At 60.5% G+C, this 57,671-nt stretch carries 49 protein-coding genes (2 of these 49 running past the window's edge); 23 read left to right on the top strand and 26 right to left on the bottom strand.

The genetic code is table 11. The features are described 5' to 3' along the window. Positions 1-1,906: the 3' portion of an RHS repeat domain-containing protein gene (locus tag E4T63_RS04885; RefSeq protein WP_135294999.1), read on the top strand. Its footprint begins 947 nt before the window's first position; only the last 1,906 of its 2,853 coding nucleotides appear in the window; its start codon lies off the left edge, out of view; it ends in the stop codon at positions 1,904-1,906. A gap of 74 nt (positions 1,907-1,980) precedes the next feature. On the opposite strand, the gene E4T63_RS04890 is transcribed toward E4T63_RS04885, so the two are convergent. From E4T63_RS04890 to yaaA, 13 genes are all read right to left on the bottom strand, one after another. Then, the gene (locus E4T63_RS04890; RefSeq protein ID WP_003221833.1) at positions 1,981-3,432 is read right to left on the bottom strand and encodes a mannose-1-phosphate guanylyltransferase/mannose-6-phosphate isomerase; all 1,452 of its coding nucleotides are present in this window, start codon (positions 3,430-3,432) and stop codon (positions 1,981-1,983) included. A 214-nt stretch (positions 3,433-3,646) separates the two neighbouring features. Further along, positions 3,647-4,303 carry an alginate O-acetyltransferase AlgF gene (locus tag E4T63_RS04895; RefSeq protein WP_127651075.1) on the bottom strand — a complete coding sequence of 219 codons (657 nt, stop codon included), beginning with the start codon at positions 4,301-4,303 and terminating at the stop codon, positions 3,647-3,649. A 15-nt stretch (positions 4,304-4,318) separates the two neighbouring features. Beyond that, positions 4,319-5,491, bottom strand: a complete 1,173-nt coding sequence (locus E4T63_RS04900; protein ID WP_135295000.1) for an alginate O-acetyltransferase — start codon at positions 5,489-5,491, stop codon at positions 4,319-4,321. A 10-nt stretch (positions 5,492-5,501) separates the two neighbouring features. Further along, a complete protein-coding gene (locus E4T63_RS04905) occupies positions 5,502-7,067 on the bottom strand; it encodes an MBOAT family O-acyltransferase (RefSeq protein WP_007969546.1) in 1,566 nt (521 codons plus the stop codon). 194 nt (positions 7,068-7,261) lie between these two features. Then, a complete protein-coding gene (locus tag E4T63_RS04915) occupies positions 7,262-8,386 on the bottom strand; it encodes a mannuronate-specific alginate lyase (protein WP_115988166.1) in 1,125 nt (374 codons plus the stop codon). A gap of 8 nt (positions 8,387-8,394) precedes the next feature. Next, complete coding sequence (locus E4T63_RS04920) at positions 8,395-9,855, bottom strand: alginate O-acetyltransferase (protein ID WP_135295001.1); 1,461 nt, start codon at positions 9,853-9,855, stop codon at positions 8,395-8,397. Between the two features lie 10 nt (positions 9,856-9,865). Then, complete coding sequence (gene algG / locus E4T63_RS04925; RefSeq protein ID WP_135295002.1) at positions 9,866-11,437, bottom strand: mannuronan 5-epimerase AlgG; 1,572 nt, start codon at positions 11,435-11,437, stop codon at positions 9,866-9,868. A 26-nt stretch (positions 11,438-11,463) separates the two neighbouring features. Beyond that, entirely contained in the window at positions 11,464-12,945 is a 1,482-nt protein-coding gene (locus tag E4T63_RS04930; RefSeq protein WP_047292669.1) for an alginate export family protein, read from the bottom strand. After that, the gene (gene algK, locus E4T63_RS04935) at positions 12,942-14,447 is read right to left on the bottom strand and encodes an alginate biosynthesis TPR repeat lipoprotein AlgK (RefSeq protein ID WP_209318225.1); all 1,506 of its coding nucleotides are present in this window, start codon (positions 14,445-14,447) and stop codon (positions 12,942-12,944) included. Before algK ends, E4T63_RS04930 begins: the two co-directional genes overlap by 4 nt. 15 nt (positions 14,448-14,462) lie before the next feature. After that, positions 14,463-15,632, bottom strand: a complete 1,170-nt coding sequence (locus E4T63_RS04945) for an alginate biosynthesis protein Alg44 (RefSeq protein ID WP_098967301.1) — start codon at positions 15,630-15,632, stop codon at positions 14,463-14,465. Between the two features lie 35 nt (positions 15,633-15,667). Then, the gene (gene alg8, locus E4T63_RS04950) at positions 15,668-17,149 is read right to left on the bottom strand and encodes a mannuronan synthase (protein WP_167797061.1); all 1,482 of its coding nucleotides are present in this window, start codon (positions 17,147-17,149) and stop codon (positions 15,668-15,670) included. 83 nt (positions 17,150-17,232) lie between these two features. After that, complete coding sequence (locus E4T63_RS04955) at positions 17,233-18,549, bottom strand: nucleotide sugar dehydrogenase (protein WP_047601441.1); 1,317 nt, start codon at positions 18,547-18,549, stop codon at positions 17,233-17,235. A gap of 811 nt (positions 18,550-19,360) precedes the next feature. Beyond that, positions 19,361-20,140: a peroxide stress protein YaaA gene (gene yaaA, locus E4T63_RS04960; protein WP_108181747.1), complete on the bottom strand. Its 780-nt coding sequence runs from the start codon at positions 20,138-20,140 to the stop codon at positions 19,361-19,363. Positions 20,141-20,513: 373 nt separating this feature from the next. Here yaaA and E4T63_RS04965 point away from each other — a divergent pair, with 373 nt between their 5' ends. The 6 genes from E4T63_RS04965 (at position 20,514) to E4T63_RS04995 (ending at position 25,788) form a co-directional block, all read left to right on the top strand. Next, the gene (locus E4T63_RS04965; RefSeq protein WP_431188391.1) at positions 20,514-21,590 is read left to right on the top strand and encodes a polysaccharide deacetylase family protein; all 1,077 of its coding nucleotides are present in this window, start codon (positions 20,514-20,516) and stop codon (positions 21,588-21,590) included. A gap of 337 nt (positions 21,591-21,927) precedes the next feature. Then, positions 21,928-23,322 carry a PhoH family protein gene (locus tag E4T63_RS04970; RefSeq protein ID WP_027610931.1) on the top strand — a complete coding sequence of 465 codons (1,395 nt, stop codon included), beginning with the start codon at positions 21,928-21,930 and terminating at the stop codon, positions 23,320-23,322. A gap of 237 nt (positions 23,323-23,559) precedes the next feature. Beyond that, the gene (moaC, locus tag E4T63_RS04975) at positions 23,560-24,033 is read left to right on the top strand and encodes a cyclic pyranopterin monophosphate synthase MoaC (RefSeq protein ID WP_027610932.1); all 474 of its coding nucleotides are present in this window, start codon (positions 23,560-23,562) and stop codon (positions 24,031-24,033) included. After that, positions 24,030-24,272, top strand: coding sequence for a molybdopterin converting factor subunit 1 (moaD, locus tag E4T63_RS04980; RefSeq protein WP_098967306.1), 243 nt, complete (start codon positions 24,030-24,032; stop codon positions 24,270-24,272). Before moaC ends, moaD begins: the two co-directional genes overlap by 4 nt. Positions 24,273-24,275: 3 nt before the next feature. Then, positions 24,276-24,728, top strand: coding sequence for a molybdopterin synthase catalytic subunit MoaE (gene moaE / locus E4T63_RS04985; protein WP_007965204.1), 453 nt, complete (start codon positions 24,276-24,278; stop codon positions 24,726-24,728). 283 nt (positions 24,729-25,011) lie between these two features. After that, entirely contained in the window at positions 25,012-25,788 is a 777-nt protein-coding gene (locus E4T63_RS04995; protein WP_096795178.1) for an ABC transporter substrate-binding protein, read from the top strand. Between the two features lie 100 nt (positions 25,789-25,888). Here E4T63_RS04995 and E4T63_RS05000 read toward each other — a convergent pair whose 3' ends face one another. The 5 genes from E4T63_RS05000 to E4T63_RS05025 all read right to left on the bottom strand — a co-directional run bounded on the left by E4T63_RS05000 (position 25,889) and on the right by E4T63_RS05025 (position 31,193). Next, complete coding sequence (locus tag E4T63_RS05000) at positions 25,889-26,515, bottom strand: helix-turn-helix transcriptional regulator (protein WP_098967310.1); 627 nt, start codon at positions 26,513-26,515, stop codon at positions 25,889-25,891. 92 nt (positions 26,516-26,607) lie between these two features. Next, positions 26,608-27,735 carry an NAD(P)/FAD-dependent oxidoreductase gene (locus tag E4T63_RS05005; RefSeq protein ID WP_135295006.1) on the bottom strand — a complete coding sequence of 376 codons (1,128 nt, stop codon included), beginning with the start codon at positions 27,733-27,735 and terminating at the stop codon, positions 26,608-26,610. A gap of 150 nt (positions 27,736-27,885) precedes the next feature. Beyond that, entirely contained in the window at positions 27,886-28,830 is a 945-nt protein-coding gene (locus E4T63_RS05015; protein WP_135295007.1) for an ornithine cyclodeaminase family protein, read from the bottom strand. Positions 28,831-28,967: 137 nt separating this feature from the next. Further along, complete coding sequence (gene rhlB / locus E4T63_RS05020; protein WP_135295008.1) at positions 28,968-30,440, bottom strand: ATP-dependent RNA helicase RhlB; 1,473 nt, start codon at positions 30,438-30,440, stop codon at positions 28,968-28,970. Positions 30,441-30,536: 96 nt separating this feature from the next. Next, the gene (locus tag E4T63_RS05025; RefSeq protein WP_135295009.1) at positions 30,537-31,193 is read right to left on the bottom strand and encodes an alpha/beta hydrolase; all 657 of its coding nucleotides are present in this window, start codon (positions 31,191-31,193) and stop codon (positions 30,537-30,539) included. 468 nt (positions 31,194-31,661) lie between these two features. Here E4T63_RS05025 and E4T63_RS05030 point away from each other — a divergent pair, with 468 nt between their 5' ends. The 4 genes from E4T63_RS05030 to E4T63_RS05045 all read left to right on the top strand — a co-directional run bounded on the left by E4T63_RS05030 (position 31,662) and on the right by E4T63_RS05045 (position 35,826). After that, the gene (locus tag E4T63_RS05030) at positions 31,662-32,693 is read left to right on the top strand and encodes an amino acid ABC transporter substrate-binding protein (RefSeq protein WP_007965188.1); all 1,032 of its coding nucleotides are present in this window, start codon (positions 31,662-31,664) and stop codon (positions 32,691-32,693) included. Positions 32,694-32,758: 65 nt separating this feature from the next. Continuing rightward, positions 32,759-33,940: an amino acid ABC transporter permease gene (locus E4T63_RS05035; RefSeq protein ID WP_027610940.1), complete on the top strand. Its 1,182-nt coding sequence runs from the start codon at positions 32,759-32,761 to the stop codon at positions 33,938-33,940. Between the two features lie 10 nt (positions 33,941-33,950). Continuing rightward, on the top strand, positions 33,951-35,048 hold the full coding sequence (locus E4T63_RS05040; protein ID WP_007965184.1) for an amino acid ABC transporter permease: 1,098 nt from the start codon (positions 33,951-33,953) through the stop codon (positions 35,046-35,048). A gap of 13 nt (positions 35,049-35,061) precedes the next feature. Next, complete coding sequence (locus E4T63_RS05045) at positions 35,062-35,826, top strand: amino acid ABC transporter ATP-binding protein (RefSeq protein ID WP_003221897.1); 765 nt, start codon at positions 35,062-35,064, stop codon at positions 35,824-35,826. 69 nt (positions 35,827-35,895) lie between these two features. Here the strand turns inward: E4T63_RS05045 and E4T63_RS05050 are convergent, their stop codons facing one another. After that, a complete protein-coding gene (locus E4T63_RS05050; protein ID WP_135295010.1) occupies positions 35,896-37,521 on the bottom strand; it encodes a S8 family peptidase in 1,626 nt (541 codons plus the stop codon). Positions 37,522-37,782: 261 nt separating this feature from the next. On the opposite strand from E4T63_RS05050, the gene E4T63_RS05055 reads away from it, so the two are divergent. The 5 genes from E4T63_RS05055 to E4T63_RS05075 all read left to right on the top strand — a co-directional run bounded on the left by E4T63_RS05055 (position 37,783) and on the right by E4T63_RS05075 (position 41,754). After that, positions 37,783-38,442, top strand: a complete 660-nt coding sequence (locus E4T63_RS05055; protein WP_097086330.1) for a FadR/GntR family transcriptional regulator — start codon at positions 37,783-37,785, stop codon at positions 38,440-38,442. Next, positions 38,432-39,718: a CynX/NimT family MFS transporter gene (locus E4T63_RS05060; protein ID WP_134785494.1), complete on the top strand. Its 1,287-nt coding sequence runs from the start codon at positions 38,432-38,434 to the stop codon at positions 39,716-39,718. The genes E4T63_RS05055 and E4T63_RS05060 overlap by 11 nt, the downstream gene beginning before the upstream one ends. A 203-nt stretch (positions 39,719-39,921) precedes the next feature. After that, positions 39,922-40,392: a nuclear transport factor 2 family protein gene (locus tag E4T63_RS05065; protein WP_098967325.1), complete on the top strand. Its 471-nt coding sequence runs from the start codon at positions 39,922-39,924 to the stop codon at positions 40,390-40,392. A gap of 39 nt (positions 40,393-40,431) precedes the next feature. Continuing rightward, on the top strand, positions 40,432-40,734 hold the full coding sequence (locus E4T63_RS05070) for a GIY-YIG nuclease family protein (protein ID WP_115986582.1): 303 nt from the start codon (positions 40,432-40,434) through the stop codon (positions 40,732-40,734). Between the two features lie 84 nt (positions 40,735-40,818). After that, positions 40,819-41,754 carry a glutathione S-transferase family protein gene (locus E4T63_RS05075; protein ID WP_135295011.1) on the top strand — a complete coding sequence of 312 codons (936 nt, stop codon included), beginning with the start codon at positions 40,819-40,821 and terminating at the stop codon, positions 41,752-41,754. A gap of 165 nt (positions 41,755-41,919) precedes the next feature. On the opposite strand, the gene E4T63_RS05080 is transcribed toward E4T63_RS05075, so the two are convergent. Next, a complete protein-coding gene (locus E4T63_RS05080; RefSeq protein WP_135295012.1) occupies positions 41,920-42,270 on the bottom strand; it encodes a glutaredoxin family protein in 351 nt (116 codons plus the stop codon). Continuing rightward, positions 42,270-43,274, bottom strand: a complete 1,005-nt coding sequence (gene yejK, locus E4T63_RS05085) for a nucleoid-associated protein YejK (protein ID WP_027610948.1) — start codon at positions 43,272-43,274, stop codon at positions 42,270-42,272. The genes E4T63_RS05080 and yejK overlap by 1 nt, the downstream gene beginning before the upstream one ends. Before the next feature lie 395 nt (positions 43,275-43,669). Between yejK and E4T63_RS05090 the strand changes: the two genes are divergently transcribed. Beyond that, positions 43,670-43,951, top strand: a complete 282-nt coding sequence (locus tag E4T63_RS05090; RefSeq protein ID WP_003221909.1) for an HU family DNA-binding protein — start codon at positions 43,670-43,672, stop codon at positions 43,949-43,951. Between the two features lie 186 nt (positions 43,952-44,137). Here the strand turns inward: E4T63_RS05090 and rlmF are convergent, their stop codons facing one another. From rlmF to E4T63_RS05115, 5 genes are all read right to left on the bottom strand, one after another. After that, the gene (gene rlmF / locus E4T63_RS05095) at positions 44,138-45,157 is read right to left on the bottom strand and encodes a 23S rRNA (adenine(1618)-N(6))-methyltransferase RlmF (RefSeq protein WP_041064757.1); all 1,020 of its coding nucleotides are present in this window, start codon (positions 45,155-45,157) and stop codon (positions 44,138-44,140) included. A 234-nt stretch (positions 45,158-45,391) separates the two neighbouring features. Beyond that, entirely contained in the window at positions 45,392-48,238 is a 2,847-nt protein-coding gene (locus E4T63_RS05100; RefSeq protein ID WP_098967335.1) for a valine--tRNA ligase, read from the bottom strand. 249 nt (positions 48,239-48,487) lie between these two features. Further along, positions 48,488-48,883: a DNA polymerase III subunit chi gene (locus tag E4T63_RS05105; protein WP_098967336.1), complete on the bottom strand. Its 396-nt coding sequence runs from the start codon at positions 48,881-48,883 to the stop codon at positions 48,488-48,490. Between the two features lie 8 nt (positions 48,884-48,891). Continuing rightward, on the bottom strand, positions 48,892-49,320 hold the full coding sequence (locus tag E4T63_RS05110; protein ID WP_135295013.1) for a DNA polymerase III subunit chi: 429 nt from the start codon (positions 49,318-49,320) through the stop codon (positions 48,892-48,894). Positions 49,321-49,381: 61 nt separating this feature from the next. Next, entirely contained in the window at positions 49,382-50,872 is a 1,491-nt protein-coding gene (locus E4T63_RS05115; RefSeq protein WP_135295014.1) for a leucyl aminopeptidase, read from the bottom strand. A gap of 308 nt (positions 50,873-51,180) precedes the next feature. On the opposite strand from E4T63_RS05115, the gene lptF reads away from it, so the two are divergent. The 6 genes from lptF to era all read left to right on the top strand — a co-directional run. Continuing rightward, positions 51,181-52,302: an LPS export ABC transporter permease LptF gene (lptF, locus tag E4T63_RS05120; RefSeq protein WP_027610953.1), complete on the top strand. Its 1,122-nt coding sequence runs from the start codon at positions 51,181-51,183 to the stop codon at positions 52,300-52,302. Beyond that, the gene (lptG, locus tag E4T63_RS05125; RefSeq protein WP_007965162.1) at positions 52,295-53,356 is read left to right on the top strand and encodes an LPS export ABC transporter permease LptG; all 1,062 of its coding nucleotides are present in this window, start codon (positions 52,295-52,297) and stop codon (positions 53,354-53,356) included. The genes lptF and lptG overlap by 8 nt, the downstream gene beginning before the upstream one ends. Positions 53,357-53,528: 172 nt before the next feature. After that, on the top strand, positions 53,529-55,325 hold the full coding sequence (gene lepA, locus E4T63_RS05130; protein WP_003221926.1) for a translation elongation factor 4: 1,797 nt from the start codon (positions 53,529-53,531) through the stop codon (positions 55,323-55,325). Positions 55,326-55,334: 9 nt separating this feature from the next. Further along, a complete protein-coding gene (gene lepB, locus E4T63_RS05135; protein ID WP_096795193.1) occupies positions 55,335-56,189 on the top strand; it encodes a signal peptidase I in 855 nt (284 codons plus the stop codon). Between the two features lie 183 nt (positions 56,190-56,372). Next, positions 56,373-57,062: a ribonuclease III gene (gene rnc / locus E4T63_RS05140; RefSeq protein WP_024011703.1), complete on the top strand. Its 690-nt coding sequence runs from the start codon at positions 56,373-56,375 to the stop codon at positions 57,060-57,062. Further along, positions 57,055-57,671, top strand: the 5' portion of a protein-coding gene (era, locus tag E4T63_RS05145; RefSeq protein WP_003221935.1) for a GTPase Era. It continues 286 nt past the right edge of the window; the window shows 617 of its 903 coding nt (coding positions 1-617); it begins with the start codon at positions 57,055-57,057; its stop codon lies off the right edge, out of view. The genes rnc and era overlap by 8 nt, the downstream gene beginning before the upstream one ends.

Consider the following 57,671-nt stretch of genomic DNA (forward strand, 5'->3'; position numbering starts at 1 on the left):
CGACCCGATGGGCAACTTGCTGAGCATCGAGGACAAGTCACTGCCGATCCGGTATTTCGCCAACCAGCGTATCGATCCTGCCAGTCGTTTCGACTATGACAGCTTTTACCAGTTGCATGTGGCCACCGGTTGGGAAGCAGGTGCTGCTACTCAAGGTCCGGCGTCCATCGGACGTGACGATCCGGCAGCAGTGAGCAATTATCGACAGACCTTCCACTACGATGAATCCGGCAATCTGCTGCTGCTGACGCATGTTGGCGCGCGCAATGGCCGCGAGCTCAAAGCTGCGCGATCAAGTAATCGCTGTTTGCCTTACCGTAATGGCGTGCCACCGACGGAAGAGGAGATTGCCGCGGCGTTCGATCCCCGTGGCAATTTGCGAGCGCTGTACGCGGGGAGTTCATTGACGTGGAATCTGCGTAATCAGCTGCAATCGGTGACGCCGGTCGAACGTGCCAGCGGCCCCAATGACCGTGAACACTATTGCTACGACGGTGCCGGCCAACGTGTGCGCAAGATTCGCTCACTCCAGACGAATACCCGCGGCGTCACGGCCCAGGTGCGCTATTTGCCTGGGCTGGAGCTACGTACCGACACGGCCACCGGTGAACAACTGCAAGTGATCTGCGTCGAGGGCCACATCAGCCGTGTACACGTGCTGCACTGGGAAAGTGCTCCGCCCACCGGTTCCAATGACCATTATCGGTACACGCTGACGGATCATCTCGGATCGACCTGCCTGGAACTGGGCGAGGATGCCCGGCTCATCAGTCAAGAAACTTTCTTCCCGTTCGGTGAAACGGCGTGGAGCAAGGACACCGAGGCCAGTTACAAAACCCTGCGTTATTCGGGCAAGGAGCGCGATGCAACAGGTCTCTATTATTATGGCTATCGCTATTACATGCCGTGGTTGCAGCGCTGGTTGAATCCTGACCCGAAAGGCTTTATCGACGGGCCGAACCTGTATCAGATGGTGGGTAACTCGCCCATGAACCATGTCGACACCGATGGGGGCGGGAAGGCCGCCACATCTGAGTTGGCTGACAGTGTGCAAAAGCAGCAGGCATTAATGAGCACGATGACCTCGGCGGCAGCGGACGTCAGAAACTCATTGCTCAACCACACTCAGGCGCGACACCGGTTTCAGGCCCTGGTCAGGCGCGTCGGGACGCAACTGGCCAGCAGCATGTTCAGCGCAGGCGCTCAAGCCGCAGGGGGCACGATTGGCACTGCAATGGGCACCGTGTTCGGACCGGTAGCCGGTTCGCTTGGGGGCAAGATTGGCACGAAGGTCGCCGATAAGTTGGCGGGTGCAGCCATCGACAAGGTGGTGGACACCTATCAGTTGAACCGACCTATCCATTTCAAGGGCAGCGAATTGAATCCCAAGGCTCTGGTTGAAAGCGTCGAGCCGAAAAAGAAGCTGAGTCTTGCCACAGTGAAACTGCAATTGGCAGCGCATGATCCGCGCACAGCCGACGGTCGATCACGATTGACCCAAATGGCGCGCGCCAAGGTCGAGGGCAAAGTGATCGAGGCAGTCTCTGAAAAACTGGGACCAGAAACTCGGGGGCTGTTCCAGACGGGGCGGGAATTCATCCATGCAGCGCAGGGACTGAATGCTGAGGCGTTAAGCAACACTTACGAACATCTTTCGGCAGGCATCGACATGGTCGAGTTCAGGACGCAGGCCATCCTTACCGAGCTGGCAACCACCGGCAGCGCGGATCCGGAGCTTTTCGAAGCGGTCTCCGACTTGTCGATGCAAACGTCCAGTACGCTGCAGAGCCTGCAGCGGACCCAGGACTTTATCGGACTGCTCGCACCGGCTCCCTACGCGGGAAGGCGGCAATCGCTGGGGGGACATTTCCGGCCAAGACTGACTCGACAACATTCGTTGAGTTGAAAAAAAGCCCCCGCCCAACCCACTGCGGATAGGGGACGCAGCGGGCTGGACGGGGGCTTCTCATTGCCGGGTGATCACTGCGCGATGGTTTTCACCGACACGCCGCGTTCGATCGGGGTGGAGCGGCCGTAGATATCTTCGAAGCGCTCGATATCGTCTTCACCGAGATAGCTGCCCGATTGCACTTCGATGATTTCCAGCGGGATCTTGCCCGGGTTGCGCAGGCGGTGCACCGAGGCGATCGGGATGTAGGTCGACTGGTTTTCGCAGAGCAGGAACACGTTGTCATCGCAGGTCACTTCAGCAGTGCCGCTGACCACGATCCAGTGCTCGGCGCGGTGGTGGTGCATCTGCAGCGACAGGCACGCGCCCGGTTTGACCGAGATGTGCTTGACCTGGAAGCGGCCACCCATGTCCACCGAGTCATACGAGCCCCACGGACGGTAGACCTCGCAGTGGTTCTGGGTTTCGCTGCGACCCTGCTCGTTGAGGGTGTTGACCATCTGCTTGACGCCCTGAACCTTGTCTTTGTGGGCGATCATCATCGCGTCCTTGGTTTCGACCACGACGATGTTTTCCAGCCCGATCACCGACACCAGTTTGCCGTTGCCGTGGATCATGCAGTTCTTGCTGTCCTGGATCACCACATCGCCTTTGCTGACGTTGCCGTTGGCGTCTTTCTCGTTGACTTCCCACAGCGACGACCAGCAACCGACATCGCTCCAGCCGGCGGACAGCGGCACCACACAGGCACGCTGGGTTTTTTCCATGACGGAGTAGTCGATGGAGTTGTCCGGGCAGCAGGCGAAAGTGGCTTCATCCAGTGTGACAGTGTCGGCGTCCTGCTGGCTGCGCTCGAGGGTCAGCAGGCAGGTGTCGTAGATGTCCGGATCGTGCTTTTTCAGCTCTTCGAGGAAGCGGCTGGCGCGGAACAGGAACATGCCGCTGTTCCAGTAGTAGCCGCCGGATTCAACGTACTCGGTGGCACGTTTGACGTCGGGTTTCTCGACGAAGTGCGAGACGCGGCTGACGCCTTCCGGCAGCAGCGAATCGCCGGTGGACTTGATGTAGCCGTAACCGGTTTCCGGCTTGGTTGCCGGCACGCCGAACAGCACCATCTCGCCGTTTTCGGCGGCAACGGTGGCCAGGGCGAGGGCGCGTTGCAGGGCTTTCTGGTCTTCCAGTACGTGGTCGGCCGGCAGCACCAGCATCAGTTCGTCACGCCCTTCGTTGACCAGCATCATCGCGGTCAGCGCCACCGCCGGCGCGGTGTTGCGGCCGAACGGTTCCATCAGGATGCGCTGGCATTCGAGGTTACGGTTGGCCAACTGTTCGTTGACGATGAAGCGGTGATCCTTGTTGCAGACCACGATCGGCGTGTCCATGCCTTCGAACACCAGACGTTCCAGGGTTTGCTGGAACAGCGTGTGTTCACCGGTCAGGGCGAGGAATTGTTTAGGGAATTGCTTACGCGAAAGCGGCCAAAGACGTGAACCGCTACCACCTGACAAGATCACCGGAATCATATTGTTTACTCCATAAAATCGATTGGTTAGAGGCACGAACGTTGTGTCGTTTCACTCTTGTTTTTGTCTCGTATCCGAACTGACAACCCGATCAAGGGTGGGAGGGGGCTTGCTCCCGAAGGCGGTTTATCAGTCGACATATCGGTTGAATGTCAGACCGCTTTCGGGAGCAAGCCCCCTCCCACAGTGGGGACGGGGTCAGTCTGGAAATTGATTAGCGAGTCGACACCGGGCGTTTCACCCAGACTGGCGACAGGCTGCTGCCGGAACCGGTGACGTACAGCACCGCTGCCTCACCACGCTCCAGAGCGACCGGTTTCACGTCGCCGACTTTCTTGTCGCCTTCGTACAGCGCCAGGCTGACTTTCACCGGGTTGATTTCACGTTCGCCACGGCCCTTGGCCGCCACGTTCGGCACCACGTCGGTCTTGCCGTCGGCGGTCTTCAGGGTCAGCGGCTTGTCGCTGAGGTTCTGCACGCGCACCAGGGATTTCTGCTTGTTCTTGAACGGTGGTTCTTCGATCAGTTGCGGCGCGCCGGACGCGTTGTTGACCAGGGTGTAGTAGTGGTCACCGGCGAGTTTGACCGGCAGGGTCTGGCTGCCGATTTTGGCGCTGTAGTCACCGCCCGGCATGAAGCTGAAGTCGCTGCTGGCCAGTGGTGCAACGTCGCTCAGGTTGGTGCTGCCGACGGTGGCGCTGACTTCGGCGTTGCTGGCGTTGTAGACGCGCACGAAGGTCGAGCCTTTCGGCGCGGTCGGGCCGTACAGCGCGGCGTCACCACCGGCGAAGGCCTGGACGGAAAGCACGCTGAGGCCTGCAACCAGTGCGAAGCGTTTTGCGAGACGACGAGGAGTAGTTGTGAAAGTCATGGTGTTACCTCTCTTTCAGTTTTGCGCCCGATCGGGCGTCTCGGATTTAGTGTTGATGGCTACGTTTTGTTGGCGAGCACCGGCTTGTTTGAGCTCTGCGACCCACTGTGGGTCGGCGTCGCCGATTTCGTTGTTCACAGGCAGATATCGTTCAGGAAACTCCCAGATCAGCACCTGTGGCGGGCTGTTCTTGAAGTCATCGCTTTTCAGGTAGCTGAGCATCGGCAGGATCGGGCCGTGGCCGTCCTCGGCGTAATTGACCACGTCGCTGTGCAGCGCTTGTTTCAGCGCACCGACGAAGTTCCAGTTGGGGTTGGCGCTGTAGCTGGTACCGATCAGTGCGACCGGTACTTCGCTGCTGGCGAACAGCGCGTCGTCACCGGCAGGCTGCTCGGCCGCCACGGTGTTGCGCTTTTGCAGCGGCTCTTGCGCCGGCATCAGGTTTTCGAACAGCGGATCCAGCGGCAGGAACAGACGCAGGTCGCCCTTGTGCGTGACCTTCTCCGCTGGCGTGGTTACAAAGCGCTGTGGCTCGCCGCTGAGCGGGAACTTGTCGGCGATAGTCTTGGCCAGGGTGTTGGCGGCGATTTCAGCGCCTTCCGGGGTCCAGTGGGTGTCGGTGCGCAAGAACACTTGCTGACCGTTCTGCTTGGCCTGTTGCAGCGGGCCGAGCAGGTCCGGGGCGAGGATCTTGTCTGCCGCGACACGGGCGTGGAAGTCCTGATAGAGGTTGGCGTGGATGCTCGCCGGTTTCACTTCACCCAGGTGTTCCGGGTACAGGCGCACCTTGGCCGGCACGATGGCCATCACCAGTTTCACGCCTTTGGCTTTGAGGGTCTGGCGCACGCCTTCGACCAGCGCGTAGTTGCCTTGCAGGTTCAGCTCTTCGTTGACGATCGGGTTGAATTCCTCGTCGCTGTACAGCCACTGATCGCGACCGAGCACTACGCCTGGACGACCTTCGTTGAACAGTTTGAAATCCAGCGCCGCCCAGAGGTTGGTGCCCAGACGCTTGATCGGAAACTGATCGTCGTAGTGGGTTTCCACGGCTTTGGTCCAGCGACCGTTAAGCACGGTCGCATCGGCGTTGGTGCTGAAGCCGAAGAAGCTGCGCACCGACCACAGACCGAGCACCAGCAGGGTCAGCAGAAACAGCGCGATGTAGAAGATGCGTAATGAGCGGGTCATGTCAGATCCCTCAGAACTGGAAGTAAAGGAACGGCGAGAAGCTTTGCGCCGAGAGTTTGAGAATCGAGGCGATGAACAGCAGCAGGATCAGCCCGCGCATCACGTAGCGTGACCAGTCCGCCGTCCAGTAAGCCGGTTGCACCTGGGCTTCGACGCCGACGGTGTAGCCAGGCTCATGGATGCTCGCCGGGTTTTCGCCGGGGGCTGCCTTGATCATGCCCGGGGTCGCGGTGGCAGGGCCGTTGGCCTCGACGTTGACTTCAGGTTTGCTCTTCACCGGAGGCTGGTTGGTGTACAGATCACGCAGGCCGAAGAACGCCAGGGTTGCGTACGCCACCACCAGGGTCGCCACTTGCAGACCGGTGAGGCTGGCGCGGTTGAGTTCCGACAGCGACCAGTCGCTGAAGCTGAACATCGCGCCGTACATGCGCCCGGCGACGTGCAGGTTTTCGGCACGGAAGATCACCCAGCCCATCACCACCAGCAGGAAGGTCAGCGCCCAGCGGATCGGGTTCAGGCTGCGCGGCGAGGTGTTGATGCCGAGCATTTTTTCGATCGCCAGCCACATGCCGTGCCAGGCGCCCCAGACGATGTAAGTGATGTTCGCGCCGTGCCACAGACCACCCAGGAGCATGGTCAGGAACAGGTTGCGATAGGTCATCAGCGTGCCTTTGCGGTTACCGCCGAGGGTGATGTACAGGTAGTCACGCAGCCAGGTCGACAGGCTGATGTGCCAGCGGCGCCAGAACTCGGTGATCGACTGGCTGATGTACGGCTGCTTGAAGTTTTCCATGAAGCGGAAACCCATCATCAGGCCCAGACCAATGGCCATGTCGCTGTAACCGGAGAAGTCGAAATACAGCTGCGCGGTGTACGCCAGCGCGCCAAGCCAGGCATCCCCGGTGGTCGGGTTTTGCAGGGCGAAGCAGTGGTCGGCGACCACGGCGAGGGTGTCAGCGATGAAGACTTTTTTGATGAAACCCTGCATGAACCGCGTGCAACCTTCGGAGAACTTGTCGAGGGTGTGGGTGCGGTTGTTGAACTGGTCGGCGAGGTCGCGAAAACGCAGGACCGGGCCGGCAATCAGGTGCGGGAAGATCGCCACGAACGCCGCGAAGTCGATCAGGTTACGGGTGGCCGGGGTGTCGCCGCGATACACGTCGATGATGTAGCTGATCGACTCGAAGATGTAGAACGAGATACCGATCGGCAGCAGCACGTGGGTCAGGATGAACGGTTCCAGACCGAACGAGGTCATGATCGCGTTGATGCTGTCCACGCCGAAGTTGGCGTATTTGAAGTAGCCGAGGATGCACAGGTCGACCGCGACGCCGAGCAGCAGCCAGCGCTGTGCCGGTTTGGTGCGCACGCCGGCGGCACCGACTTTCAGGCCGATCCAGTAGTTCCACAGGGTGACGCCGGCGAACAGCGCCAGGAAGTCCACCCGCCACCACGCGTAGAACACGTAGCTGGCGATCAGCAGCAACAGGTTGCGATAGCGTTGCCCGCTCAAGTAGTACAAGCCGAGAAAGATCGGCAAGAACAGAAACAGGAACACGTTGGATGAAAATACCATCCCGATCTCTCCATGTTTGAACCAACAGTCAAGGGCCAAAGCCCCCCCAAACCCCCCGTGAAAATTCAGGGGGCGACATCACTTCACTGTGGGAGCGGGCTTGCTCGCGAAGGCGGTGTGTCAGTCGACATCAGTTTTGAATGTCAGACCGCATTCGCGAGCAAGCCCGCTCCCACAGGGGATTGCATTCTTTCTTACGAACCTTTGTTGCCCTTCTCGTGGGACGGGTCGTAGACCTTGGTCAGGTCGCCGCCGAGGCGGAAGGTCTTGAACGGCTGCATGCCGTGCTTCTTCTCGATCACATCCGCCGGGCAGGTGTAGAGGGTGCAGAACGGTTCGAGCCAGGCGAATTTCATGTCCTCTTTCAAGTCGGTCATGTCCTGCTCTTTGCCGTTCTTTTTCTCGAACTGGTCCGGGTCTTTCACCCCGGCCAGCACCCGGTCACCCAGACGCTTGAGCGCGCTGTTGTTTTCCTGACGCAGATCGACACCGTTGACCTGGGCGAAACTGGCGATCATCGCCAGTGGCGGCAGGGCGTAGTTGTGATAGGCGAGGGCGCGTTGCTGGCGCTTGAGTTCGTTGGGCAGGAAGCCGTCGGCGTCGATTTGATTGACCCCGACCTTGTATTCCTTCACCGCCCAATCAAACAGGTCGCGACGGTTGGTGGCGATCGAGGTCGCCATCACCGACCACGCGGCCCAGTACGAGTGGTTGTTGGTTTTTTCCAGCGGCAGGTTGTCCCAGTCGCTGACCACCTGATCGGCCATCTTGCTGAACCACGCCTCGATCTGCTGCGCTTCTTGCTGATGCGTGGCCAGCGGATGCGAGTCGGAGAACTTCAGGCGAATGTACGAAGAGGCCATGCTGCCCAGCGCCCATTTGCGCATCGATTTGCCGGTGTGGTTGAAGTCTTTCGACATCAACGCATCGGCCTTGGCCCACGCGGTCAGCCAGTTCAGCGTGCAGTCGAGCTGCTCCGGACGACCGTCGCGCATGAACTGCATCACTCGTTTGGCGGTGCCGCGCTCCAGCGTGGTGATGTCCTTGGTGGTGTCGCGGAAGGCTTTTTCCGACTGCACGTTCAGGGTCGCGCGGGCCTTGTCCGAGCCTTCGTACTTGCTGCGAAATTGCAGCGGCCCGGTGTACGGCGCGGGCATCGCATCGCAGCCTTCGCTGTTGTCGCCGCTCTTGAATTTATCCACAGGAGCAAAGTAGCCCTGCGGCGGACGCAGTGGCGCGGCGGCCTGAGTTGCCCCGGCGAACATCGCCAGGGTCAGCAGGGATGGCGCAAGCAAGTGTTTGATCGTTCGATTTCGCATAGCAGACCTCATTGCCCGAGCTGAGCGGTTTGTGGCCCAGCGCCCGGGAATACGTTGCGTTTGCAGATTTTCGCTTCGACTTTTTGCGGCGCGGTGCCCGCTTCCGGGCCCTGGACTTCGACTGCCAGCAGATTTTGCGAGGCCCAGTCTTCGTCCGTGCGCAGCTCAAAGGCGAAACGACCGTCGGTGTCGGAGGTTTCCGGTTTCTCGATCTTGATGTCCTCGTGGCGACCGTTCATGTACCAGAGGGTGGCTTGCAGGGTTTTCACCGAGGTGTCGGCGAAGCGGATGTCGACCTGATGGCTGCTGTTCTGCAGGTTCAGGTTTTTGCTGTTGACCAGCAGTTCCTGTTTGCCGCCAGGCTTGAGCGTGGTGCTGGCGGACATTTGCGCGTCTTTGCCTTCGCAGCCGTTGTCGAGAAGAGACATCATCTGGCGATAGATGGTTTCCTGGTCGAGGCGGTACAGCGGCGAGAATTCCCAGATCAGAATCTTCGGCGGAGTCTTCTGGAATTCGTCGCTACCGAGGTACTGCAGCATCGAACCTTCGAGACCACCGCCGGGGAAGGCGACGTTGAGAATGTCGGCGCCAATGGCCTCTTCGAGGAAGCCGGCGAAGTTGTAGTTCTTGCCGCTGTGCGAGGTGCCCACGAGGGTGATTTGCGGGTTGCCGGAATCACCGAACAGGTCGCCGTCACCGGCCTCGCCTTTCGGCTCGGTGGTGAACTGGTCCATGTACTGGATCGCGTAACTGGTGCCGCACAGTTGCCCGGCCATGTTGTGCAGGGTGCCGGTCTTGCCCATGCGTCCGGTGCGTTTGGTTTCGAATTCACGCTTGGGAATGTCGGCGAAGGCCGGGATCTGCTTGACCTTCTCGGCGACGATTTTCGCTGTGCGCTGAGCGCCGTATGGCGTCCAGTGCTGGTCGCCGCGGAAGTAGAAATCGTGGGCGGGCAGGGTGTCCGGCAGCGATTCGTTGGTCAGCGGCGACAGGTCCGGCACCACGTAACCCATCTGCGCGAAACGGCCGAGCATGGTCTTGTAGTTGCCCAGCGCTTTCTCGTAATCGAACGCGGCTTTTTCCTGCGGGTTGAGCTTGTTGCGGTTCACCAGGCCACGGGTCGGCTGATAGACGATCACCAGTTCGACGCCTTTGGCCTTGAACGCATCGTGCAGCTGTTGCAGGCGTTTGTAGCCGGCCGGGGTGGTGTTGAACTCGGTGCGCAAATCTTCCTGGGTACGGAACAGCCAGTCGCCCTGCGCCTGCACTAGGGTGGTGAAGTTTTGCTGATAACGCGTGGTGTAGTTCTTCGCGTCGTGCGCGGCCGGGCACAGGTTGCAGCATGGTTCGGCGCTGAATTTTGGCGGGGTGGCGCCCGCCGCGTCATCGGCGCGGGCAGCATTGCTGGCCGCCATAATGCCCACGGTCAGGGCCGACAGGCTGAGTAATTTGATCAAGTGTGGGTGCATAAAATTATCCTCAGTCCCGCATTTCGGTCTGGCGTTCGACAGGGTCGATCAGTACGGCTTTCTGCTGGCGCACCAGCAGGTCGAGAATTTCATCCTGGCGCTCGCCAAGGATGCCGTTGAAGCTGATGCCGCTGGATTTGGTCGGCGCCAGCATCGATACGCGATATAGCTCGACGCTCAACGGCGAGTCGATGGCCATCGGCCCGCTGCCGTTGGCCGCCAGTTCACCGCCGACCACGATCAGCGAGACTTGCGCATCGAACGGGTCGAGCTTGATGTCACGGTCGGTGTCGGTCAGGTCCTTGATGTGGCCGTAGACGCCGGTCAGACCGTTGGCCATGGCGACGTTTTCGTAGAGGCGGATGTTCACGCTGTTACGAATGCGGATGCCGTGGCGCTTGTTGCTGATGACCTTGTTGCCCCACAGCAGGTTGTCGGCGGACTCGTAGAGGGTGATGCCGTCGGTGTGGTTCTTGTAGATCTCGTTGTAGGCAATGATGTTGTTGACGCTGTTACGGTCGATCACCAGGCCCGAGAGGTGGTTGTCGTAGCTCTTGTTGTTGAAGATGAAGCTGTCGTTCACTTCACGGGAAATGATGATGCCGTGCTTCTTCTTCGTACCGTGGACGGTGTTCTCGGCAAGGATCAGACCGTGGGAACGGTCGTGCGGGTCGATGCCGTAGACGATGTTGTCCTTGTAAGTGTTGCCCTTGACCACGAAGTCGCGGGTCTCGTAGCAGTAGAAGCCGTACCACATGTCGGAGAACTCGGAGCCGACGATCCAGCCGGTCGGCTCGGGACGCTTGAGTACCTTGGCCATGTTCGGCGTGTACTGGGAAATACTCACCCCGTACGACTTACTGTTGGCGTAGCCGAAGCTGGCCATCTTGCTGTTGACGATGTAGGTCTCGGTGCCGCCCCAGGCCAGCAGAAACGGCCGGAATTCCTTCGGCGAACGGAAGGTTGCCGGGCCGTTGTCCTTCTCGCGCCAGCCAGTGACTTTGGTGTCACGCACAAACAACTGACCGTCGTTGACCAGGAACGAACCGGCCTCTTGGGACAGGCGCAACTCCTGGGTCTGACCATCGATTTCGAGGATGCCTTTGCGACCGACCACAATCGGCAGCTTCGCCAGGTACACGCCCGGCGCGGTTTCGCTGAAGTACTGCTTGGGCAGCTTCTGCGCCAGATCCTTGAGGTTCAGGTAACCGTCGTCGACGAAGATCGCCTGCGGGATGCCGTGCTGACGCACCACCCATTCGGCCATCTTGTTGTCGCCGCCGATGAAGTCCTTCAGGGCGTCTTCCTGCATCATCCGGCGCACGCTGATCTTGCCCGGTTTGCTGCGATTGATCTTCGCGGCAGCGGCTTCGGCGGTGAAGCCGGAGAGGTCGGGCAGTTTCGGCTTGGCCAGTTCCAGCGCCTCGGTCGGCGCGCTGCTGACGGTGTAGGTCTTGGCTTGTTGCAGCTCTTTGGCGGTGGTCACAGGCTTGGCCGGTTCCACCGTGGCGAACGCGCCAGCGGAGGCCAGCAGCATGGCGCCGGCCAACAGGCTGAGCGAGCCTTTCCTTGCATGGTGCATGTCGGGCACTCCCTTGGCGGTTTGCATCAGAAGCGCCAGATCACGTCGATGAACGCGCGGTGCATGTACGAATCGACCTGGCTGCCATAGGCATCACCCGGCTTGAACACGCCGCCACGGAAACGCACCAGCGCCGACGGTTCGTCGATCGACTGGCTCAACGCCGCCGGCAACAGGCCTTGCTTGAAGTACTTGGTCACCACCAGATCCATTTCCTGGCCCAGGTCCTTGTTGCCATCCTGCAGCGGCAGCGAGGTGCTGGAGAGGATCGCGCCAGTGACGTCGTCGGTGTTGTTTTCCACGGCGTTGATGCCGTTGCTGCCCACCGGCTTGTTGCCGTCCACGCGCCAGAACTTGTGGTAGATCAGGCTGGCGTCGTACTGGTCGTTGAGCATCCACGAACCGAACAGGGTGGCAGTCTGCATGTTGTTCATTTCGCCACGGAACGCTTCGCCGAAACGGTGCACGCGCGAGCGGGTACCGGTGTAGTTGGAGCGGTTGCTTTCCAGACCGTTCTGCTGGTAATCGGCGCTGGCGCGAGCGTAGGCCGCACCGACCTGCCACTGCGGATCGAGGCGCAGGCGCACGCCCAAGTCGGTGGCCCAGCCGTTGATGTCATCACTGCGCTTGGCTTGTGCCGGACGGCTGCCATCGGCGTTCAGCGGGTTGACCGAATCGAGGTCGCCGCTCATGCCGGTGATGCTGCCCCAGTAGTTGACGGTGTTGGTGTTGCGCCAGTTGTAAGCGTCGCTGTCGGCGGTCAGACCGAGCCAACTGATGTCGCCGTTCTGGGTTTTGTCGAGGGTGTCGCGGGGCACGCCCGGTTCGGCGTAATCGAGCTTGCCGTTGTCGTGGGTGTGATGACCGCGAATGCCGACCCAGTTACCCGGTGTCCACTGGTAGGCGGCATCGGCGTAAGCGTGCAGGCGATCCTTGTCTTTCGGCGCGAGCTCTTTGAGGTCAGTGCGGTATTCGCTGAAGCGTTCGGCGACACCGACGTTGGCGCGCAACAGGGTGGTATCGAAGGTCCAGTTCAGCGCTTCGATGTTGGTGTCGCGCCATTGGCCGTCGTCATTGCGCAGGCGCTGGCGACCGAACTTGAGCATCTCGCCGGGGTACGGCGTCAGGCCGCTGTAGCCGACCCAGAATTCGCGCATCGCCAGATAATTTTTCTTGGTTTTGCGGTCGCTGTTGTCGGTGGTTTGTTCACCGTCGGACTGCTGCAGGGTGTCGGTCTCGATGATGTCGGTCGAGGTCACGGCCTGACCCATGGCGTAGGCACTCCACGCGCCGCTTTCGCCGTAGACCCACGGACGCAGGTCCAGGCCCACACCGTTGACGTCGCCGCCGCTGGCGGTGCCGAGGTCGCGGTCGTCTTCGGACTGGCCGGTGATTTTCACTTCCAGGCCGAAGTTCTTGGTTTCAGTGATCGCGGCCAGTGTCGGGCAAGACCAGATCAGCGCGAACGTGAGGCCAATGCCGGCCTTCACAAAGGGATTCAACTTCATAGGGATTCCTCGCCGTCTTCTTCTTGCAGGGCGTGCAGTTGCAGCGTGTTCTGGTTCAGGGCGCCACGGCTGGCCTGTTCCTGTTGCAGCAGGCGCTGGGCTTCGGCCAGACGCTCGGGCGGCAATTGTGCTGCCAGGGTGGTCGCCAGTTCATCGGCTTGCGGGGTGTTCTGCGCCTTGGCCAATTGGCTGAAGACATAGGCGTTGAGCGGGTCGGGCTTGGTGCCCTTGCCTTGGGAAAACAGTTGGGCAATGGCGAAATCGGCGCTGTTCTGGCCATTGCGCGCAGCGGTCAGCAGGTGGTCGAGGGCCTTCTGCGGGTAGACCTTGCCCAGATAACCACGGCGATAGATCTGGCCGAGGTAGTAGTCGGCGGCGACTTCGCGGCCGACGGCTTTCTGGAAGTGTTCTTCGGCGACTTTGGCGTCGGCCGGCACCAGTTTGCCTTCGTAGTAGAGCTTGCCCAGCAACAGTTCGGCGCGCGGCTGGTCGGCGGCGCGGCCGTTGTCCAGGTACTTCATCATCTGATCGACGTCGCCCAGTTCCGGGAAGTCGTAGAGCAGCTGCGCGAGAGTCACCCACGATGCCGGGTAGCCCGGGGCGATCGGTTCGAGCAGCGCTTGCGCGGTCTTCTCGTCGGTCTTGCCGAGGGTCGAATCGGCCAGCACGCGGGCCACCGAATCGACGCGCTGCGCGCTGACCGTGCCACGGCTGTAACCGGCCTGCATCTGCTTGATCAGCTCGGCCTGTTGCTCCGGCTGGGCGCGTTTCTGATAGACCGTGGCCAGTTCGACGTAGCAGATGTCGGTGGTGTTGAGCGCGGCCTTGCAGATTTTTTCCACGTCATCCAGATGCTGGTCGTAAGTGCCCTGGGTGCGATACAGCAGCACCTGCGCCAGGCCGGCTTCCGGGTAGCCGGATTTGCGCCACTGATCGATCTGCTGCTGTGCGTTGATGTTCGGGAAGCTGTGCGGGAATTGCAGGTACAGCATCGCCAGCGGGATCAACGTGTTGCCTTCGCCATTGGCGGCGGCTTTTTTCAACAGGCTTTCGGCTTCGTGGTGCTCGGCTTCGGTGGAACCCGGCTTGGCTACCAGCAGGCGCCCGAGACGGGCCTGGGCCCGTGGCGACACGTCGGCGGCGGCACGGTAAGTCGCCTCGGCCTGTTTGATCTGCTCGGGGTCGCGGCTGTCGACCTGGATATCGGCCAGGCCCACTTGCGCCTCGCTGTAACCCAGATCTGCCAGTGCGCGGTAGTTCTGCGCGGCGGTGGCGGTGTCGCCACGCTTGAGCGCTTCGTTGGCCAGGCGTTGGTCGGGCAGGCCGGCGCAACCGGCCAGACTTACCGCCAGTGCGACTGCACACAGCGGACCCATGTGGGAGCGGGCTTGCTCGCGAAGGCGGTGTGTCAGCCCAAACTGATTTTGAATGTTGAACCGCATTCGCGAGCAAGCCCGCTCCCACAAGGGCTGCGGCGTGTTCAAAAGAGTAGGAATCGTCACAGGCATGTCCTCGACTTAAAGACCGGCAGCCATGGCTTTGTCGATCAGCCAGTTCAGGTTCGGGCCACGGTCGCTGTTCACTTCCACCGGGCGGCCGGCGAAGCTGCTGTCCAGCGGTTCGTCCGGCTGGATCTGCACGCGGATGTCGGAGGACAGGTCGGCGCTTTTCAGGCTGGTGCTGCTGACGATCTTGCCGGTGCGGGTCTGGTCTTCGCCGGCGATCTGGAAGCTCACTGGCGTCCCCGGACGCACGTCGCCGAACTGGCGATAGGAGAAGCGTGCATCGACGGTGGCCTGGGTGTTGCGCGGCACCAGGGTGAAGATCACATCGCCCTTGCTCGCGTACTGACCGTCCGCCACCAGTTGCTGGGCCACGGTGCAATCGCACGGCGAAGTCAGGGTGCCGGTCATCTGCTTGCCGAACAGTTCTTCAACCTTGGCCGGTTGCAACTGGTCTTCGTCCAGATGGCCCTTGAGCACGTCGAGCATGCTGGTGCTGAAGGTCGCCAGCGGGGCGCCTTTGGCGGCCACGCCGTCGGACTTGACCAGGCTCTGCACGGTGCCGTCACGCGGCATGGTGATGTTCATTCCCGGCACGCTGACCAGACCTGCTTGCGCGTGGCTGACGAAGTACATGCCGTACACCGACTTGAACACGAAACCGAACGCGACCAGACCGATGGCGAAAATGCCGGCGCTGAAAGTCACGGCTTTCAGACGCCCGAACGGGGTCATGCCGCTGCCGCCGTCCTTGACCTTGCGCGCCTTGGTGAAGTTGTCGCGCTGCAGGGTCGCCAGCACTTCACCCATGCTGACGATGTCGCCGGCCAGGTGCGAAGTGATCAGGTGGCGCAGCGTGGAAATATCCTGCGGTTCCAGGTTCTGGAACTGGCAACCGGCGCGGCCGCTCTGGCGATCGTAGGAGCGCACTTGAAGTTCGACGTCCATGGCCAGACCGAGGTTGTCGATGACGAATTGCAGGCGTGCCTTGTACACCTCGCCGAGGGTCAGCGGCAGTTGCCCGGCGTTGAACGCCAGACCACCGGCGGACAGGTCGAGGACCCGCGCTTCGACCGGCGTCCGGTCGGGGCCGAAGAAACGCAGTTTGGCCGGGATTTTCACTCGGGCGTGCTGACGCTGGGCTTCGGATTCATGCACTACGTTGGCGTTGACGGCGGTATTCATGGGGGCGATTTCCTTGTTAATTCAATAGGGGCAGGTCAGACCATCATCAGCAGCACGGCGACGAAAATGCTGCCGGCGGAGAAGGTCATGGTCCGAGACGACCAGGTGTTGAACCAACGTTGAAAGCTGGCGAGATCACGGGTCAGGGAAGTGGGTTGGCGCGTCCAGGATTGCTGGTCGAGGCGGAAGAACACGTAGATCTTCACCAGCGCACCGACGATCTGGTTGTAATACAGAATCACGGGATAGGCCGGGCCGATCCGGTGACCGGAGCACGACAGCAGCAGGGTCAGAATCAGGCGGGTGATGCCGATCCACAGCAGGTAGGCGAGGATGAACGCGCCGCCGTACTTGAAGCTGGCGATGATCGCCACGGTCAGGCCCAGCAACGACGTCCACATCGATACGCGCTGATCGAACAGCACCACCGAGGTGAAGGCGCCGAGGCGTTTCACACCCAGGCCCAGCGCTCGCGAGTTCTGGCGCAGGTTGTTGCCGTACCAGCGGAACATCAGTTTGCGGCTGGCCTTGATGAAGCTCTTTTCCGGCGGATGCTCAACGGTGTTGATCGCGGCGTCCGGCACGTAAAAGGTGTCGTAACCCAGGCGCATCAGGCTGAACCAGCTCGACTTGTCGTCGCCGGTGAGAAACTTGAAACGGCCCAGGCGCCAGTGTTGCAGCGAGTCGCTTTCGACGTCGGCGATGAATTCCGGATCGGTCACCACGGTGGCACGGAACACCGACATGCGCCCGGTCATGGTCAGCACGCGCTTGGACAGGGCCATCGAGCACATGTTGATGTGACGCTGGGCGAAACGCAGCTTGTGCCATTCGCTCATGATGTAGCCGCCGCGCACTTCGCAGAACTCGTTGGTGGTCAGGCCGCCGACGTTGCCGAACAGCTGGAACCACGGCACGGTCTTGCGCACGGTGCCTTCGCCGAGCACGGTGTCGCCGTCGATCACGGCCACCACGGCGCGGTCGTCCGGCAGGTGACGGGAGATCGCGCGGAAACCATAAGCCAGGCCATCGCGCTTGCCGGTGCCGGGAATGCGCACGAAGTCGAGCTTCACGCGGTCTGGCGGATTCATCCGCGCCCACAGCGCTTTCACCAGCAGCTCATCGGACATTTCGACGATCGAGCAGACCACGGTGGTCGGCAGGTCGCAGTCGATGGCTTCGCGGATCACCGAGCTGTAGACCTGCGCGGTGGTCAGCGCGTCGATACGGAAACTGGTGACCATCAGAAACACATGCGACGGGTCCGCCGCCTTACCCAGCTTGCGCACTTTGCGGCGCAGGTGCGGGTAAACGATGTAGAGAAAAATCATGCCGCGCACAAAGTGCGTTGCACCCATCGAGTAGCGCCAGATACCCACGGCGCCAATCAGGAAAATAAAGTCCTTCGACTCGGAGTCGAACGTGGACGTGGGCAGCATCAAGGCCAGGCCCAACAACAGGCTTAGAAACAAAAGCCAGCCGGCGGATTGCAGAAAGAAATGTTTGAGCTTGGTCATCGACGTCATCCGAGGTAAGAGAGGCTTCGAGCTGCAAGCGAAACGCTTTGCTTGCAGCTCGAGGCTTGTCGCTTGGCGCTGCTTTACCAGCAGATACCTTCAGTGCGAGTACCCGGGTTGGTGGCTTTGGCCATGAAGCCGACCAGGTCGATGACCTGTTTGCCTTGCGGTGCTTCCTGGGCCAGCGCGCGGAATTTCTCGTCGCGGTTGCCGAGGATGATCACGTCGGAGTTGTCGATCACCGAATCGAAGTCAGAGTTGAGCAGGGACGACACGTGCGGGATCTTCGACTCGATGTAGTCCTTGTTCGCGCCGTGAACACGGGCGTACTCGACGTTGCTGTCGTAGATGCTCAGGTCGTAGCCCTTGCCGATCAGCATTTCGGCCAGTTCCACCAGCGGACTTTCGCGCAGGTCATCGGTACCGGCCTTGAAGCTCAGACCGAGCAGGGCGACTTTGCGTTTGTCGTGGCTTTCAACGATGTCGAAGGCGTTCTGCACTTGCGATTCGTTGCTGCGCATCAGCGAGTTGAGCAGCGGCGCTTCGACGTCCAGCGAACCTGCGCGGTAGGTCAGGGCGCGCACGTCTTTGGGCAGGCACGAACCACCGAAGGCGAAGCCCGGGCGCATGTAGTACTGGGACAGGTTGAGGGTCTTGTCCTGGCAGACCACGTCCATCACTTCACGACCATCGACGCCGACCGCTTTGGCGATGTTGCCGATCTCGTTGGCGAAGGTGACCTTGGTTGCGTGCCAGACGTTGCAGGTGTACTTGATCATCTCGGCGACCGCGATGTCCTTGCGGATGATCGGCGCGTCGAGTTCTTCGTACAGCGATTGCAGAACGTCGCCCGAGGCCTTGTCGAACTCGCCGATGACGGTCATCGGTGGCAGGTCGTAGTCCTTGATCGCGGTGGATTCACGCAGGAATTCCGGGTTGACCGCGACGCCGAAATCGACACCGGCCTTCTTGCCCGAGCAGTCTTCGAGGATCGGGATCACCACGTTGGCGACGGTGCCCGGCAGCACGGTGCTGCGTACCACGATGGTGTGGCGGGTGGTTTTTTCACGCAGTACGAAACCGATCTCGCGGCACACCGCCTCGATGTAGTTCAGTTCCAGGTCGCCGTTCTTCTTACTCGGCGTACCGACGCAGATCATCGACAGGTCGGTGTCACGAATCGCCTCGGCGAAGTTGGTCGTACCGCGCAGACGACCGGTCTCGATACCCTGAGCCAGAAGTTCGCCCAGACCCGGTTCCACAATCGGCGACTTGCCGGCGTTGATCATGTCGATCTTGTCTTTGGCAACATCGACGCCAACCACGTCATGGCCCCGTGCAGACAGGCAACCGGCACACACTGCGCCAACGTAACCCAAACCAAATATGCTGATGCGCATCGCAATTACCTCTGTGTTTTATCAAGCCATTAGATGGCCGGAGTTAATGGTGTTCAGCGGTCATAGTGCACTCGAAAGTGCGGCATACAGGCGCCACAATGCCGTGTGCAGGCATACTAAGTTCCGAGTGTCTAAATAAGTGCACTCAAGATGTGCGCAACTAGGCCTTAGTTGTTATGACTTGCCCTGTTATGCAGCGGATCTTCTTGCTGGAAGACTCTCGTGCATGTGTTCAGTCCACCTGATGTCGGACGAAAGGCCCGTAGATCAAGCGGTTGGGTGCTCAGGCGAGCACAATTACAGGGGCGCAGCCTTGGCCTTGTAGAGGATGTTTATGGTGCGTATCACCTATCCATCGTTAGTTGATCAGATGAGTGAACCATCTAGGCAAGTTGCTGTGACAACTTGGTTACATGGTTCTCCGCTCTGCGTAAGTTATCTCGTACAAACTCGGCGAGAATCGTTACCGGTGGTATGAGCTATGCATTTGGACATAGTTCCTACCCGCTCATCGCGAAATCTGAAATTTTTTGAAATATTGCCAAAGATGGCACTGGTCTCAATTTGATAGCACTTTCGATTTGGGCCTTTGTTAATCGGTGCGTAATCGAGCTAGATAGTTTTGTGCCACTACCGTAAAAAAATTTACGTGCCACTACTGAAAAAAAGTGCGGCTGTCGAGTGAAACTAAAATTAGAATTGGGCAGGACGATTTTATGGCGCCAATAAAACGGCGAAATGTTGCGAGGGATTTTTGACGTCGTGCGAGCTGCACGACTCTTTATAGAAAGAGTCGTGCAATGGGCATGCTTTATTCCGGGGCGTGGTCGCGCAGAAATACCAGATTGTCCGGTTTCGATTGCTCGGCGCTGTAGCGATAACCCTGCACATCGAACTGCTTGAGCAGGGCAGGATCGTTGATTTTTTCCTGAATCACGAAACGGCTCATCAGGCCGCGGGCCTTCTTCGCGTAGAAGCTGATGATCTTGTACTGGCCGTTCTTCAGGTCCTTGAAATCGGTGTTGATGATCCGGGCGTTCAGGGCGCTGCGTTTGACCGCCGAAAAGTACTCGTTGGAGGCCAGGTTCAGCAGCACATCGTCGCCCTGATCGGCCAGCGCTTCGTTGAGCCATTCGCTGATGCGCGTGCCCCAGAACGCGTACAGGTCCTTGCCACGGGCGTTGGCCAGTTTGGTGCCCATTTCCAGACGATACGGCTGCATCAGGTCCAGCGGACGCAGCAGGCCATAGAGACCGGAGAGCATGCGCAAGTGCTTTTGCGCATAGTCGAACTGAGCTTCGCTGAACGATTGCGCGTCGAGGCCGGTGTACACGTCACCCTTGAACGCGAGCAGCGCCTGCTTGGCGTTTTCCGGGGTGAAGGCGGGCGTCCAGCTGCCGAAACGCGCGGCATTCAGGCCGCCGATCTTGTCGGACACGTGCATCAGTTCGCTGATCTGTGCCGGGCTCAGTTCGCGCAGCTGCTGGATCAGCTCCTGAGAGTGATCGAGGTATTGCGGCTGGGTAAAGCGCTGGGTCGCCGGCGGTGTTTCGTAATCGAGGGTCTTGGCGGGGGAAATCACCATCAGCATGAAGTCGTCTCCTTTTATCGTGGGGGCGATTCTAGGGGGTTGGCCGAGTGGACTCCAGCTATGAGGGTAATAGGTATCAGGAAGCTCGGGCTTTTGCGACGGCTGGTGGATTTTCCCCTCACCCCAGCCCTCTCCCGGAGGGAGAGGGAGCTGACCGTGTTGTTCTAGAGTCATACATCGACCTGAAATATCCAGTCGAACTCAGGTTTGAAAACATGAAGATCGGCTCCCTCTCCCTCCGGGAGAGGGCTGGGGTGAGGGCAGCGTCCTTGAAGCTTGCACATCAGCTATAGTGCCGCGCGGGTTTGGTTATGGAGACACCCCTTTGCGTATTGTTCTTTTATTCACCGCGTGGCTGTTGAGCTTCGGGGCCATGGCGGCGCCGGGCGATGTGGCGACGCTGGATCGCAGCACCTGGCCGGAGCAACTGAGCAGCCCGACGCTGTTCGACGTCGCCTCGCGCGCGGAAATCCTCATGTTCGCCCGGGGCCTGCTCGGCACCGAGGCGCTGGACGAGGCCGCGCTGGCCCAGCGCCTTGGGCTGCGCACGGTCAACGTCGACGCGATCAGCCACCTGCGTCAGCGGCTCTGGGAACGTCTGTTGGCCAACTACAACTTCGCCCAGCAGAGCTGCGATCAGGATGCCTCGTTCTGCTTCCTCGTCGAAGACCTGCCGACCCTGCGCGAGCAGGCCGCCAAGTTCGTGGTCAGCGACGACAGCTATTACACCAAGTGGGCCGAGCCGAGCCGGTTGTTTCATCTGCAGTATCTGGACGAGCTGATGCGCAAGGCCGCGCTGTCACCGCAAACCAGCAGCGAAGTCGATCAATTCGGCGACTACGAGCGCAATGGCGACGAGATGCACGATCGACTGTTTCTGCTGAGCTTCGACAGCGCCGCCAATCTGCAGCCGGACAACACCGACTGGATTGCCGACTACCTGCGCAAATCCAATCTCAGCGGCACGTTCTTCCTGTTGGGCAAGGATGTGCAGGCGCGTCTGGCCGATCGCTCGGTGAGCAACCTGCAATCGGAGTTCTCGAAACAGTGTGTGGGCGTGCAGGGTTGGGAGTTCCGTTCCCACAGCTATTGGCAGGACTGGCAGGACTCGGTGCGCCGCAGCGCCGATCTGGTGAAGAACAAGTTGCCGGAGAACTATGTGCCACTGTTCCGTCCGCCGGAGGGGCAGCGCCGCAGTGATGCTGGCAGCTTCTTCCGCAATCAGGGCCTGCAAGTGGCGCTGTGGGACATCGATGCCCAGGACGGCGCCGGCAAGCTCAAGGGCGCACAGAGTGCGCAGCGGGTGCTGACCCTGATGCTGCTGTGGCGTCACGGGGTGATCAATTTCAACATGAAACAGGATGCGGTGAAGACCGCGTTGCCGTGGCTGATCACGCAAACTGCACAAAGCGGCATCGGCTTTGAAGACTGTCAGGACGGGTTTCGCTGATAAACGGAAAAAGCCCGGAAACATTGGGCTTGGGGCGATTTTTCCAGAGAATTCGATGCAGGCGGACTTCCGACTTTAGCGGGGTCTGGACGGTCCGCCAAGGGCTTTTCGTCACTCTGCAAAATAAACTTAAAAAAACCGTCAAAGTGCTTTTTTATGTCATGGGTTTTGGAGTATTACGAAGACAGACCGCCGAAACCTGCAACACAGGTGGCGTCTTCCAAGACTCCTTTTGTGTGCAGTTCATCCAGGCCCTCGTGGATGAATTCGGCAGTCACTTCGAGGCGCAGCACCGCCCAGGTATTGCGTCGAATGGCTCCCACAAAGGTGACCGAGTATGGATGATCACGGACGTAGCCCTTCTTCCAACCAGCCAATCCTTTATGTACTCGATACCAACGTATTGATTCACGATCCAAATGCCCTGCTGAATTTCGAAGAACACCACGTCGCGATCCCGATGACCGTGCTCGAAGAGCTGGACAAGCTCAAGAGCGGCCATCACAGCGTTGCTGCCGAATGCCGCCAGGCGATCCGCCTGATCGACAAGACCCTGGGCGATGCCTCCCCCGAGGACGTCGAGCTGGGTGTGCCGATCCAGCGCGGCAAGGGCGGGCCGAAGGGCTTGCTGTCAATTCTGATGAGCAAACAGGCCGAGTCGAACCTGATTCTGCCCGAGCATCTGAACGACAACAAAATCATCAACCAGTTGATCGACCTGCACACCCGTGATCCGAAGAAGGCCGTGGTGCTGGTCACCAAAGACATCAACATGCGCCTCAAGGCGCGCGCCTGCGGGATCGATGCCGAGGACTACAGCACCGACCAGTTGGTCGATGACGTGTCCCTGCTGCCCAACGGCTACCACAACATGACCGGCTCCTTCTGGGACCGCGTGAGCAAGGTCGAAACCCGTCAGGATCACGGCCGCACCTGGCATCAGGTGCAGTTGATCGACAACCTGCCGGCGGTGCACATCAACGAGTTCATCATTGACGAACAAGGCTTTGTCGGCTGGATCAAGGAAATCCAGGAAGACAAGCTGCTGATCCTCGACCTGCATCAGGAACCGCTGCTGCACCAAGAAGCCTGGGGTCTCAAGCCACGGGACATCTATCAGAGCCTGGCGCTGTATGCGCTGCTGGATCCGGATATCCACCTGGTCAACCTGTCGGGTGCCGCCGGTTCCGGCAAAACCATTCTGGCACTGGCCGCGGCGATCGAGCAGACCATGGTCAGCAAACGCTATCGCCGCATTATCGCGACCCGCAGCGTGCAGGGCCTGGACCAGGAAATCGGCTTCCTGCCGGGTACTGAAGCGGAAAAAATGGAACCTTGGCTGGGCGCCATCACCGACAACCTCGAAGCCTTGCACATGGATGACGAAAACACCCATGGCAGCGTCGATTACATCCTCAGCAAAGTGCCGTTGCAGTTCAAATCGCTCAACTACATTCGTGGTCGCAGCTTCCAGCAGAGCCTGATCCTGATCGACGAATGCCAGAACCTCACGCCGCACCAGATGAAAACCATCATCACCCGGGCCGGTGCCGGTTCCAAAGTGGTGTGCCTGGGCAACCTGGCACAGATCGACACCCCTTACCTGTCCGCGACCAGTTCCGGGCTGACCTACCTGACCGAACGCTTCAAGGATTTCCCCAACGGGGTGCACATCACCCTGCAAGGGGTGCCACGCTCGATTCTGGCCGAATACGCCGAATCGCATTTGTAACCCTCCACCAGAAAACGGGCGGCCTGACAGCCGCCCGTTTTTTATGGATGAACACATCACCCAATGTGGGAGCGGGCTTGCTCGCGAAAGCGGTGTGTCAGCCACCAAATGTGTGCCTGATACACCGCTTTCGCGAGCAAGCCCGCTCCCACAGGGGATAGTGGTGAATTCATAATCAGTGATGCGGAAATTTGACCCACAGGTTTACAATCCCTGCTCCTGATCAGGAGTAATCCCGTGCTGACTCATCTCGATTCCCAAGGTCGCGCCAACATGGTCGACGTCACCGAAAAAGCCGTGACGTTCCGTGAGGCGACGGCCCAAGCGCTGGTGCGCATGCTCCCCGAAACCCTGCAGATGATCGTTAGCGGCGGCCATCCCAAGGGCGACGTGTTTGCCGTGGCGCGCATTGCCGGCATTCAGGCGGCGAAGAAAACCAGTGATCTGATCCCGCTGTGCCATCCGCTGATGCTGACCGGGGTCAAGGTTGAACTCAGCGCTGAAGGTGACGACAGTGTGCGCATCGTCGCCCGCTGCAAGCTGTCGGGGCAGACCGGCGTCGAGATGGAAGCACTGACCGCTGCCAGCGTCGCCGCACTGACCATCTATGACATGTGCAAAGCGGTGGATCGCGGCATGATCATCGAAAGCGTGCGTCTGCTGGAGAAGGTCGGCGGCAAGAGCGGGCATTTTCAGGCGGAGCAGCCATGAAGCTGACGGTTAAATTCTTTGCCCGTTATCGTGAAGCGCTGGGGGTGGACTCGGTGGAGGTCGAAGGCGATTTCGCCACGGTCGACGCTGTGCGTGCGCTGCTCGCGCAACGCGAGGGCGCCGAAGTGCTGAGCGAACAGAACCTGATGTGCGCACGCAACGAAGACCTGTGCCCGCTCGACGAGCCGGTGAGCGATGGCGACGAAGTGGCGTTTTTCCCCACCGTGACCGGAGGCTGAGGCATGGCGATTCGGGTGCAGTCCACGGCGTTCGATCCCGGCGCTGAAGTCAACGCGATGCACGCGGCGAATGTCGGTGTCGGCGCGGTGGTGAGTTTTGTCGGCTACGTGCGCGACTTCAACGACGGTCTGGATGTGGCGGGTATGTTCCTCGAGCATTATCCGGGCATGACCGAAAAAGCCCTTGGCAAGATCGCCGTCGAGGCCGAGCAGCGCTGGCCGCTGTTGAAGCTGGAAGTGCTGCACCGCATCGGCGCGCTGGAGCCTGGCGAGCCGATCGTGTTTGTCGGTGCGGCCAGTGCCCATCGCCAGGCGGCGTTCGACGCCTGCGCCTTTGTCATGGACTACCTGAAAACCCGCGCGCCGTTCTGGAAGAAAGAAAACACCAGTGACGGCCCGCGCTGGGTCGAGGGGCGTGACAGTGATCATGCCGCTGCGGATCGCTGGAAAAAATAGTTTTTATAGCGCCTTCAAGTCCGTCTTCGCGAGCAAGCTCGCTCCCACATTGGATCTGTGTCGTTCCCAAATCCAATGTGGGAGCGAGCTTGCTCGCGAAGGGGCCATCTGTAACACCAAAAACCTCGCAGACACACTCTCTTCCCTAATTGACGGCTTATACCTATAAGTCCAATATGGATTTCCAAGTACAAAAAGCTTCAATCTTGCCGCTCGTAGCTCCCTGCTCCCAGCTGCTCTTCTTCGTCTTGCCAAACCAACAACAACCCGCGAGAGAACGAACATGAAGAAACTCCCCCTGATCACCGGTCTGGCCCTGAGCCTGTTGGCGTGCACCAGCTCGTTTGCCGCCGAGAAAACCCTGCGCATCGGCATCGAGGCCGCTTATCCACCGTTCGCTTCGAAAACCGACAAGGGTGAAATCGTCGGTTTCGACTACGACATCGGCAACGCCCTGTGCGCGCAGATGAAGGTCAAGTGTGTGTGGGTCGAGGGTGAGTTCGATGGCCTGATTCCTTCGTTGAAAGTGAAGAAAATCGACATGGCTTTGTCGTCGATGACCATCAACGAAGACCGCAAGAAGTCGGTGGATTTCACCCACAAGTACTACTTCACGTCGTCACGGCTGGTGATGAAGGAAGGCGCCACGGTCGATGACCAATACGCCAGCCTCAAGGGCAAGAGCGTCGGCGTGCAGCGCGCCACCACCACCGATCGTTATGCTACCGAGGTGTTCGAACCGAAGGGCATCAACGTCAAGCGCTACGGCAATAACGAAGAAATCTACATGGACCTGGCGGCCGGGCGGCTCGATGCGATTTTCGCCGACACCATCCCGCTGAACGATTTCCTGTCGATGCCACGCGGCAAGGGCTATGCGTTTGTCGGGCCGGAGCTGAAGGATCCGAAGTACGTGGGCGAGGGCGCGGGGATCGCGGTGCGCAAGGGCAATACCGAGCTGGTCAGCGAGTTGAACACGGCCATCGACGGGATTCGGGCGAGTGGCGAGTATCAGAAGATTTCCCAGAAGTACTTCAAGTCTGACATTTACGGCGACTGACAGCCCGCTATCGCGAGCAGGCTCACTCCTACAGGGGAACGCATTCCAACTGTAGGAGTGAGCCTGCTCGCGATGGGGCCGGAACTGCCAATGCAGATCTTCAGCCCTTCAATTCCTTCAAATGCTTGTACACCGTCGCCCGCCCCATGTTCAGCACATTGGCCACATAGTTCGAGGCGCTCTTGCCCTTGAACGCGCCTTCGGCGTGCAGGGCCAATACCAGTTCGCGCTTGTGATCGCGGGTCAGCAGATTCAGGCTCAGCTGCCGCTCGCGCAGCCAGGCGTGGAGGAAGGTGTTGATGCGTTCCTGCCAGTCATCGCGAAACAGTGAATCCGGCTGCGGGATCAGTTTGCTCGGCGACAGGAACAGATCCAGCGCGGCCTTGGCATTCTCGAACAGAGAAATATTCAGGTTGATGCACAGCACCGCCAGCGGCCGCTCATCGTGGTCGCGCAGCACGGTGCTCAGGCTGCGGATTTTCTGGCCGTCCCAATTGAGCTTTTCGTACGGGCCGATGTTGCGCTCGCTGACCTCCTCGCTGAGCATGTCTTCAAGCGATGAGTCGTCGCCGATCTCGCGCTTGGACAGGTTGTTGGCGATGTAGTCGACCTTCTGCGTGCGCAGGTCGTGCAGCACCACTTCGGCGTGGGGAAAGAACAGCGTGGCGATGGCGTCGGCGATGGCACGGAAGTTATCCAGGGCCGGATCGAATTCGGGGGCGGTCATGATTGTGGAGCTCCAGGCGGCGTCAGCGCCCCCGTGCACGGGGGCGCTGCGAGTGTGCCGCAATCCGTTGGGCGCGTCATCCGCAGGGGCCATCAGCGCAGGCGCGAGGGGGAGAGCATGGCGCTGCTCAGGCCGAACTGCTGCAACGACTCAGGCAACGGCTGACCACGCACCAATGCCGCGCTGGCCTGGCCCATGGCCGGTGAAGTCTGAATACCGTAACCGCCCTGCGCTGCGACCCAGAACAGCCCCGGCACCTGCGGATCGAAACCGCTGAGCAGATCACCGTCGGCGACGAAGCTGCGCAGTCCGGCCCAGGTGCGGGTCGGGCGGCGGATAGTCAGGGTCGTAGCCTCTTCGATCTGATAGATGCCTATGGCGATGTCCAGCTCTTCCGGTTGCACGTCATGCGGTTCGACCGGGTCGGCGTTGGCCGGCGAGCCGAGGAACATCCCGGCGTCGGGCTTCATGTAGAACGATTCGTCGAGGCTGACCAGCATCGGCCAGTGATGAATGTCCACGCCCTCGGGGCCGGCGAAAATGAACGCCGCACGGCGTTTCGGTTGCAGGCCCAGCACCTGGGCGCCAGCCAGCGCGCCGATCTGGTCAGCCCAGGCGCCGGCGGCGTTGATGATGACCGGCGCACTGAAGGTCTGACCGTTGGTTTGCACCTGCCAGAGGCCAGCGGCGTCGCGCGTCAGGCCCAGCACTTCGCAATCGGTGTGAACCTCGCCGTTGTTGCGGCGGATACCGCGCAGGTAGCCCTGATGCAGGGCGTCGGTGTCGATGTCACTGGCGGTCGGATCGTAGATCGCACCGTGGACTTTTTCCCGACGCAGGATCGGCAGACGGGCGCAGGCTTCGTCGGCGCTGAGCAGCTGCATTTCTGGCACCGTGGCTTTGGCGCTGAGGTACTGGTTGTTCAGCTCGGCGGCGTCACCGCTGAAGTCCACGGTCATTTCGCCGCGCGGTGTCAGCAATGGGTGCTCACAGAAACCGCTCGGCGGATGGTCGAAAAACTCACGGCTGGCCAGTGTCAGCGCCCGCACCTGCGGCGTACCGTAGGCGGCGGTGTACAGCGCGGCAGAACGCCCGGTGGAGTGATAGGCCGGGTGCGATTCACGTTCGAGCACGATCACTTTGGCGTGGGGCGACAGCCAGAAACCGGTGGAAGCGCCGGCAATCCCGCCGCCGATGATGATGAAATCTGCCTGGCTCATGAAAGTCTCCAGTTGCTCGCAATATTGGAAAATTCGCTGATCCCCTGTGGGAGCGGGCTTGCTCGCGAAGGCGGTATGTCATTCGGCAAATGCGTTGCCTGATACGGCCTCTTCGCGAGCAAGCCCGCTCCCACAATGGGATTTGTGGTGTTAGTGGGTTAAGAGATAAACCGCATTCGCCAGCGCAATGTCTTCCAGGCCCAGGCCGATTGAACGGAAAAATACGTGACGGTCGTAATCAGGGCGCGGCACTTTCTCGCTGAGCAGGTCGGCGAGGTCACCGACAATCGCAGACTTGTCCCAGCCATGCTGCTCGGTCGCGATCAACATCTCACCGGCCGAGCCCGGCGTGGTCAGCCGATAGTCACAGAACACTTGCATGTCGCTCAGGCTCTGCGGCGGCACCTCATGGGCGCGTGGCGCGTTGGTGCTGATCGAGGTGATCAGCGCCGGTTTGCTCAAGCTGGCCGGGTCGATCACTGGGCCGGCGGACGAGGTGCAGAGCATGATCACGTCCGCGTCTATGAGGGCGACATCGCGGCTGTCGGCAATCTTCACCCCCGGGTAGATCTCTTTCAGCAGCGCCCGGGTTTCAGCGTCTTCCGACAGGCTCGGCGAATACACGCTGATGTTCTGCCAGTCGCGCAGACCTTTCACGTAATGCAGATGCGCCTGAGCAACCTTGCCGCTGCCGATGATCGCCAGCCGTTGGGCATTCAGCGGGGCGAGGGCATCGACAGCAACGGCGGTGGTCGCTGCAGTGCGTGCGCTGGTCAGCTCGCCGGCATCGCAAAGCAACAGCGGTTGGCCGGTTTTCATCGACATCAATAGGGTCCACGCCGTGACCAGTGGCCCTTGCTCGCGGACGATGTACGGCGAGGTCTTGACCCCGTACACGCCATCCTCGGCCAGCACCCCCAGATAATTGATGAAGTCGCCGGCGCCCTGCGGAAACTCCACCAGTTGCTGCGCCGGTTGCACGGCGTGGCCGGCGGCGAGGTCGCGGAACAGTTTGCGCAGGATCTGCGGCACGTCGATGCGCGCCAGCAGCTCGCGGGCCTGGGTGTGGTCGATCACGTAGGGTGTACTGGACATGTCAGGCTCCGCGGTCTGGATATAAACTAATTTGTCCATTATGGACTTTTAGTTGTCTATCGCAAGCGCCTGTTGAAAACGCCGGGCAAAAAAAAGCGCAGTCCGTTGCCGGCTGCGCTTTTTGCGTTACGGGGCGCTTACTGCGGCTGCGGACGCTTGCGCTCAACAGCGCGCAACAGGTGCGTCGGCGGTGTTTCGCAGCTGATCTTGCGACCGAGTTTCTCTTCGATCGACGGCAGTTGGTAGGAGTCGTCCTCGCCGGCGAAGCTGATCGACACGCCGTCAGCGCCCGCGCGACCGGTGCGGCCGATGCGGTGCACGTAGTCGTCCGGCACTTCCGGCAGGGTGAAGTTGATCACGTGGCTGATGCCGTCGATGTGGATGCCGCGACCGGCGACATCGGTGGCCACCAGCACGCGGATCTTTCCTTCGCGGAAGCCTTCCAGGGTCTTGATGCGCTTGTGCTGCGGCACGTCGCCGGACAGCTGCGCGGCGTTGATGCCGTCGCGCACCAGGCGTTCTTCGATGCGGCGCACTTCATCCTTGCGGTTGGCGAAGACGATCACGCGCTCCCAGCCGTTATCGTTGACCAGGTTGTAGAGCAGTTTGTATTTGTCAGCCGCGGCCACGGCATAGATGTGCTGCTCGACGTTTTCGTTGGCCACGTTGGTGATTTCGATTTCGACGATTGCCGGATCGGTGGTCCATTGCTTGGCCAGGTTCATCACGTCTTCGGTGAAGGTCGCGGAGAACAGCAGGGTCTGACGCTCGGACTTCGGCGGGGTCTGGCGAATGATCTGCCGCACTTGCGGGATGAAGCCCATGTCGAGCATGCGGTCGGCTTCGTCCAGCACCATCACTTCGACCATGTCCAGGTGCACGTCGCCGCGCTGGTTGAAGTCGAGCAGACGGCCCGGGGTGGCGACGAGGATGTCGCAGTGGCGCGCTTCGAGGTGCTTGAGCTGCTTGTCGAAGTCCATGCCGCCAACGAACGTCATGACGTTGAGGCCGGTGTACTTGGTCAGGTCGGCAGCATCCTTGGCGATCTGCACCACCAGCTCACGGGTCGGCGCGATGATCAGTGCACGGGGTTCACCCATGTAGCGTTCTTTCGGCGGCGGCGTCTGCAGCAACTGAGTGATGATCGAGATCAGGAACGCGGCGGTCTTGCCGGTACCGGTCTGCGCGCGGCCGATGGCGTCTTTGCCGGCGAGGGTGAAACCCAGCACCTGCGCCTGGATCGGCGTGCAGTACGGGAAGCCCAGGTCCTGGATGGCGTGCATCAGTTCCGGAGCGAGCTTGAAATCGTGAAAGCGGGTTTTGCCTTCCTGGGGTTCGACAACGAAATCTTCGAGTTTCCAGGGAATGACCGGTGCCTTGGGCTTCGGTTCGCGGCGCGGCCGGGGTGGTTTCGGCGCTTCGGCGCGGACCGGTTCGGTAGCGACGGCAGGTTGCGGCTCAGGCTGGGGTGTCGCTACCGGAGCCGGACGTTCAGCCTTGGGCACATCGCTGCGAGGGCCGGGGGCGTGCGACGGCGCACTGGGGACTGGCGCGAGCTGCTCAGCCTCGCTTTTACCGAACATTTTCTTGAGTGCTTTGAGCACGGTCATCTCATCAATTGGTTAAGGAATGTACGCCGGCCAGTGTAATGCAAGAAACGGGCGCGGCGTAGTGGGATGATCAAAGGGGCGATGCAGCTGAAACGATCAACGCAGGCGTTCGCCCAGCCAGACGCCGATATCACGAATTTCTTCGGGTAACACTTCGTGCTCCATTGGGTATTCCTGCCATGTCACGGTGACACCATGCTTCACCAAATGCTCATAGGCACTGCGCCCCATCGAGTTCTGCACCACGCTGTCGAACTGGCCGTGCAGGCACAGCGCAGGAATACGCTGCTGACTGGCTGAAAGCTCCATCTCGTCAGTGAAGGTCGGGGCGTAGGTGGAGAGGGCAAGTACGCCACCCAACGGACCTTGCCACTTTATATAAGCGGTGTGCAGAACGACGGCGCCGCCTTGGGAAAACCCGGCGAGAAAAATCCGCGAAGCGTCTATTCCGCTGGCGCGCTCCTTTTCGATCAATTCAATGATGCGATCCGCCGACGCTTCCAACTGCTCACGGTCAATCGACCGTGCCGGGCTCATGGCCTTTATGTCGTACCAGCTCGGCATCTCGTAACCACCGTTGATGGTGACGGGCTGGGTTGGCGCTTGCGGCAATACAAAGCGGGTAGTCAGCAGGCTTTCCTGCAGCGCTTCGGCGACCGGCAAGAAGTCATAGCGGTCCGCGCCGAGGCCGTGCAGCCAGATCACGCAGGCGTCTGCAGGCTTTACGGGTTGAAGAATCAGGGGCTCGGTCATGGCTGCTCCAAAAATGTGCGGGCGCTCTCAATAAGTGCGTGATTGAGGTGCGCGTCCGGTCGATCCGTTAAGAAGATGTCGCAAGGCTACAAGTTTTGCTATTGACCTGTCGCGCAATCGCTTCAGCAGGCGGTGTGGTACGGGCTTTGCTATGGAGGATTCTGTACGAAGCGTCCTACGCCTTGCGGTAACACTATCAGTGTACGTCTTGCGACGGGATTGCAAAGAATCCGGTGATGGATGTTCGCCGATGGCCGCTACGGGCAAAGCGAACGTGAAAGGGCTACAGCCCGTTCGGCCGATTGGTGAGAAGTGAGTTGTCCATGATGTGGATTTTCTCCTACTAGACTCATAGCGAAGGTCTTACGTCGGTTGACCCCAAAAAAAGCCAACACGGGTCAACAACGCCTCAAAAGGGTGCGACTGGACTCAAGCTCCGACACAACAAGAGCAAAACTGGAGGTTTGAATGAAGATGTTGAAATCCACTCTGGCGGTCGTGACTGCAGCAGCAGTACTCGGCGTCAGCGGGTTCGCTCAGGCGGGTGCAACCCTGGATGCCGTGCAGAAGAAAGGTTTCGTGCAATGTGGCGTGAGCGACGGTCTGCCGGGTTTCTCGGTGCCGGACGCTTCGGGCAAGATCCTCGGGATCGACGCTGACGTCTGCCGCGCTGTGGCCGCTGCCGTATTCGGCGACGCCAACAAGGTCAAGTTCAGCCAGTTGAACGCCAAGGAGCGCTTCACCGCGCTGCAGTCCGGCGAAATCGACCTGCTCTCGCGCAACACCACCATGACCAGTTCGCGTGACGCCGGCATGGGTCTGAAATTCCCGGGCTTCATCACTTACTACGACGGCGTGGGCTTCCTGGCCAACAACAAGCTGGGCGTGAAAAGTGCCAAGGAACTGGACGGTGCAACCATCTGCATCCAGGCCGGTACCACCACCGAACTGAACGTCTCCGACTACTTCCGCGCCAACGGCCTGAAGTACACCCCGATCACTTTCGACACCTCCGATGAAAGCGCCAAGTCGCTGGAATCCGGTCGTTGCGACGTGCTGACCTCCGACAAGTCGCAGCTGTACGCACAGCGCAGCAAACTGGCTTCGCCAAAAGACTACGTGGTACTGCCGGAAACCATCTCCAAAGAACCACTGGGCCCGGTCGTGCGTAACGGCGACGACGAGTGGCTGGCGATCGTTCGCTGGGTTGGCTACGCGCTGCTGAACACTGAAGAAGCCGGCGTGACGTCGAAAAACGTGCTGGAAGAAGCCAAATCCACCAAGAACCCGGACGTCGCTCGTCTGCTGGGTGCTGACGGTGAATACGGCAAGGACCTGAAACTGCCGAAGGACTGGGTTGTGAAAATCGTTTCGCAGGTCGGTAACTACGGTGAAATCTTCGAGAAAAACCTCGGCAAGAGCACTCCGCTGGAAATCGACCGTGGCCTGAACGCGCTGTGGACCAACGGCGGCATTCAGTACGCACCACCAGTGCGCTAATGGTTCTATCACCCGGCGGGCCAACCGCCGGGTGATGTTCTGTTCCATTTCTTCCGGGGCACTTCATGCAAAATTCAATCGGCGCACCAAAGCAGAGGCTCAGCCTCAGCGATCCGCGAGTGCGTGCGTGGCTGTTTCAGATCATCACCGTCGTGGCGGTGGTCGCCATGGGCTGGTATCTGTTCGATAACACCCAGACCAACCTGCAACACCGGGGCATTACCTCCGGTTTCAGCTTTCTGGAGCGCAGTGCCGGGTTCGGCATCGCTCAGCACCTGATCTCCTACACCGAAGCGGACAGTTACGCTCGGGTGTTCGTGATCGGCCTGCTCAACACCCTGTTGGTGACCTTCATCGGCGTGATCCTGGCGACCCTGCTGGGCTTCATCATCGGTGTGGCGCGGCTGTCGCCGAATTGGATCATCAGCAAACTGGCGACCGTGTACGTGGAAGTGTTCCGCAACATTCCGCCGCTGCTGCAGATCCTGTTCTGGTACTTCGCGGTATTCCTGACCATGCCGGGACCGCGCAACAGCCACAACTTCGGCGACACCTTCTTCGTCAGCAGCCGGGGCCTGAACATGCCGGCCGCGCAAATGGCTGACGGCTTCTGGGCGTTCTTCATCAGTGTGGTGCTGGCCATCGTCGCCATCGTGCTGATGTGCCGCTGGGCCAACAAGCGTTTCGAAGACACCGGCGTACCGTTTCACAAGTTCTGGACCGGCCTGGCTATCCTGCTGGTGATCCCGACCTTGTGCGCGCTGATCTTCGGTGCCCCCCTGCACTGGGAAATGCCGCAACTCAAGGGTTTCAACTTCGTCGGTGGCTGGGTGCTGATCCCGGAACTGCTGGCGCTGACCCTCGCCCTGACCGTGTACACCGCAGCGTTCATCGCGGAAATCGTCCGTTCGGGGATCAAGTCGGTCAGCCATGGCCAGACCGAAGCGGCGCGTTCGCTCGGCCTGCGCAACGGCCCGACCCTGCGCAAGGTGATCATTCCGCAAGCCTTGCGAGTGATCATTCCGCCGCTGACCAGCCAATACCTGAACCTGGCGAAGAACTCGTCGCTGGCCGCCGGTATCGGTTATCCGGAAATGGTTTCGCTGTTCGCCGGCACCGTGCTCAACCAGACCGGTCAGGCGATCGAAGTCATTGCCATCACCATGAGCGTGTACCTGGCGATCAGTATCAGCATTTCCCTGCTGATGAACTGGTACAACAAGCGCATTGCGCTGATCGAGCGGTGAGGAAACGCGCATGACAACCCATACTTTCAAACCCGACATGCCACCGCCGGCCAAGGTCTTCGGCCCGATGGCATGGATACGCGCGAACATGTTTTCCAGCTGGCTCAACACCCTGCTGACCCTGTTTGCGTTTTACCTGATCTACCTGGTGGTACCACCGATCCTCAGTTGGGCGATTCTCGATGCCAACTGGGTCGGCACCACCCGCGCCGACTGCACCAAGGACGGCGCCTGCTGGGTGTTCATTCAGCAGCGTTTCGGCCAGTTCATGTACGGCTACTACCCGACCGGCCTGCGCTGGCGCGTCGACCTGACCGTGTGGCTGGCGGTGATCGGTGTGGCGCCGCTGTTCATCTCGCGCTTCCCGCGTAAAGCGGTGTACGGTCTGAGCTTCCTGGTGATCTACCCGATTGTCGCCTGGTGCCTGCTGCACGGTGGCGTGTTCGGCCTCGACGCCGTGGCGACCAGCCAGTGGGGCGGTCTGATGCTGACCCTGGTCATCGCCACCGTGGGTATCGCCGGCGCCTTGCCGCTGGGGATCATTCTGGCGCTGGGCCGGCGCTCGAACATGCCGGCGATTCGTGTGGTCTGCGTGACCTTCATCGAGTTCTGGCGCGGCGTGCCGTTGATCACGGTGCTGTTCATGTCCTCGGTGATGCTGCCGCTGTTCCTGCCCGAAGGCATGAACTTCGACAAGCTGCTGCGGGCGCTGATCGGGGTGATCCTGTTCCAGTCGGCCTACGTTGCCGAAGTGGTGCGCGGCGGTCTGCAAGCGATCCCCAAAGGTCAGTACGAAGCGGCAGCGGCGATGGGCCTCGGTTACTGGCGCGCCATGGGCCTGGTGATTCTGCCGCAAGCCCTGAAGCTGGTGATTCCGGGCATCGTCAACACCTTCATTGCGCTGTTCAAGGACACCAGCCTGGTGATCATCATCGGCCTGTTCGACCTGCTCAACAGCGTCAAGCAAGCCGCTGCCGACCCGAAATGGCTGGGCATGGCCACCGAAGGCTACGTGTTCGCCGCTCTGGTGTTCTGGATTTTCTGTTTTGGTATGTCGCGCTATTCCATGCATCTGGAACGCAAGCTCGACACTGGCCACAAGCGTTAGGAGTTCTCTGTAAATGAGCGAAGCAATCAAAAAGCCTGTCGGCCCTGAAGGCATTATTCAGATGCAGGGCGTGAACAAGTGGTACGGCCAGTTCCACGTGCTGAAAGACATCAACCTCAACGTCAAACAGGGCGAGCGCATCGTCCTGTGCGGCCCGTCGGGTTCCGGCAAATCGACCACCATCCGCTGCCTCAACCGTCTGGAAGAGCACCAGCAGGGCCGCATCGTGGTCGACGGCGTGGAGCTGACCAACGACCTCAAGCAGATCGAAGCGATCCGTCGCGAAGTCGGCATGGTGTTCCAGCACTTCAACCTGTTCCCGCACCTGACCATCCTGCAAAACTGTACGCTGGCGCCGATGTGGGTACGCAAGATGCCCAAGCGCAAGGCCGAGGAAATCGCCATGCATTATCTGGAGCGCGTACGCATTCCGGAGCAGGCGCACAAGTTTCCGGGGCAACTGTCCGGCGGTCAGCAACAGCGTGTGGCGATTGCCCGTGCGCTGTGCATGAAACCGAAAATCATGCTGTTCGACGAACCGACCTCGGCCCTCGACCCGGAGATGGTCAAAGAGGTGCTGGACACCATGATCGGCCTCGCCGAAGACGGCATGACCATGCTCTGCGTGACCCACGAAATGGGCTTCGCCCGCACCGTGGCCAACCGTGTGATCTTCATGGACAAGGGCGAAATCGTCGAACAGGCGGCGCCGAACGACTTCTTCGACAACCCGCAAAATGACCGTACCAAGCTGTTCCTGAGCCAGATCCTGCATTGATTGCCTGAGAAGCTCGCCTGACAAAAAGCCCTGCCGGTATGCCGACAGGGCTTTTTTCATGGGGGCGAATCAGCCCGCATTTGTTTTGCGTTCAAGTGCCAGGTGCACGGCACGCAGCGCGTTGAGTCGGCCGTGCCCGTAGTAGTGACTGTGGCCGTTTTCGTCGTACTGGCCGCGCGGCCCGTCATTGGGGTGGCCGATCTTGTCGCAGCAATCGGCAAGTATCTGGCGTACCGCAGAGCGATCAAGCTCGGGATTGACGCCGAGCACCAGCGCAGCGATGCCCGCGGCGCCGGGGCAGGCGCTGGAGGTACCGCTGAAGGTGTCGGTGTAGGCCGGCAATGTGGCGGCGGCAAACTTTGCGCTCAAATCAGTGGTACGGATACCCCGGGTCTGCGGGATCGAAGTCGCAGGCTTGAACTTCGGATCGGGGTGTTTCTGATCTCCGCTGGGAAAGCAGCACCAGAGTGACTTGCCATAGTCACTGTAGGCACTGCGCCGGTTCTGATCGTTGCAGGCACCTACCGCAATGACATGGGGGTGGCTGGAATAGCCATCGTTATCGGCGCACTCGTTACCGTTTCCCGCGCCAAAAAAGATCACACAGCCTTTGCCATTGCGGCCCTTGGTGGCGGCGTATTCGATTGCCAGCCGTGTGCTGGCGGCCAGGGGAAACACTTGCGTGTGACGCGGGTCCGCCGGGTCGGCCCAATGCCCTTCAGCCGGCCCCCAGCTGCAGGAAATGACGTCGGCTCCCTGATCGGCCGCCCAGAAAAAGGCGTCGGCCTCCGCGCGGGCTCCCAAGGGTTTGGTGAGTTTCAATGGCATCAGGCTGGCTTTGGGGGCGACACCGCTGGCGCCGTCCTCACCATTGGCGCAAGCGACCCCGGCAGCGGCCGTACCGTGGCGTTCCAGGGCGTTCAGTGGGCGCGGGCCGCCTTTGGCGTTACGTCGGTCAAAGTTCTTTGCACCGACCACTTTGCCTTCTCCGGAAAATTCGGGATGGTCAATATCAAACGCGTCATCGATGACTGCGATGACGATGCCTTCGCCCTGCGCGAGCTCATGCGCGGCTTCGACGTTGGCGCTGGCATCGATTTCAACCTGATAGGTCACGGTGGTTTTCTTCAGGTGCCACTGATTGGCATGGATCGCTCGGCGTTGACCCTGGCGCAGCAGCTCCGGGTGGCAGTACTCGATCTCGTCGCGTTCCAGCCATTCACTCGTGAGGGTGCAGATATCGATGCCATGGGTGGCGGGGTGATGCACAAAAAAGGCATTTTTTGCATACGGCACCTGTTGCTTGATCATCAGGCCCAGCGCTTGAAGTATGACCATGCACTCAGTGGCTTTCAGTGAGTCGATGAACTTCAAAAAGATATTTTCGGTATAGAGCACCGGCTCCTGATTGATGGGATCCACCATCACGCTGCCCGCGAAGCGCACGTCGGGCAATTCGCGTAGCAGCGCCTTGCGTTGCGATGCGTCCGAGTGTCCAGGCAGTTTGAAAATCTGCACATCAGCGTCCTCGACATGCAGCAACAGCTCGCAACCTTCCAGCGCTGCGTGAGCAGATTCGCAGCAAAGCGTTTGGGCCAACTGCGTTCCCGCGTGGCTGCGGACTGCCAGCAATTGGCGATTTTTCTGCAGAACAAAAGGGCGGTCGTGCTGCTTGCCGAAATTGACTTCTACCATGAGCGTGCTTCTTCCTTTGGATAATGACGGGGCAAAATGCCCCTGGATCAATGTCCAAAGTCTGCAGTCCAGCGTCCGCAAGTGATGTCGGCAGTATTCCTGCGGAATGTGGGAAAGCACTTCGCCTGTCAGCGGTTTTTACAACTCGACATGTAGGATTGGTGTCCCGGTTGTTACTTCCTGCGTGGGGTTGTGTGGGGCGCCGCAGCTGACTAAGATGTCAGAAAATTCATCCTATGATTGGATGAAAGGGCGAATTTCATGACAGACATCTCACCTTTGATCAAGCGATCCCTGGTCGATCAGGCCTTGGATCAACTGCGCCAGCGCATCACCGATGGCGTGTGGCAGGTCGGCGAACGGCTGCCGACCGAGCCTGAGTTGTGCGCCGAACTGGGCATCAGCCGCAACACGGTGCGCGAAGCCATGCGCGTGCTGGCGTTTTCCGGGTTGATCGAAATCCGGCAGGGCGACGGCAGTTATCTGCGCGCAGTGGTCGATCCGATGGACACGCTCAAGGCGTTGTCCCGCTGTTCGCTGGAGCAGGCGCGCGAGACCCGGCACATCCTCGAAGTCGAGGCCATTGGCCTGGCCGCGCTGCGTCGCACCGATGAAGACCTGCTCGCGCTGCGCGAAGCGCTCGGCACCAGCGGCAGTCACTACCACGGCGATCTCGACACTTACATTGCCTGCGATCTGGTGTTCCACCGCCGTCTGGTGGACGCCGCGCACAACCCCACCCTCAGCGAGTTGTATCGCTATTTCTCCAGCATCGTCGGCGCGCAATTGCGCCAGACGCTGAACATCGTCCCGCGCCGTCAGGAAGTGTTCGACCTGCACATCGAGTTGCTCGATGCCGTCGAACAACGCGACCCGGAACGGGCCAAAGCCATATCGAGGCAGTTGATCAATGAACCTTGAAAGCGAGAAAAACTTTTCAACCCCCAAGCGCACGGCGGAGCTCGAAGAGCTGCTGATCGACGCCGAGGCCGATGACGAGCAAGTGCAGCAAAGCCATCCGCTGGTGCGCCGGCCGTGGCTGTTGCTGCTGGGGCTGATTCTGGTGGCGCTGAACCTGCGCCCTGCGCTGTCGAGCATGGCGCCGCTGCTCAGCGAAGTGTCGAAAAGCCTTGGTCTGTCTGCGGCTCAGGCCGGTTTGCTGACCACGTTGCCGGTGTTGTGCCTGGGACTGTTCGCGCCGCTGGCGCCGATTCTGGCGCGGCGTTTCGGCGCTGAGCGGGTGGTGCTGGGGATTCTGCTGACCCTGGCCGCCGGGATTATTGTGCGCAGCAACTTCGGTGAGATCGGGCTGTTTGCAGGTAGCGTGCTTGGCGGTGCGAGCATCGGCATTATCGGCGTGCTGCTGCCGGGCATCGTCAAACGCGACTTCGCCAGACACGCCGGAACCATGACCGGCGTGTACACCATGGCCCTGTGCCTGGGCGCCGCGATGGCGGCGGGTTCGACCGTGCCGTTGAGCGAACACTTCGACCACAGCTGGGCACTGGGCCTGGGCTTCTGGGTAATCCCGGCGCTGGTGGCGGCGCTGTTCTGGCTGCCGCAAGTCGGGCAGAAACACGGCGCGCACAACGTCGCCTATCGGGTGAAAGGTCTGCTGCGCGATCCACTGGCGTGGCAAGTGACTTTGTACATGGGCCTGCAATCGTCGCTGGCGTACATCGTGTTCGGCTGGTTGCCGTCGATCCTGATCGGTCGTGGCCTGACTCCGACCCAGGCCGGCCTGGTGCTGTCCGGTTCGGTGATCATCCAGCTCGCCAGTTCGCTGGCGGCGCCGTGGCTGGCGACCCGTGGCAAGGACCAGCGCCTGGCGATCGTGGTGGTGATGGCGCTGACCCTCGGTGGTCTGTTCGGTTGCCTGTATGCACCGATTGAAGGGCTCTGGGGCTGGGCGATTCTGCTGGGGCTGGGGCAGGGCGGTACGTTCAGCCTGGCGCTGACCCTGATCGTGCTGCGCTCGCGGGATTCGCATGTGGCGGCGAACCTGTCGAGCATGTCCCAGGGCTTCGGCTACACCCTGGCGTCGATGGGGCCGTTCGCGGTCGGCGTGGTGCATGACTGGACCGGCGGCTGGAATGCCGTGGGCTGGATCTTCGGCATCATTGGCACCGGTGCGATCATTGCCGGCCTTGGTGCCGGCCGGGCGCTGTACGTGCAAGTGCAAAGCGAAAAGCTCTGACACGGTTCAACTTGTAGGAGTGAGCCTGCTCGCGATAACGGTGTGTCGGTCAACATTGCGCTGACTGATACACCGCTATCGCGAGCAGGCTCACTCCTACAGTGGTTCTGTGTGCGGCTGATATTCGCTTTGCGAATGCCGATAGTGTTTCTGCGATTTGCAGCTTATCGTGCTGGCAATCTGTCCATTTCCGGAGTTTGCCCATGAGCGAAGCCCACGCCGCCCTGATCACTCGCTTCTACCAGGCCTTCCAGCGCCTCGACGCCGAGGCCATGGCCGCCTGCTATACCGACGATGTGGTGTTCAGCGATCCGGCCTTCGGTGAACTGCGCGGGCGCGATGCCGGCGACATGTGGCGCATGCTCACCACCCGCGCCAAGGACTTCTCCCTGACTTTCGACAATGTCCGCGCCGACGAGCGCAGCGGCGGCGCGCACTGGGTGGCGACTTACCTGTTCAGCCAGACCGGCAACGTGGTAATCAACGATATCCAGGCGCGCTTCGTCTTTCGCGACGGCAAGATCTGCGAGCACCACGACCACTTCGACCTGTGGCGCTGGTCGCGGCAGGCGTTGGGTTTCAAAGGCCTGCTGCTGGGCTGGACACCGCTGGTGCGCAACGCGGTCCGGGCGCAGGCGCTGAAAGGTCTGAAGGCATTTCAGGCCGCTCGCTGATAAGATCGCGGCCTGTTTCCTACACGTCCAGATCCCGAAGTGACCAGCCTCAGCGAAAAACCGGTTGAAGTCGTCGAGCCAGTGAGCAAGTCCTGGTTCGTCTACCTCGTGCGCGCGGCCAACGGTTCGCTGTATTGCGGGATCAGCGACGACCCGGTGCGCCGCTTCGCCAAGCATCAAAGCGGCAAGGGCGCGCGCTTCTTCCTGTCCAGCCCGGCGATGGCGCTGGTCTACACCGAGCGTTGCCGCGACAAGAGCGACGCGTTGCGTCAGGAACGGCTGATCAAAAAGCTGCGCAAGAGCGCCAAGGAATGTCTGGTCGCGTCTTATCAATCTGACTGATCGGTTCCCATCAGGCAGATCTGTAGGCTGCTAACCAAATGCACGCTAAGCTGCGGACTCACTTTCTGTGCGGCGGAGCCGAGCATGTCCGAGTTGATTCTGCATCATTACCCGACCTCTCCATTTGCCGAAAAGGCTCGTCTGCTGTTGGGCTTCAAAGGCTTATCCTGGCGCTCGGTGCACATTTCGCCGGTGATGCCCAAGCCGGATCTGACCGCGCTGACTGGCGGCTACCGCAAGACCCCGGTGTTGCAGATCGGCGCCGACATCTATTGCGACACATCGTTGATTGCCCGTCGTCTGGAGCAGGAAAAAGCCCTGCCGGCGTTTTTCCCGGAAGGCCAGGAAATGACCAGCGCCAGCTTCGCCGCTTGGGCCGATTCGGTGGTGTTCCAGCACGCGGTCAGCCTGGTGTTCCAGCCGGAGTCGGTGGCCGTGCGTTTCGGCAAGTTGCCGCCGGAAGCGATCAAGGCGTTTATCGTTGACCGTGCCGGGCTGTTCAGTGGCGGCAGCGCCACGCGGCTGTCGGCCGAGCAGGCCAAGCATCAATGGCCAACGATCATGGCGCGGCTGGAGCAGCAGTTGCAGCGCGAGCAGGGCGACTTCCTGTTCGGTGAACCGTCGATTGCCGACTTCGCCCTGGCGCATCCACTGTGGTTCCTCAAGGCGACGCACGTCACTGCGCCGTTGGTCGATGAATATCCAGCCGTGACTGCCTGGCTGGGGCGTGTGCTGGGCTTTGGTCATGGTGACGCGAGTGAGATGACTGCCGAGGAGGCGCTGGAAGTCGCGCGCAGTTCGACGCCGGCGGCGTTGCCGGATGAGCAGTTTGTCGATCCGAACGGTTTCAAGGCCGGGCAGCAGGTGGCGATTGCCGCAACAGACTACGGGGTTGATCCGGTGGTGGGTGAGTTGCTGTTTGCTGGCCGCGAAGAGCTGATCCTGCGCCGCGAAGACCCGCGTGGCGGCGTGGTGCACGTGCACTTCCCGCGCTTTGGATTCCGCATCGAAGCTCGCTGATCAGCAAGTAGCCTCTGCTTGAGGGGAGGGGCGCAATTGTGGTGAGGGGATTTATCCCCGATGGGGCGCGAAGCGCCCCCAAAAAACTGCACGCTTTACCATGCAGATTTTGCGACGGCTTCGCCGCCGATCGGGGATAAATCCCCTCACCACAGAGGAGCTGTGTTATTTCAGGGCAGCGAGGATTTCGTCCGGGTCGAATCCGCGAATCAACGTGCCATTCACGTCGATCAGCGGAATCCCGCGTCCACCCAGCGCCTCATACGCCTTGCGCGCCTCGGCGTCCTTCTCGATGTCGAATTCCTTGAAAGAAATCCCCTTGCTGTCGAGAAAGCGCCTGGTCTGCTTGCAGTAGCCGCACCAGTCGGTGGAATACAGCACGACACGGGCCTGCGCTCGCGTCTGCTCAGAGACCATCTGCGACGGGTTGAACACCCGCTCGATCTTGCCCCAGTTCTGATAGACCACCACCACCAGCAGAACCAGCGCGACGTTCTTCAGCACATTGCCCAGCATCAGTTGCGGCGCTTGAGCTGATCAGTGAGCGAGGTCGGCAGGCCCTTGATGATCAGGGTGCCAGCCTCTTCGTCGTACTCGATCTTCGAGCCCAGCAGGTGCGCTTCAAAGCTGATCGATAGACCCTCGGCGCGGCCGGTGAAGCGGCGGAACTGGTTAAGGGTGCGTTTGTCTGCCGGAATCTCCGGCGACAGGCCATAGTCCTTGTTGCGGATGTGATCGTAAAAGGCTTTCGGCCGTTCTTCATCGATCAGCTCCGACAGCTCTTCCAGGCCCATCGGCTCGCCGAGCTTGGCCTGGCTGCTGGCGTAATCGACCAGGGTCTTGGTTTTCTCGCGGGCGGAGTCTTCCGGCAAGTCTTCGCTCTCGACGAAGTCGCTGAAGGCCTTGAGCAGGGTGCGGGTCTCGCCCGGGCCATCGACGCCTTCCTGGCAGCCGATGAAGTCGCGGAAGTATTCCGAAACCTTCTTGCCGTTCTTGCCCTTGATGAACGAGATGTACTGCTTGGACTGCTTGTTGTTCTGCCACTCGGAGACGTTGATCCGCGCCGCCAGGTGCAATTGGCCGAGGTCGAGGTGACGCGACGGGGTCACGTCCAGCTCATCGGTCACCGCCACACCTTCACTGTGGTGCAGCAGGGCGATCGCCAGGTAGTCGGTCATGCCTTGCTGATAGTGGGCGAACAGCACGTGGCCGCCGACCGACAGGTTCGACTCTTCCATCAGCTTCTGCAGATGCTCGACCGCAACCTTGCTGAACGCGGCGAAGTCCTTGCCGCCTTCCATGTATTCCTTCAGCCAGCCGCTGAACGGGAACGCACCGGATTCCGGGTGGAACAGGCCCCAGGCTTTGCCCTGTTTGGCGTTGTAGCTCTCGTTGAGGTCGGCGAGCATGTTCTCGATGGCCGCGGACTCAGCCAGTTCGGAGTCACGGGCGTGCAGAACTGCGGGCGTGCCGTCGGGTTTTTTGTCGATCAGGTGGACGATGCAATGACGGATCGGCATGGGCTTCTCGGCTGGTGGAAGGGAGGAGGGCAGGCTCCCCCGAAAAAGCGCCCAGTGTACCGCAACCACTGGTTTTGGCGCGGGGTGAAGGGCAAATCCAGGGCGGGTGGGTGCCCTTATGCAGTTTTTTACCGATTTAGAGCAATAAACCTGACCAAATGGGTAGCTAGAGGCGGATATTTCCCCGTCTCTGTGCTAGTTTTGCCCGGTCTTACGCGAAGTCACTGCGTTAAGCGTGCAATCAGCATTTGTCAGGTCGAACCAAACCCTGATTTCGGCATCTATAACCCGACTCGTCGTGGTTATCGCCGAGGGTGCCAGATCCAGAAGATCGGGCTCGATGGCTGACACTGCACTCTGCAATCCATATGAATTTGATAGGGAAGGAACACTACATGGCTCTTACTAAAGACCAACTGATCGCCGACATCGCTGAAGCTATCGACGCGCCGAAAACCACCGCGCGTAACGCTCTGGACCAACTGGGCCAAATCGTTGCCGATCAGCTGGAAAACGGCGGCGAAATCACCTTGCCAGGTATCGGCAAGCTGAAAGTGACCGAGCGTCCTGCCCGCACTGGCCGTAACCCTTCGACTGGCGCTGCCATCGAAATCCCTGCCAAGAAAGTGATCAAGCTGGTTGTGGCCAAAGGCCTGACCGACGCTGTGAACAAGTAAGACGCAGCGATAAAAAAACCGTGCACCGGAGCGATCCGGGCACGGTTTTTTTGTGTCTGCGATTTGGCGATGCACCTCGAACCTTTGTAGGAGTGAGCCTGCTCGCGATAGCGGTGTGTCAGTCACCTTGATGTCGGCTGATACACCGCTTTCGCGAGCAAGCCCGCTCCCACAAGTAGCTCAGTGTCAGCGAACCCAGCGCTCGCGACGCCAGATCTGCTGCTCGGACTTGGTCTGGAAGGTCCAGGCCACGAAGCGGCTCTGTTTCTGCCCTTGCGACATCTCCACCACCTGGCTTTCCAGCACGCCGGCCTTCTTCAGCGCGGTTTCGATGGCGGGCAGGTTCGAGGCTTTCGACACCAGCGTGCTGAACCACAGCACCTTGTGCTGGAAGTTCGCGCTCTCGGCGATCAGTTGCGTCACGAAACGCGCTTCACCGCCCTCACACCACAGCTCGGCCGACTGACCACCGAAGTTCAGCACCGGCAGTTTGCGTTTTGGATCGGCCTTGCCCAGTGCGCGCCATTTGCGCTCGCTGCCCTTGGTCGCTTCCTCCATCGAAGCGTGGAACGGCGGGTTGCACATGGTCAGGTCAAAGCGCTCGCCCGGCTCCAGCAAGCCGATCAGGATGTGCTTGCGGTTTTCCTGCTGGCGCAGCTGGATCACTTTGTTCAGCCCGTTGGACTGGACGATGGCTCGGGCGGCAGCCACGGCGGTCGGGTCGATTTCCGAACCGAGGAAGTGCCAGCGGTATTCGCTGTTACCAATCAGCGGATAAACGCAGTTGGCGCCCATGCCGATATCCAGCACGTTGACGATCGCACCGCGCGGCACCTTGCCGTCGTTCATGCTCGCCAGCAGGTCGGCGAGGAAATGCACGTAATCGGCACGGCCCGGGACCGGTGGGCACAGATAATCCGCCGGAATGTCCCAATGCTCGATGCCATAGAACGCCTTGAGCAGCGCCCGGTTGAACACCCGCACCGCATCGGGGCTGGCGAAGTCGATGCTTTCCTTGCCGTACGGGTTGGTGATCACGAATTTCGCCAGTTCCGGCGTGGTCTTGATCAGCGCCGGGAAGTCGTAGCGACCCTGGTGGCGATTGCGCGGGTGCAGGCTGGCCTTTTCACGCGGCTCGACGGCTTTGGCCGGGGTCGCGGCATCAGGCTTCTTGCGCGCAGGTTTGGGTGTGCGGGGGGCGTTCATGGGTGTGATCGATTCGGGTATGGCTGAAAGTGGCGGGTATTGTCCCACATCTAAAGGCAACACCGTTCAAACTGTGGGAGCGGGCTTGCTCGCGAAGGCGGTTACACATCCGGCAGATTTGTCGACTGACACACCGCATTCGCGAGCAAGCCCGCTCCCACAGGGGATTTGTAGCGATTCTTGAATAAAAAAGGGAGGCCGTTGCGGGCCTCCCTTTTTCATTGCGGCTTGCCCTTACAGGCTGGAAATCCGCGCGTGCTGCTCGGCCAGCTTGCCCAGGGCCTGTTCAGCCTCGGCCAGTTTGGCGCGTTCCTTCTCGATGACTTCGGCCGGGGCCTTGTCAACGAAACCGGCGTTCGACAGCTTGCCGCCAACCCGCTGGACTTCGCCCTGCAGACGCAGGATTTCCTTATCCAGACGTGCCAGCTCGGCGCCCTTGTCGATCAGGCCGGCCATCGGCACCAGCACTTCCATCTCACCCACCAGAGCGGTGGCGGACAGCGGCGCTTCTTCGCCAGCGGCCAGAACGGTGATCGACTCCAGACGCGCCAGCTTCTTCAGCAGTGCTTCGTTCTCGGTCAGACGACGCTGATCTTCAGCGCTGACGTTCTTCAAGTAGATCGGTAGCGGTTTGCCCGGGCCGATGTTCATTTCGCCACGGATGTTGCGCGTGCCGAGCATCAGGCCCTTGAGCCACTCGATGTCGTCTTCGGCGGCCGGATCGATGCGCTCCTCGTTGGCCACCGGCCAAGGCTGCAGCATGATCGTCTTGCCCTGAATGCCGGCCAGCGGCGCGATGCGCTGCCAGATTTCTTCAGTGATGAACGGCATGAACGGATGCGCCAGACGCAGCGCCACTTCCAGCACGCGCACCAGCGTGCGACGGGTGCCGCGCTGACGCTCGACCGGCGCGTTTTCGTCCCACAGCACTGGCTTGGACAGTTCCAGGTACCAGTCGCAGTACTGGTTCCAGATGAACTCGTACAGCGCTTGCGCGGCGAGGTCGAAACGGAACTGATCCAGTTGACGGGTCACTTCGGCTTCGGTGCGTTGCAGCTGCGAGATGATCCAGCGATCCGCCAGCGACAGCTCGTAGGCTTCGCCGTTCTGGCCGCAGTCTTCGCCCTTGTCCAGAACATAACGCGCGGCGTTCCAGATCTTGTTGCAGAAATTGCGATAGCCTTCGACGCGGCCCATGTCGAACTTGATGTCGCGACCGGTGGACGCCAGCGAGCAGAAGGTGAAGCGCAGGGCGTCGGTGCCGTAACTGGCGATGCCGTCGGCGAACTCGTCGCGGGTCTGTTTCTCGATCTTCTTCGCCAGTTTCGGCTGCATCATGCCGGAGGTGCGCTTCTGCACCAGTGCTTCCAGCTCGATACCGTCGATGATGTCCAGCGGGTCCAGGACGTTGCCCTTGGACTTGGACATCTTCTGGCCCTGGCCATCACGCACCAGGCCGTGCACGTAAACGGTCTTGAACGGCACCTGCGGGGTGCCGTCCTCGTTCTTGATCAGGTGCATCGTCAGCATGATCATCCGGGCAACCCAGAAGAAAATGATGTCGAAACCGGTGACCAGCACGTCGGTGGAGTGGAATTTTTTCAGGAACTCGGTCTTTTCCGGCCAACCGAGGGTGGAGAACGTCCACAGCCCCGAACTGAACCAGGTGTCGAGCACGTCGTTGTCCTGTTGCAGCGCAACGTCCGGGCCGAGGTTGTGCTTGGCCCGCACTTCGGCTTCGTCGCGACCGACGTAGACCTTGCCCGACTCGTCGTACCAGGCCGGAATCCGATGGCCCCACCACAGCTGACGGCTGATGCACCAGTCCTGGATGTCGCGCATCCACGAGAAGTACATGTTTTCGTACTGCTTCGGCACGAACTGGATACGGCCGTCTTCAACGGCAGCAATCGCCGGCTCAGCCAGCGGCTTGGTGGAAACGTACCACTGGTCGGTCAGCCACGGCTCGATCACGGTGCCGGAACGGTCGCCTTTCGGCACTTTCAGGTTGTGATCGTCGACGCTGACCAGAAGGCCGGCGGCGTCGAACGCCGCGACGATCTGCTTGCGCGCTTCGAAACGCTCGAGACCGGCGTACTGGGCCGGGATCTGGCCATCGATGCTGTCGTTCAACGTGCCGTCGAGGTTGAACACCTGGGCTGCGGGCAGCACGTTGGCGTTCTTGTCGAAGATGTTCAGCAGCGGCAGGTTGTGGCGCTTACCGACTTCGTAGTCGTTGAAATCGTGGGCCGGGGTGATCTTCACGCAACCGGTGCCGAACTCTGGATCGCAGTAATCGTCGGCGATGATCGGGATGCGGCGGCCAACCAGTGGCAGCTCGACAAACTTGCCGATCAGGGCTTTGTAGCGTTCGTCGTTCGGGTTAACCGCGACGGCGGAGTCGCCGAGCATGGTTTCCGGACGGGTGGTCGCGACGATCAGGAAATTGTTGCCTTCAGCGGTTTTCGCGCCGTCGGCCAGCGGGTACTTGAGGTTCCACAGGAAACCTTTCTCGTCGTGGTTTTCCACTTCGAGGTCGGAAATCGCCGTGTGCAACTTGGTGTCCCAGTTGACCAGACGCTTGCCGCGGTAGATCAGGCCGTCTTCGTGCAGGCGTACGAAGGCTTCTTTAACCGCTTCCGAGAGACCGTCGTCCATGGTGAAGCGCTCGCGGCTCCAGTCCACGGACGAACCGAGGCGGCGGATCTGACGGCTGATGTTGCCGCCGGACTGATCCTTCCACTCCCAGACTTTCTCGAGGAATTTCTCGCGGCCCAGGTCATGGCGGTTCTGGCCGGTGGCTTCCAGTTGACGCTCCACCAGCATCTGCGTGGCGATACCGGCGTGGTCGGTGCCCGGCTGCCACAGGGTGTTGCGACCCTGCATGCGGCGGAAACGGATCAGGGCGTCCATGATCGCGTTGTTGAAACCGTGACCCATGTGCAGGCTGCCGGTGACGTTTGGCGGCGGGATCATGATGGTGTAGGAATCGCCCGCGCCTTGCGGTGCGAAATAGTTCTCGGACTCCCAGGTGTTGTACCAGGAAGTTTCAATGGCGTGCGGCTGGTAGGTCTTATCCATGCGCGGCGGGACCCTATTGGCATTTATTCAGGAAAAGCCGGGAAGTATAGCGGGGCATGGGGCCGAGGGCGAGCGGGGGGGAGGCTGGGCGGACACTAATGTTGGGGGGAGCCTTGTGGTGAGGGGATTTATCCCCGATGGGCCGCGCAGCAGCTCCAATATTTCATTTACGCTGCGTATTTTCGGGGTTCACGACTGCTGCGCAGCCGATCGGGGATAAATCCCCTCGCCACAAGGGGATCCTCCGGCTTATTCGTATTGGCTCAAAAGCCGTTCCATCCGCGCCTCGAGGCGGCGTTTGATTTCGGTTTCGATGTGCGGCGCGAAGTCGTCGATCACGTCCTGCATGATCAATTGCGCGGCGGCGCGCAGTTCGCTATCGAGGTGCAGCAGGGCGTCCGGGCCTTTATCCACAGGTGCTGCCGGTTTGGCAGCAGGCACCGGGGCCGGAGCTTGGGGCGGTTCGATGGCGGGCGGCGTGGCGTCGACGGCCTCGAACAGCATCGGAATCTGTTCCTGTTCACCGTCATCGACCGTGTCGGTCAGCAGTGGCGGTTGCAGGTTGTCATCGCCGAGCAACTGGCGGATCGATTCGAGATCGTCCAACAGGTGTGCAGGCTTTTGCAGCGGTTTTGGAGTGTCCATCGGCGTACTCAGAGTCGCTGTAAACGGTGATCTTGCAGAGGATAGCCCTGTTCGCGGTAGAAACGGAAACTCTCCCGTGCCGCCGCGCGAATCGCCGGATCTTCCACCACCACTTCCGCCACGCGGGCGAATTGGCTGGCGAAAGCCGGGATTTTCAGGTCGAGGTTGACCAGCAGATCCTGATGCTCGCCGCAGTCAGCGCCCAGTCCCAGCACGATCAAACCATCCGGCTCGCTCTCGGCAGGGCCGTGCGGTACGAACGTTTCGCCCTTGAACGCCCACAGGCGCGCATCGAGATCGTCACGCTGAGCAGCATCGCTGCAATGCAGGTAGATGCGGTGGCCCATGCGCCAGGCTTTCTCAGTGAGCTTGCAGGCAAAGTCCAGGCGAGCCGAAGGATCGGCGCTGGGCAGGATATAGAAGTCGACTTTGGTCATTGCGGTTCCCTGAGCCTTGAGCGGCGTCACCGCAAAGTGACGCCGCCCAGGTTCATCGGTTTCAGGCTTTGGCGCGGTCCAGCAGGTATTGGGTCAGCAGCGGAACCGGACGGCCGGTGGCGCCCTTGTCCTTGCCGCCGCTGGTCCACGCGGTGCCCGCGATGTCCAGGTGCGCCCAGTTGAGGTTCTTGGTGAAGCGCGACAGGAAGCACGCGGCGGTGATGGTGCCGGCCTTCGGCCCGCCAATGTTGGCGATGTCGGCGAACGGGCTGTCCAGTTGCTCCTGGTATTCGTCGAACAGCGGCAGTTGCCAGGCGCGGTCGTCAGCAGCTTTGCCGGCGCTGAGCAGTTGCTCGATCAGCTCGTCGTTGTTGCCCAGCAAGCCAGACGTGTGTGCACCGAGTGCAACCACACAGGCACCGGTCAAGGTGGCGATGTCGATCACCGCTTGTGGCTTGAAGCGCTCGGAGTAGGTCAGGGCGTCGCACAGCACCAGACGGCCTTCGGCGTCGGTGTTGAGGATTTCCACGGTCTGGCCGCTCATGGTGGTGACGATGTCGCCCGGACGCGAAGCATTGCCGCTCGGCATGTTTTCCGCGCAGGCGAGGATGCACACCAGATTGATCGGCAGTTTCAGTTCGAGCACGGCACGCAGGGTACCGAACACAGAGGCCGCGCCACCCATGTCGTACTTCATTTCGTCCATGCCGGCGCCCGGCTTGAGGCTGATGCCGCCGGTGTCGAAGGTGATGCCTTTGCCGACCAGCGCGTAAGGCTTCTCGGACTTCTTGCCACCGTTGTATTGCATGACGATCAGGCGCGGCGGCTGGGCGCTGCCCTGGCCGACGGCGTAGAACGAGCCCATGCCCAGGGATTTGATCTTCTTCTCGTCGAGGACTTCGACTTTCAGATCCTTGAACTCTTTGCCGAGGTTCTTGGCTTGCTCGCCAAGGAACGTCGGGTGGCAGATGTTCGGCGGCAGGTTGCCCAGGGTGCGGGTGAAGGCCATGCCGTTGGCGATTGCCGTAGCGTGGTTCACGGCGCGCTGCACTTCAGCCTGAGCAGCCTTGATGGTCAGCAGGGTGATTTTTTTCAGGGCGCGCGGTTCGGCTTTCTGGCTCTTGAACTGGTCGAAGGTGTATTCGCCGTCCACCAGGGTTTCCGCCAGCAGACGGGTCTTGCCGTAGCTGTCGCGGTTCTTGACGATGATTTCATCCAGGGCCAGCACGGCATCGCTGCCACCCAGACCTTTCAGGGTATTGAGGATGCCAGCCACGACTTTACGGAACGGACGGTCGCCCAGTTCTTCATCCTTGCCCACGCCGACCAGCAGCACGCGCTCGGCTTTCAGGTTCGGCAGGCTGTGCAGCAGCAGGCTCTGACCGACCTTGCCGGCCAGATCGCCACGCTTGAGCACGGCGCTGATCGCGCCACCGCTCAGCTCGTCGACCTGTCTGGCGGCGACGCCGAGTTTGCGGCCTTCGCCGACGGCAACCACCAGGGTGGCGGTTTTCAACGTTTCTGGGCTAACGCTTTTTACAACCAGTTCCATGTCCGGATCCCTGAATGAATGGTCAACACACAGGCGTTCGACGGTGTCCGCAGTCGCCTGCTTATAGATAGAAGAGGCGCAGGTCTGTGCCTGCGACGAAGGCGGCAGTTTGAACCTCGCTCACCGCGCCTGACAACCCTCGGTTGTGCGATCTTCAACGGAATCTACGCTTGGGTGAGTGTGCGCAGTGACAGGCGCCCTCAATCACAGGATAATGCCGCATCTTTTTTCGACGGCTCTGCCTTGCGGGTCGCTCGAAACGTTTGCTTGTTTGGCCGCCTTAGCCTGACAACCCTGGAGTGTCTGGTTTGATCGTCTTCCGTTATCTGTCCCGTGAAGTGATGTTGACCCTGAGCGCCGTCAGCGCCGTGCTGCTGGTCATCATCATGAGCGGTCGCTTCATCAAATACCTTGCCCAGGCCGCTGCGGGCCAACTCGATCCGGGATCGCTGTTCCTGATCATGGGTTACCGTCTGCCGGGTTTCATGCAACTGATCCTGCCGTTGGGTCTGTTTCTCGGGATCCTGCTGGCTTACGGCCGGCTGTACCTCGAAAGCGAAATGACCGTGCTCTCGGCCACCGGCATGAGTCAGCAGCGTCTGCTGCGCATGACTCTGTTCCCGGCGACGCTGGTGGCACTGGTGGTGGCGTGGCTGAGCCTGAGTCTGGCCCCGCAGGGCGCCAACCAGTTCCAGCTGCTGCTGAACAAGCAGGACGCCCTGACCGAATTCGATACCCTCGAACCTGGCCGTTTCCAGGCGTTGCGTGACGGCACTCGGGTGACCTACACCGAAAGCCTGACCGACGATCGCGTCAACCTCGGTGGCGTGTTCATCTCGCAGAAAAACCTCGGCTCCGATCAGAAGGACCGCGGGATTTCCGTGCTGGTGGCCGAAAAAGGCCGCCAGGAAGTTCACTCGGACGGCAACCGCTATCTGATCCTGCACAACGGCTATCGCTATGACGGCAGCCCGGGTCAGGCCGATTACCGCGCGATCAAATACGACACCTACGGCGTATTGCTGCCAAAACCGGATGCCAGTGACGAAGTCACCGACCGTGACGCGATCCCGACTTCGACCCTGCTGGGCGCCGACGACGAGCGTTCCAAGGCCGAACTGCAATGGCGGATTTCCCTGCCGTTGCTGGTGTTCATCGTGACCCTGATGGCGGTGCCGCTGTCGCGGGTCAATCCGCGTCAGGGCCGTTTCCTGAAGCTGCTGCCGGCGATTCTTCTTTATATGGCTTACCTGACCATCCTGATTGCCGCCCGCGGCGCCCTCGAAAAAGGCAAGATTCCAGCTGCGCTGGGACTGTGGTGGGTGCACGGGATATTCCTGGTCATCGGTCTCGGCCTGCTGTACTGGGAGCCGTTGCGCCTGAAGCTGGCCAGCCGTCGCAGCGCTGCGCTGGAGGTGGCCCGTGGTTAAACTCGACCGCTACATCGGCAGCAGCGTATTCGTGGCGATCATCGCCGTGCTGGCGATCATTCTGGGTCTGGCGACCCTGTTTGCCTTCATCGACGAGATGAGCGACGTCAGCGATACCTACACGCTGACCGATGTGCTGAGCTTCGTCCTGCTCACCGCGCCGCGTCGCCTGTACGAAATGCTGCCGATGGCCGCGCTGATCGGCTGTCTGATCGGCCTCGGCAGTCTGGCCAGCAGCAGCGAACTGACGGTCATGCGTGCCGCAGGTGTGTCCATCGGGCGCATCGTCTGGGCCGTCATGAAGCCAATGCTGGTGCTGATGCTGGCTGGCGTGCTGATCGGCGAATACGTGGCCCCGGCCACCGAAAGCATGGCCCAGGCCAATCGCTCGTTGGCGCAAGGCAGCGGCGACGCGCAGAGCGCCAAGCACGGCATGTGGCACCGTCAGGGTGAGGAATTCATCCATATCAACGCCGTGCAACCCGACGGCCTGTTGTATGGGGTGACCCGCTATCACTTCGACAAAGAGCGCCACCTGCTCAGCTCCAGCTTCGCCAAGCGTGCGGAGTTCGACGGCAAGCGCTGGCTGCTCAGCGACGTGACCACCACGGTCTTCCACGAGCGCAGCACCGAAGTGGTGAATGCGCCGAGCGAGGAGTGGGACGTATCGCTGAGCCCGCAATTGCTCAACACGGTGGTGATGGCGCCTGAGTCGCTGTCGATTTCCGGTCTGTGGGGCTACATCCACTACCTGGCGGATCAAGGCCTGAGCAATGGCCGCTATTGGCTGGCATTTTGGGTCAAGGTGTTGCAGCCGCTGGTCACCGCCGCGCTGGTGCTGATGGCGATCTCCTTCATCTTCGGTCCGTTGCGCTCGGTCACCCTCGGTCAGCGAGTGTTCACCGGTGTGCTGGTGGGCTTCACCTTCCGCATCGTCCAGGATCTGCTTGGCCCATCGAGCCTGGTGTTCGGTTTCTCGCCGCTGTTCGCGGTGCTGGTGCCAGCCACGGTCTGTGCGCTGGCGGGTGTGTGGTTGCTGCGACGGGCCGGCTGATGGCCGCGTTGTTGCCAACGCTTTAACCGCGAAAACGCCTCGGTCGACAGATCGGGGCGTTTTCGTATGCAATCGGGGTGACAGGCGAACGTGACGCTTGCGCCGTGTATCAGGTACAATTCCCGGCTATTTTTCGGCGGGCCAAGCCTGCAGCCTTTTTGAGTGTTGATCCGTGAGTGATTTGAGTCATATCCGCAATTTCTCCATCATCGCCCACATTGACCATGGCAAGTCGACGCTGGCTGACCGTTTCATCCAGATGTGCGGTGGCCTGGCCGAGCGTGAAATGGAAGCCCAGGTACTGGATTCCATGGATCTGGAGCGCGAACGCGGGATCACCATCAAGGCCCACAGCGTTACCCTCTATTACAAAGCCAAAGATGGCGTCACCTACCAGCTGAACTTCATTGACACCCCGGGCCACGTCGACTTCACCTACGAAGTCAGCCGTTCCCTGGCCGCGTGTGAAGGGGCGTTGCTGGTGGTCGATGCCGGTCAGGGTGTTGAAGCCCAGTCCGTGGCCAACTGCTACACCGCCATCGAGCAAGGCCTCGAGGTCATGCCGGTGCTGAACAAGATCGACCTGCCACAGGCCGAGCCGGACCGCGTCAAGGACGAGATCGAGAAGATCATCGGCATCGACGCCACCGACGCCGTCACCTGCAGCGCCAAGACCGGCCTGGGTGTCGACGAAGTGCTCGAGCGTCTGGTCGCGACCATTCCTGCGCCGACCGGCAACATCGAAGATCCGCTGCAAGCGCTGATCATCGACTCCTGGTTCGACAACTACCTGGGCGTTGTCTCCCTGGTGCGCGTGCGTCATGGCCGCGTGAAGAAGGGCGACAAGATCCTGGTGAAATCCACCGGCAAGATCCACCTGGTCGACAGCGTTGGTGTATTCAATCCGAAGCACACTGCTACCGCTGACCTCAAGGCTGGCGAAGTGGGCTTCATCATCGCCAGCATCAAGGACATTCACGGTGCACCGGTCGGTGACACCCTGACCCTGAGCTCGACTCCAGATGTACCGGTACTGCCCGGCTTCAAACGCATCCAGCCACAGGTTTACGCCGGTCTGTTCCCGGTCAGCTCCGACGACTTCGAGGACTTCCGCGAAGCGCTGCAGAAACTGACCCTGAACGACTCGTCGCTGCAGTACACCCCGGAAAGCTCCGACGCACTGGGCTTCGGCTTCCGTTGCGGGTTCCTCGGCATGCTGCACATGGAGATCATCCAGGAGCGCCTCGAGCGCGAATACGACCTGGATCTGATCACCACCGCGCCAACGGTAATTTTCGAGCTGGTGCTGAAAACCGGTGAAACGATTTACGTCGACAACCCGTCCAAACTTCCGGATGTGTCGGCCATCGAAGACATGCGCGAGCCAATCGTGCGCGCCAACATCCTGGTTCCGCAGGAACACCTGGGCAACGTCATCACCCTGTGCATCGAGAAGCGCGGCGTACAGGTTGACATGCTGTTCCTCGGCAATCAGGTGCAGGTCACTTACGACCTGCCGATGAACGAAGTGGTCCTGGACTTCTTCGACCGTCTCAAATCCACCAGCCGCGGCTATGCTTCGCTGGATTACCATTTCGATCGTTACCAATCGGCTAATCTGGTGAAACTGGACGTGCTGATCAACGGTGACAAGGTCGACGCCCTGGCGTTGATCGTGCACCGTGACAATTCGCACTTCAAAGGTCGCCAGTTGACCGAGAAGATGAAAGAACTGATTCCTCGTCAGATGTTCGACGTGGCCATCCAGGCGGCCATTGGCGGTCAGATCGTCGCCCGGACCACCGTCAAGGCACTCAGAAAGAACGTATTGGCCAAATGCTACGGCGGTGACGTAAGCCGTAAGAAAAAGCTGCTTGAAAAGCAAAAGGCCGGTAAGAAACGCATGAAGCAGGTCGGCAACGTGGAAATTCCACAAGAAGCCTTCCTTGCCGTGCTCAGGTTGGAATAGTCAGGTCCTATGTCACTAAATTTCCCGCTGTTGCTGGTCATCGCCGTGTTGGTCTGCGGCCTGTTGGCGTTGCTCGATCTGCTGTTCCTGGCGCCGCGCCGGCGTGCTGCCATTGCCTCTTATCAAGGCAGTGTCAGCCAGCCCGAGCCCGTTGTGGTCGAGAAGCTGAACAAAGAGCCGTTGCTGGTTGAATACGGCAAGTCGTTCTTTCCGGTGCTGTTCATCGTGCTGGTGCTGCGTTCGTTCCTGGTGGAACCGTTCCAGATCCCGTCCGGCTCGATGAAACCGACTCTGGACGTGGGCGACTTCATTCTGGTGAACAAGTTTTCTTACGGGATCCGCCTGCCGGTGATCGACAAGAAAATCATCGAAGTCGGTGATCCGCAGCGTGGCGATGTGATGGTGTTCCGCTACCCGAGCGACCCGAACGTCAACTACATCAAGCGTGTAGTCGGTCTGCCGGGCGATACGGTGCGTTACACCGCCGACAAGCGTCTGTTGGTCAATGGCGAGTCGATTGCCGAGCAACTGGTCGGCTCCGAGCCGGGCACGCTGGGCAGCGCGGAACTCTACAAGGAAAAACTCGGCGCTGCCGAGCACCTGATCCGCAAGGAAATGAGCCGCTACCGCGCTACGCCGGACCATACCTGGACCGTGCCGGCCGGGCACTACTTCATGATGGGCGACAACCGCGACAACTCCAACGACAGTCGCTACTGGGATGACCCGAACATTCCCAAGGATCTGCTGGGCATGGTTCCCGACCAGAATATCGTCGGCAAAGCCTTCGCTGTCTGGATGAGCTGGCCGGAACCGAAACTCAGCCACCTGCCGAATTTCTCGCGGGTTGGCCTGATCAAGTAATCAATCACGGCGCTGTTGACCACAGCGCCGAATGCATTTCTGGAGTCGACACAAATCGGCACCAGGGCATGAAGCCACGATATTCAGGACGTCATTTTTGAACACAGCGTTAATTGTCCCAGGCCTGCGCCGTACCCCGGCGATGGCAGTGGAATCCAGCCACGAACTCAGCGTGGGTAAACCGTGAGCGTTTCTCTAAGCCGTCTCGAGCGCCAGCTCGGTTACACCTTCAAGGATCAGGAGCTGATGCTGCTGGCCCTCACGCACCGCAGCTTTGCCGGGCGTAACAACGAACGCCTGGAATTCCTCGGCGATGCCATCCTCAACTTCGTCGCCGGCGAGGCGCTGTTCGATCGCTTCCCGCTGGCCCGCGAAGGCCAGTTGTCGCGTTTGCGCGCACGCCTGGTGAAGGGTGAGACACTGGCCGTGCTGGCCCGTGGTTTCGACTTGGGCGACTACCTGCGTCTGGGCTCGGGCGAACTGAAAAGCGGTGGCTTCCGTCGCGAATCGATTCTGGCCGATGCCCTCGAAGCGCTGATCGGTGCGATCTACCTCGATGCCGGCATGGACGTCGCTCGCGAGCGCGTACTGGCATGGCTGGCCGGTGAGTTCGAAGGCCTGACGCTGGTCGACACCAACAAGGATCCCAAGACCCGTCTGCAGGAACATCTGCAATCGCGCGGTTGCGAACTGCCACGCTACGAAGTGGTGGATATCCAAGGTGAGCCGCACTGCCGTACCTTCTTCGTCGAGTGCGAAGTGGTCTTATTGAATGAAAAAAGCCGAGGTCAGGGTGTGAGCCGTCGTATCGCCGAACAGGTAGCGGCCGCCGCAGCACTGATTGCCCTGGGCGTGGAGAATGGCAATGACTGATACAAACGCAACTCGCTGTGGCTACGTTGCCATCGTCGGCCGTCCCAACGTCGGCAAATCGACGTTGCTGAACCACATCCTCGGCCAGAAGCTCGCGATCACCTCGCGCAAGCCGCAGACCACCCGCCACAACATGCTCGGGATCAAGACCGAGGGTGACGTGCAGGCGATCTACGTCGACACCCCCGGCATGCACAAGGGTGGCGAAAAGGCCCTGAACCGCTACATGAACAAAACCGCTTCGGCGGCGTTGAAAGACGTCGACGTGGTGATCTTCGTGGTTGATCGCACCAAGTGGACCGAAGAGGACCAGATGGTGCTGGAGCGCGTGCAGTACGTGACCGGCCCGCTGATCGTCGCGCTGAACAAGACCGACCGCATCGAAGACAAGGCCGAGCTGATGCCGCACCTGTCGTGGTTGCAGGAACAGCTGCCGAACGCGCAGATCATCCCGATTTCCGCGCAGCACGGGCACAACCTCGACGCGCTGGAAAAGGTCATCGCCGATCACCTGCCGGAGAACGATCACTTCTTCCCGGAAGACCAGATCACCGACCGTAGCAGCCGTTTCCTCGCCGCCGAACTGGTGCGCGAGAAAATCATGCGTCA

The organism is Pseudomonas fluorescens (genome assembly GCF_004683905.1).
Classification (GTDB): Bacteria; Pseudomonadota; Gammaproteobacteria; order Pseudomonadales; family Pseudomonadaceae; genus Aquipseudomonas; species Aquipseudomonas putida_A.

Excerpts from the sequence above, each read along its gene's own strand:
- E4T63_RS04890 (WP_003221833.1), bottom strand. The coding sequence starts at position 3,432 with ATGATTCCGGTGATCTTGTCAGGTGGTAGCGGTTCACGTCTTTGGCCG.
- E4T63_RS04895 (WP_127651075.1), bottom strand. The coding sequence starts at position 4,303 with ATGACTTTCACAACTACTCCTCGTCGTCTCGCAAAACGCTTCGCACTG.
- E4T63_RS04900 (WP_135295000.1), bottom strand. The coding sequence starts at position 5,491 with ATGACCCGCTCATTACGCATCTTCTACATCGCGCTGTTTCTGCTGACC.
- E4T63_RS04905 (WP_007969546.1), bottom strand. The coding sequence starts at position 7,067 with ATGGTATTTTCATCCAACGTGTTCCTGTTTCTGTTCTTGCCGATCTTT.
- E4T63_RS04915 (WP_115988166.1), bottom strand. The coding sequence starts at position 8,386 with ATGCGAAATCGAACGATCAAACACTTGCTTGCGCCATCCCTGCTGACC.
- E4T63_RS04920 (WP_135295001.1), bottom strand. The coding sequence starts at position 9,855 with ATGCACCCACACTTGATCAAATTACTCAGCCTGTCGGCCCTGACCGTG.
- algG (WP_135295002.1), bottom strand. The coding sequence starts at position 11,437 with ATGCACCATGCAAGGAAAGGCTCGCTCAGCCTGTTGGCCGGCGCCATG.
- E4T63_RS04930 (WP_047292669.1), bottom strand. The coding sequence starts at position 12,945 with ATGAAGTTGAATCCCTTTGTGAAGGCCGGCATTGGCCTCACGTTCGCG.
- E4T63_RS04945 (WP_098967301.1), bottom strand. The coding sequence starts at position 15,632 with ATGAATACCGCCGTCAACGCCAACGTAGTGCATGAATCCGAAGCCCAG.
- alg8 (WP_167797061.1), bottom strand. The coding sequence starts at position 17,149 with ATGACCAAGCTCAAACATTTCTTTCTGCAATCCGCCGGCTGGCTTTTG.
- E4T63_RS04955 (WP_047601441.1), bottom strand. The coding sequence starts at position 18,549 with ATGCGCATCAGCATATTTGGTTTGGGTTACGTTGGCGCAGTGTGTGCC.
- yaaA (WP_108181747.1), bottom strand. The coding sequence starts at position 20,140 with ATGCTGATGGTGATTTCCCCCGCCAAGACCCTCGATTACGAAACACCG.
- E4T63_RS04965 (WP_431188391.1), top strand. The coding sequence starts at position 20,514 with ATGGCGGCGCCGGGCGATGTGGCGACGCTGGATCGCAGCACCTGGCCG.
- E4T63_RS04970 (WP_027610931.1), top strand. The coding sequence starts at position 21,928 with ATGGATGATCACGGACGTAGCCCTTCTTCCAACCAGCCAATCCTTTAT.
- moaD (WP_098967306.1), top strand. The coding sequence starts at position 24,030 with ATGAAGCTGACGGTTAAATTCTTTGCCCGTTATCGTGAAGCGCTGGGG.
- moaE (WP_007965204.1), top strand. The coding sequence starts at position 24,276 with ATGGCGATTCGGGTGCAGTCCACGGCGTTCGATCCCGGCGCTGAAGTC.
- E4T63_RS04995 (WP_096795178.1), top strand. The coding sequence starts at position 25,012 with ATGAAGAAACTCCCCCTGATCACCGGTCTGGCCCTGAGCCTGTTGGCG.
- E4T63_RS05000 (WP_098967310.1), bottom strand. The coding sequence starts at position 26,515 with ATGACCGCCCCCGAATTCGATCCGGCCCTGGATAACTTCCGTGCCATC.
- E4T63_RS05005 (WP_135295006.1), bottom strand. The coding sequence starts at position 27,735 with ATGAGCCAGGCAGATTTCATCATCATCGGCGGCGGGATTGCCGGCGCT.
- E4T63_RS05015 (WP_135295007.1), bottom strand. The coding sequence starts at position 28,830 with ATGTCCAGTACACCCTACGTGATCGACCACACCCAGGCCCGCGAGCTG.
- rhlB (WP_135295008.1), bottom strand. The coding sequence starts at position 30,440 with ATGACCGTGCTCAAAGCACTCAAGAAAATGTTCGGTAAAAGCGAGGCT.
- E4T63_RS05025 (WP_135295009.1), bottom strand. The coding sequence starts at position 31,193 with ATGACCGAGCCCCTGATTCTTCAACCCGTAAAGCCTGCAGACGCCTGC.
- E4T63_RS05030 (WP_007965188.1), top strand. The coding sequence starts at position 31,662 with ATGAAGATGTTGAAATCCACTCTGGCGGTCGTGACTGCAGCAGCAGTA.
- E4T63_RS05035 (WP_027610940.1), top strand. The coding sequence starts at position 32,759 with ATGCAAAATTCAATCGGCGCACCAAAGCAGAGGCTCAGCCTCAGCGAT.
- E4T63_RS05040 (WP_007965184.1), top strand. The coding sequence starts at position 33,951 with ATGACAACCCATACTTTCAAACCCGACATGCCACCGCCGGCCAAGGTC.
- E4T63_RS05045 (WP_003221897.1), top strand. The coding sequence starts at position 35,062 with ATGAGCGAAGCAATCAAAAAGCCTGTCGGCCCTGAAGGCATTATTCAG.
- E4T63_RS05050 (WP_135295010.1), bottom strand. The coding sequence starts at position 37,521 with ATGGTAGAAGTCAATTTCGGCAAGCAGCACGACCGCCCTTTTGTTCTG.
- E4T63_RS05055 (WP_097086330.1), top strand. The coding sequence starts at position 37,783 with ATGACAGACATCTCACCTTTGATCAAGCGATCCCTGGTCGATCAGGCC.
- E4T63_RS05060 (WP_134785494.1), top strand. The coding sequence starts at position 38,432 with ATGAACCTTGAAAGCGAGAAAAACTTTTCAACCCCCAAGCGCACGGCG.
- E4T63_RS05065 (WP_098967325.1), top strand. The coding sequence starts at position 39,922 with ATGAGCGAAGCCCACGCCGCCCTGATCACTCGCTTCTACCAGGCCTTC.
- E4T63_RS05075 (WP_135295011.1), top strand. The coding sequence starts at position 40,819 with ATGTCCGAGTTGATTCTGCATCATTACCCGACCTCTCCATTTGCCGAA.
- E4T63_RS05080 (WP_135295012.1), bottom strand. The coding sequence starts at position 42,270 with ATGCTGGGCAATGTGCTGAAGAACGTCGCGCTGGTTCTGCTGGTGGTG.
- yejK (WP_027610948.1), bottom strand. The coding sequence starts at position 43,274 with ATGCCGATCCGTCATTGCATCGTCCACCTGATCGACAAAAAACCCGAC.
- E4T63_RS05090 (WP_003221909.1), top strand. The coding sequence starts at position 43,670 with ATGGCTCTTACTAAAGACCAACTGATCGCCGACATCGCTGAAGCTATC.
- rlmF (WP_041064757.1), bottom strand. The coding sequence starts at position 45,157 with ATGAACGCCCCCCGCACACCCAAACCTGCGCGCAAGAAGCCTGATGCC.
- E4T63_RS05100 (WP_098967335.1), bottom strand. The coding sequence starts at position 48,238 with ATGGATAAGACCTACCAGCCGCACGCCATTGAAACTTCCTGGTACAAC.
- E4T63_RS05105 (WP_098967336.1), bottom strand. The coding sequence starts at position 48,883 with ATGGACACTCCAAAACCGCTGCAAAAGCCTGCACACCTGTTGGACGAT.
- E4T63_RS05110 (WP_135295013.1), bottom strand. The coding sequence starts at position 49,320 with ATGACCAAAGTCGACTTCTATATCCTGCCCAGCGCCGATCCTTCGGCT.
- E4T63_RS05115 (WP_135295014.1), bottom strand. The coding sequence starts at position 50,872 with ATGGAACTGGTTGTAAAAAGCGTTAGCCCAGAAACGTTGAAAACCGCC.
- lepB (WP_096795193.1), top strand. The coding sequence starts at position 55,335 with ATGTCACTAAATTTCCCGCTGTTGCTGGTCATCGCCGTGTTGGTCTGC.